Raw genomic sequence first — 55,240 nt, forward strand, 5'->3', positions numbered from 1 at the left:
GGCGGGCCGTCGGCCGGGAACGCGACGGTGAGCTGGCGGGTGATGGATCGGCCGTCGAGCAGCGCCAGGGCCTCGGCCAGCCGCCCGGCGGCGGGCGAGGCCCGGCGGACACGGCCGTCGGCGGCATCGAGGACGAGATGCGGCGCGGCCGCATCGCGCAGGGCGGCGGCCAGCGTCGGCTCGCGGTCCCAGGCGGCCAAGGCGCGCTCCAGGCCGGACCCGCCCCCGCCGTCCCGCGATGTGCTGTCGGTATGCACCTGAACGCAACCCCGATCCCGACTTCATCAGTTCGCCGGCTCCCGATGGAACTTGCGAACGCCCCCGTTTGTATCGCGTCGTGCCTTGAGCGGCTGGACGAAGGCAACGACCGTCACACCTTTACGTTATGTCAACCTTAATGCCGGCCGCGTGGGTGGCATATGGGCGCGAATCGTTTATTGTGCACTGCACAACGCGCTATCAACAGCTGCGATCAGAAGGAGGCTTCCGAGTGAACACGACCCCGAACTACGAGATCCCGACCGAGATGCGCGACTTCGCCGAGAAGAGCGTCGATCAGGCCCGCAAGGCCTTCGACAGCTTCATCGGCGCCGCCCGCCGCACGGCCGACACCGTTCAGGGCTCGGCGGAACTGGCGCGCAACAACGCGCAGAACGCCTCGTCGCGCGGTTTCGAGTACGCCGAGCAGAACGTCAATGCGGCCTTCGATTTCGCCAAGCGCATCGTCCGCGCGAAGGACGTGCAGGAGGCGATGCAGATCCAGGCGGAGTTCGTGCGCAGCCAGTTCGCGGCGATGCAGACCCAGGCCAAGGAGTTCAGTGGAATCGCCCAGAGCGCCATGCAGCAGGGCGCCGAGCAGGCGAAGTCCGCCATGCAGCAGGGCGCCGACGAGGCCCGCCGGGCGATGGAGCAGGGCCGCGACCAGGCTCAGCAGACCGTCGAGAACGCCCAGCACGCCGCCGAGCGCGCCACCAACAACTGAGCGGTGCGGACGGGGCCCGCTTTCCCGCCCGGTCTGGTTCGAGAGACGGCCCGTTCCGAGAGGAGCGGGCCGTCTCGCTTTCGCCCCCATTCGTCGTAACAGCGGCGGGTGGAGGCCATGCAAGGCCGGATCAACTGGGAGTGTGAACGATGACCCTGTCCCGACACGACTCGCGGCCGGCTTGGCTCGCGCGGCTGGCCCTGGTGTCCACGGTGCTGGCCGGATTGGGGGGCGCCGCCCAGGCGCAATATTACGACGGCGGCCCGCGCTATCGCGAGGTGCCGGCCTACGAGGACGAGGGCTACGCTCCGCCGCCGCCCCGCCGCCGTGTCGTGCGTGAGGCCGGATACAATTGCGAAGCGATCCAGCGCGGCCTGACCGGGCCGAAGCCCTTCTCGTGCCCGCTTCCGGCTCCCCGGCCGCTCGGCGTGCGGTGCTTCTGTGACCTGCCGATCGCGTCGTTCAGCCCCGCCCAGACCGCCGTCGGGCACGTCGTCCCGTAATTTGTTCAGCGAAAAGGGCCCGGCGGGATGCCGCCGGGCCCTTTGCGACCTAAAGCCCGCCTCCGGTCGTCAGTTCAGGACGACGACCTTCGCGCCGACCTTCACCCGCTCGTAGAGGTCGGTGACGTCCTCGTTGGTCATGCGGATGCAGCCGGAGGACACGGCCTGGCCGATCGTGTCGGGCTCGTTGGAGCCGTGGATGCGGTATTCGGTGCCGCCGATATACATGGCGCGGGCGCCCAGCGGGTTCTCGATGCCGCCGGCCATGTAGCGCGGCAGATCGGGGCGGCGGGCGAGCATCGCCTTCGGCGGCACCCACGACGGCCATTCCTTCTTGGCGGTGATCGTCTTCACTCCGCTCCAGGTGAAGCCGGGGCGGCCGACGCCGACGCCGTAGCGGATCGCCTCGCCGTTGCCGAGGACGAGGTAGAGACGCCGCTCGGCTGTCGACACCACCACCGTGCCCGGGGCGTAGTTGGCGTCGAAGGAGACCAACTCCCGCGGGATCGGCTGGACCTGCGCCTGCGGAGCGGATTGCGCGCCCTGGCCGTACCCGGGGTTGTACGTCCCCTGGTAACCGTAGGGGCTCTGCTCGGAGTAGTACTCGTCCGCGCCGTTCCCGCCGAAGGGATCGTAAGACGACACGGCGTAAGCGGGAGCGGAAGAAAGGACGCAGACGCCGAGGAGCGCGGCGAGCGCTGTGACCGAGGTCTTCATGGTGCCTACCTGTGCAATAACCTTTGCCGTTACAAGCGTGAGCATGACCCCGAGGTTCCACGGAAGCTTTGCGTTTTTTAATCCCCTTGCGAATACGTAAGTGATACCGCTCGGATTCGAATCATTGGAACTTGTGGCGCCGGTGCACGGCCGCATCCCCAGGGGCGGGGTTTGTGAGTCGCGCCCGCCCGCGCTAAGGCGAGCCGCCATGTCCCACAACAGCTTCGGCCACCTGTTCCGTGTCACCACCTTCGGCGAGAGCCACGGGGTCGCCCTCGGCTGCGTCGTGGACGGCTGTCCGCCCGGCCTCGCCCTGGAGGCCGAGGAGATCCAGGCCGAGCTCGACCGGCGCAAGCCCGGCCAGTCGCGCTTTACCACGCAGAGGCGCGAACCCGATCAGGTGAAGATCCTGTCCGGTGTCTTCGCCGACGATCGCACGGGCGGGCGACAGCTCACCACCGGCACGCCGATCGCCCTGATGATCGAGAACACCGACCAGCGGTCCAAGGACTATTCCGACATCCGTGACAGCTATCGGCCCGGCCACGCCGACTACACCTACGACGCCAAGTACGGCATCCGCGACTATCGCGGCGGAGGCCGCTCCTCGGCGCGGGAGACCGCCGCCCGGGTCGCGGCGGGCGCGGTGGCGCGCAAGGTCATCCCCGGCATCACGATCCGCGCCGCCCTGGTGCAGATGGGTCCCCACGCGGTGGACCGCAGCCGGTGGGACTGGGATCAGGTGGAGCGCAATCCGTTCTTCTGCCCCGATGCCGAGACCGCAAGCTTCTACGAGGAGTACCTCGACGGCATCCGCAAGGACGGCTCGTCCGTGGGCGCGGTGATCGAGGTGGTGGCCGAGGGCGTGCCGCCGGGCCTCGGCGCGCCGATCTACGGCAAGCTCGATGCCGACCTCGCCGCCGCCATGATGTCGATCAACGCGGTCAAGGGGGTCGAGATCGGAGACGGCTTCGCCGCCGCGGCGCTCCGCGGCGAGGAGAACGCCGACGAGATGCGCGCCGGAAACGGCGGGCGCCCGCGCTTCCTCGCCAATCATGCCGGAGGCATCCTCGGCGGCATCTCCAGCGGCGAGCCGGTGGTGGTGCGCTTCGCCGTGAAGCCCACCTCCTCGATTCTGACGCCCCGGCAATCCGTGGACCGGCAGGGCGCCGAGGTCGATCTCATCACCAAGGGCCGCCACGACCCCTGCGTCGGCATCCGCGCCGTGCCGGTGGCCGAGGCGATGATGGCCTGCGTGCTGGCCGACCATGTCCTGCGCCATCGCGGGCAGGTGGGTGGCGGGTGAGCCGTTTCCATTTTCCCCTTCCCCTCGCCGGGAGGGGCCCGGGGTGGGGGTTGTGCCGATCGAAGCGCGCCGGTGCCTCCTGAACCGCCCCCACCTCCGGCTCCTCCCCACAGGGGGGAGGAGAGTCCCGAGCTTCAAGAGACCGACCCGTGAGCAATTGCACCGTCACCGAAGTGATCGCCGCCTTCGCCAAGGGCGAGATCGTCATCGTCACCGATGACGACGACCGGGAGAACGAGGGCGATCTCGTCGTCGCCGCCTCGCTCTGCACGCCGGAGAAGATGGCGTTCATCATCCGCAACACCTGCGGCATCGTCTGCGCGCCGCTAACCCTCGGGGAGGCCAAGCGCCTGCGGCTCGACCCGATGGTGGCCTCGAACGACGCCCCGCTCGGCACGGCCTTCACCGTCACGGTCGATGTGAAGCACGGGCTCACCACCGGAATCTCCGCCGAGCAGCGGTGCAACACCGTGCGGGCGCTCGCGAACGGCAACATGGGCGCGGCCGACTTCGTGCGGCCGGGCCATGTCTTCCCGCTCATCGCCCGCGACGGCGGCGTGCTGATGCGCTCCGGCCATACGGAGGCGGCGGTGGACCTGTGCCGGCTGGCAGAGCTTCCCCCCGTCGGCGTGATCTGCGAACTCGCCAACGACGACGGCACGGTGATGAAGGGGCCGCAGATCGAAGCCTTCGCCGAGACCCACAAGCTCAAGCGCATCTCGGTGGCCGACCTCATCGCCTACCGGCAGGCCCGCGACCGGCTGGTGGAGCGTGTCGGCCACTTCCCGGTTCAGTCGGCCCACGGCGCGATGACGGCCTACGTCTTCTCGACGCCCTTCGAGACGATCCAGCAATTCGCCTTCGTGATGGGCGAGATCGGCGACGGCCGGGACGTGCTGGTGCGCCTGCACCGCTCCAACGTCGCCGCCGACGTGATCGGGGGCGGGCGGCAGATCGACGCCGTGCTCAAGCGCTTCGCGGAGCGGGGCCGCGGCGTGCTCGTCTACCTGCGCGACGGCACGGCGGGCGTCCCGGTGAAGAGCGCCACGGAGGAAGGCGCGGAGGCCCTGCGCGCCCGGCAATGGCGCGAGATCGGCCTCGGCGCGCAGATCCTGCGCGATCTCGGCGTGGTGTCCTTCCGCAACCTCGCCACCTCGTCGCGGGCCTATGTCGGCCTGTCGGGCTTCGGCATCGAGCTGCTCGGCGAGGAGCCCCTCGACGCATGAGGGTGGGGCCCGCGCGTCAATGCCCCATGAGGGCATTGACGTGGGCCGCCACGGATTTCGACAGCCCCTCCAGGCTGTAGCCGCCTTCCAGCACCGAGACCACGCGCCCACCCGCCCGCCGGTCGGCAATCTCCATGACGCGCCGCGTCGCCCAGGCGAAATCCTCGGCTTCGAGGCGCAGGTTGGCCAGGGGATCGAGGCGGTGCGCGTCGAATCCGGCCGAGATGACGATCAGATCCGGCTGGAAGGCGTCGAGGCGCGGGAGGACCGCCGTCTCGAAGGCTTCCCGGAACACCTCGCCGTCGTCGTCGGCGCGGAGGGGGACGTTGACGATCGTGTCCTTGTCCCCGCGCTCCGAGGCGGCCCCGCTGCCGGGGAAGAGCGGCATCTGGTGGGTCGAGCAGTAGAGGATGGTCCCGTCGTCCCACAGGATGTCCTGGCTGCCGTTGCCGTGGTGGACATCCCAATCGACCAGCGCGACCCGCTCGGCCCCGTGGGCGGCCCTGGCGTGGCGGGCGGCGATGGTGGCGTGGTTGAACAGGCAGAAGCCCATCGCCTTGGCGCGCTCGGCATGGTGCCCCGGGGGGCGCATGGCGACGAAGGCGTTGGCGCATTCCTTCCGCATCACGGCGTCCACGGCATGGGTCGCCCCGCCCATCGCCCGCAGGATCGCGTCGAGCGTCCCCGGCGAGAGCACCGTGTCGGAATCGATGCCGACCATCCCCTTCTCCGGCATGGCCGCGACGATGGCGTCCACGTATTCGGCGGGATGGGCGAGCGTGGCGAGGCTCGGCTCGGCCTTCGGCGCCGGCACCCGCAGGAGGGTGGCGAAGCGCTCGTCCTCCAGGGCGCGTTCGATGGCCCGCATCCGAGAAGGCCGCTCGGGATGCCCCTCCGGCACCGCGTGATCGAAGCTGGCGGGATGGCTCACGTACAGGGTCGTCACGCGCACATGCTCCCGGGCGCCGATAGGGTGTCTTCGCGCATCGAGGCACTGTGGCACGGGCCGGAGGCGCGGGCCATGGGTCCCGCCCGGCCCTGCACCGTCGCGCGGCCGGGGCCGCCGGCCCGCCCCGGAGACGCGACGGCCGGCCGCGGTCATCTTCGCTTAAGGACGCGCCGCAACCTTCGAATAAGCCTCTCTCGTTGTCGAGTGTTTACCTGAAGATCCGTTCAGATCTTGCCGTTAACCTCTGAAAGATCGCTGGCCTCGTACTGTCCGTTACACAGGAACGACACGAGCCGACCACTCGAATGGTCGCGGAGGCAGGCAAACATGATGATCTCGGTGGAACAGTTCTGCAACCATGCGGTCTCGGCGGGCGAGGTTTCGGCGGAGGACCTCCGCGCCCTGAAGCGCGACGTGATTCCGGACGGGATTGCGACCCGTGAGGAGGCCGACCTGCTGATCGCCCTGGAGCGGGCCGTGCCGGCCTGCGAGGACTTCGCCGACTTCCTCGTCGCGATGGTGGTGGACTACGTGGTGTGGGGCGAGCGCTCCACGGGTTACGTCGATCGCGACGCCGCCGCGTGGCTCTCCGCGTCGATCAGCGGCCGGGACGGCCCGAGCCCGGTGGGCGCCCGCATCGCCCAGGAGATCGTCCGCGAGGCCCAAGGGTCCGCCGAGGCGCTCACCGCCTTCGCCCTCGAAGCCAACCGCTGGGTGCGCGAGCCGGCCGCCCGCACCCGCCGGACCTTCGCCCTCGCCGCGTAATGGGCAGTGCGGCATAGCTTCCACCGGCCGCGCATCTGATCTATCGGAGGTGACAAGCCGGTGTTCAATCCGGCGATCCGGAGACAGGGCGCCCCGAGAGATGTTCGACAAGATTTTGATCGCCAACCGCGGCGAGATCGCGTGCCGGGTCATCAAGACCGCCCGCCGGATGGGCATCAAGACCGTCGCGGTCTATTCGGATGCCGACCGTGACGCCGTCCACGTCGCCATGGCCGACGAGGCGGTGCACATCGGTCCCGCCGCCGCCTCCCAATCCTACCTCGTGATCGAGAAGATCGTGGAGGCGTGCAAGGCCACGGGCGCCCAGGCGGTGCATCCGGGCTACGGCTTCCTCTCCGAGCGCGAGGCTTTCCCCAAGGCGCTCGAAGCCGCCGGCATCGTGTTCATCGGCCCGAACCCCGGCGCCATCGCCGCCATGGGCGACAAGATCGAGTCGAAGAAGGCCGCCGCGGCGGCGAAGGTCTCCACCGTCCCCGGCTACCTCGGCGTCATTGACAGCCCCGAGCACGCGGTCAAGATCGCGGACGAGATCGGCTACCCCGTCATGATCAAGGCCTCCGCCGGCGGCGGCGGCAAGGGCATGCGAATCGCCCACTCCGCCGACGAGGTCGCGGAGGGCTTCGCCCGCGCCAAGTCCGAGGCATCGTCCTCCTTCGGCGACGACCGGGTGTTCGTGGAGAAGTTCATCACCGATCCGCGCCACATCGAAATTCAGGTGATCGGCGACAAGCACGGCAACGTGATCTACCTGGGCGAGCGTGAATGCTCGATCCAGCGCCGGAACCAGAAGGTGATCGAGGAGGCGCCGTCGCCGCTCCTCGATCCCGAAACCCGCAAGAAGATGGGCGAGCAGGCCGTCGCCCTAGCCAAGGCCGTGAATTACGATTCGGCCGGCACGGTCGAGTTCGTGGCGGGGCAGGACAAGTCGTTCTACTTCCTCGAGATGAACACCCGCCTCCAGGTGGAACACCCGGTAACGGAGATGATCACCGGGCTCGACCTCGTCGAGCTGATGATTCGCGTGGCGGCGGGCGAGACGCTGCCCCTCACGCAGGAGCAGGTGAAGCTCGACGGTTGGGCGGTGGAGAGCCGCGTCTACGCCGAGGATCCGACCCGCAACTTCCTGCCCTCGATCGGCCGACTCACCACCTACCGGCCCCCGGAGGAGGGACGGGTGGACGGCGCCATCGTGCGCAACGACACGGGCGTGGAGGAAGGCGGCGAGATCGCGATCCACTACGATCCGATGATCGCCAAGCTCGTGACCTGGGCACCGACGCGGCTGGAGGCGATCACCGCCCAGGCCCAGGCGCTCGATGCCTTCGCCATCGACGGTATCCGCCACAACATCCCGTTCCTGGCGGCGCTGATGGCCCATCCCCGCTGGCAGGAGGGCCGCCTCTCCACCGGCTTCATCGCCGAGGAATTCCCCGAGGGGTTCGCCGCCCCCGAGCCGCAGGGCGAGGTGGCCCTCGGCATGATGGCCGTCGCGGCGGCGATCGACCACAAGCTCAACCAGCGCAAGCGCGGCATCAGCGGACAGATGCGGGCGCCGGGCCTCTTCGCCTTCGAGCGGGAGCGCGTCGTGATGCTCGCGGGTGAGTCCTACCCCATCACGGTCGAGACGGACCACGAGGGTGTCCTCATCACGCACGAGGACGGCACCGCCTATCGCGTGGCGAGCGAGTGGAAGCCGGGCGAGCCGGTCTGGATCGGGACGATCAACGGCCGCCGCGCCGCCGTGCAGATCCGGGGTCTCCTGAACGGCGTGTTCCTGCAACATGCCGGTGCGGCGGCCGAGGCGCGGGTCTTCACCCGGCGCGAGGCCGAACTCGCGGCCCTGATGCCGGTGAAGGAGCAGGCGGGCTCCGGCAAGCAGGTGCTCTGCCCGATGCCCGGCCTCGTGAAGCAGATCCTCGTCGCCGAGGGCCAGGAGGTGAAGAACGGCGAGCCCATCGCCGTGGTCGAGGCCATGAAGATGGAGAACGTGCTCCGCGCCGAGCGGGACGCGACCGTCGGCAAGATCCACGCGAAGGAAGGCGACAGTCTCGCCGTCGATGCGGTGATCCTCGAGTTCGCGTGAGACCCACGCAGGCGTGCCTGCTGTTCACAACGAGCAGACGAAGCTGCTCGCGACGGCGTTGAACAACGTCGCCGTCGCCTTTGTGGTCATCGGCGTCGTGACGCCGATGACGGCGCTGAGTTTCGGGATCGCGAGCGCGCCGGTCCCACGAACCGACATGCTGTCGTTCTCGCCCGTTTGGCGTTCGACCGGCGTTACACTACGTTTGGCGGCACGGAGAGCCCTCCGGAGCCTTAAATCATGACCTTCGACTGGTTCCTCGTCACCTTCGGTATTCCGGCGATCACGCTGGCGATCGCTTGCGCGGCCGTGTTGGCGAATGAGCGCGACGCCCGGCGACGGGACCATCGCCAGCCCGGAGAGTGACCCGGACTGCGAGAAGGTTGTTCGGTCAGCACGATTGCCCCTCTACTTCGCCTACGGCGCCAACATGGACGCCGCCGCCATGGCCCTGCGGTGCCCGGTCTCACGGCTGATCGGCCGGGGGCGCCTGCCGCGGCACCGTTTCATCATCATGCGCGAGGGCTATGCCTCCGTGGTCCGCGATCCCGCCCGCACGGTGCACGGAGTGGTTTGGGACCTCGCCCCGGACGACATCCCCGCGCTCGACCGGTACGAGGGCGTCGCCAGCGGCCTCTACGCCAAGGCGGCGCTGCCGGTGACGACGGCGGTCGGCACGCGGAAGGCGCTGATCTATCTCGGACGGTCCACGGCGCCGGGCCGCCCGCGCCCCGGCTACCTCGACGCGGTGCTCGCCGCCGGGGCGGCGGCGCAACTGCCGGCGCCCTATCTGCGGGAGGTCAGCGGGTGGCTGCGCGGCCCGCCCGCCTGACGGTCGCACGGAGGGGAGATTTGAGAGGATGAACGACCGTCGCATCGTCACGGCGATCGTGCGTGGCCGGGTGCAGGGCGTGTCCTACCGGGCCTGGACGAAATCCACCGCCGAGAAACTCGGACTCGACGGCAGCGTGCGCAACCTGCCCGACGGCAGCGTCGAGGCCGTCTTCAGCGGCGACGCGGCGACCGTCGAGCGCATGGTCGCCCTGTGCCGCAAGGGGCCGCTCCTGGCCCGTGTCGACGACGTGGCCGTCTCCGAGGGCGGGACGGAGCCGCCGTCCCGCGGCTTCACGATCGAAAGGGGCTGATCGTCGTCCCGTGCGGGTTCTGCTGCCGCGCGACGGCTGGTAAGTCCGGCGCACCCTCCGCTTCACACCTCGCCGCGCGAGACCATGACCGACCTGTCCGCCGCCGGCCCCGGCTTCTCCTCCCTCGACCTCGCGGCGCTGCTGTATTTCCTGGCCGCCTGGACCGGCTACGGCCTGTCCGTCAGCCGCCTGCGCGGATCTCGCATCTCCCTGAGCCGCATCATGGACCGCCACCGGGACAACTGGGCGCGGCAGGTGATCGTGCGGGAGAACCGCGTGGTGGACACCCAGATCAACGCCTCGCTCCAGAACGGGACGGCGTTCTTCGCCTCCACCTCGCTGATCGCGCTCGGCTCGGTGCTGACCCTGTCGCGCTCGGGCGACGACGTGATCAACCTGTTCGCGACCCTACCCTTCGGCGCCGTCGCGAACCGCCTCACCTGGGAGGTGAAGGTGGCGGGGCTTGCCTGCGTCTTCACCTACGCCTTCTTCAAGTTCGCCTGGGCCTACCGTCTGTTCAACTACAGCGCGATCCTTCTCGGCGCCGTGCCGCCGAGGGGCGCCGAGGTGCCCGAATCGGAGATGATGCGGGCCGTGAGGCGGATCGCGGCCATGAACGTCACGGCGGGAAGCCATTTCGCCCGGGGGCAGCGCGCCTTCTTCTTCGCGCTCGCTTATCTCGGCTGGTTCGTGAGCCCGGTCGTCCTGCTCGTGTCCACGACCTTCGTGGTGACGGTGATGCTGCACCGGCAGTTCGGCTCCCGGATCCGCCGCGAGATGCTCGAACTCGGCGAATGCGAGCACGAAGGCCCGTTGGCGGGGAGTTTCTGATGAATGCGAATCCGGCCGAGATCGAGGAGACGATGCTTCGGCTCGTCGCCGAGCGCGGAGCGGGCAAGACGATCTGCCCCTCCGAGGTGGCGCGGGCGCTGGGCGGCGCGCACCCGGACGGGTGGGGCCCCTTGATGCAGCCCGTGCGGCGGGTGGCCGTCCGCCTCGCCCACGAGGGCCGTGTCGCGATCCTGCGCAAGGGGCGCCCCGTGGACCCGGACGACTTCCGTGGGGTTTACCGGCTCGCGCTCCCGGGGGAGGGGGCCGCAGGCGAGGGTGTCTCCGGTGAGGGCGCGTCGGGCGCAGGGAACCAGTCGGGAATGTAGCCCGCGAGCTTGTACGCCGCGAGGCCGATCCACTCCTTCACCGCGAGGTCGAGCTGGAGCAGGCCGTCCGAACTGAAGGCGTGGAGGCGCAAGGCGTCGTTCCACCCCCGAGTGCGGTAATCCACCGGGAATGCCTCCACCCGGAAACCCGCCTCCCGGAAGCACCCGACGGCCCGGGGCATGTGCCACGCGGACGTCACGAGCAGCCAGCGCTCCTCCGGCTTCGGATGGATGAGGGCCGCCGAGAAGGCCGCGTTCTCACGGGTGTTGCGGGAGCGGTTCTCCAGGATCAGGCGGCTGCGGGGCACGCCGATGGCGTCGGCGTGGCGGCTCACGATATCGGCCTCCGATTCCCCGCCGCCGAGGAAGCCGCTTCCGCCCGAGAAGACGAGGCGCGCCTGCGGAAAGCGCCGGGCGAGGTCGGCGAGGTAGATCGGCCGTTCCCCGGCATCGTTGACGATCACCTGATCGCGCGCCTCTGACACACCGGCCTCGATGCCGCCCCCGAGGACGATGATCCCGGTCGGAGCCGGGACATCCGATGCGTAGGCGGGGAAGCGTTGTTCCAGCGGCAGCAGCGCCAGCTCGGACAGGGGGAAGAGGCCGCCGAGCAGCAGCCCCAGCGTTCCGCCGAGCGCCAGCGTCGCGCCGGTCCGTCGCAGCCCGCTGGAGATCAGCAGGACGACGCCTGCCAATCCTGCCAGGATGAACAGGTTCGACGGCGTGATCAGGAAATAGATCAACTTGGAGGAGGTGAAGAACATCGGGTGCTTTCCTTCTCCGCTGCCACGCCACCGCGATCGACTTGAGGGCGGTGGGTGACCCTCCTCCGGGACCGGATCGCGGCGGGACGCCTTACCCTCAGCCCTCGCCGGTCTCGGCCTCGAACCGGGCGAGGGTGGTCGGATCGGGGGGCAGGAGCCCGTAGAGGCTCTCGCCCTTCTCGGCCTCGCGCTGGAGCCAGAGGTCGAGCCGCTGCTGCTCGACCGCCTCCAGGGCGATCTGCTCCGCCTTCTCGGGCGGGATCGCCACGATGCCGTCCGGTCCGCAGACGACGATGTCGCCGGGATGGATCGCTGCGCCGCCGCAGGTCACGGCCTGCCAGCTTCCCGCCAGCGTCAGGCCGCCCGCCGCAGCGCCGGGTGCGGTCCAGGCGGGCAGGGCGAGGCTTTCGGCGATGGAGGCGTCGGTGACGAGGGCGAGCACTCCCTTGCTCGCCAGACGGCCGGCGACGATGGCGCCGAAGGGCAGGGGGCGCCCGGTCCCGGCGGCGTCGATCACCACCACGGCGCCCTCGGGCACCGACTCGATGGCCGAGGCCAAGTCACCCACGCCCTCGCCCCTGGCAGGGACCATGCGCATCGTGTGCGCCGGCCCGACGATGGTGGTGCTCTGGCTTCCCCGCAGGCCGGCCGGCGCGAAATCCCTCAGGCCGGCCCGTTCCAGGGCCTTGCCGAGGCTCGCGAGGGTGACCGCGCTCAAGGCGTCGCGCAGGGTGGGGTCGATCGCCATGCGGCTGCTCCGGCTCGTCTGTCGGATGTGGGGGATGGCGTCGTCGCCGCGCCAAGGCAAGGGGCGGGCGGCGGAATCCCCCGCCGGCCGCACGACGTGGTCAGCCGACCGGCTCTCCCAAGGCCCGCGCGGCGGCGGGACGGCCGGCGACGAGGGCGTACCAGCGACTGAGGTTCGGACGCTCGGCGCGCTCCGCCGGCAGGTTCAGCCAGCGATGAGCCGCGCAGCCGAGCGCGATGTCGGCGATGGTGAATCGCTCCCCGACGGTATAGGTCCGGCCCGCCAGATGCGCATCGAGGATGGCGGCGTGGGCCTCGGACTTCGTCAGCGAAGCGGCGACCATGGCGCCGTCCGGCGAGGGCGTGCGGAAAAGCTGCCAGAAGGCGTCGCGCATCGCCGGGGTGAAGCTCGTCGCCTGCCAATCGACCCATTGCTCCACGAGGGCGCGCTCGCGGGGATCCTCCGGCATCGCCAGCGCGGGGCTCGTCGCAGCGACGTAGCGCAGGATAGCGTTCGATTCCCACAGGACGAAGCCGTCCTCCTCCAGGGTGGGGACGAGGCCGTTCGGGTTCATGGCGCGGTAGGCCTGGTCGTCGACGACGCCGTGGGCGCCCCCGGCCACGCGATGCTCGAAGGCGAGCCCGGCCTCGTCGAGGGCCCAGGCGGCCTTCTGGACATTCACGGAGTTCAAACGGCCCCACAGGCGTCGCATCGGTCAGGGTTCCTCGTTCGGGTAGGGGTGAGCCCGGCCGGCAGGGTCGATCACCTCCCGCGCCGCGCCCGTGCCGCGCAGGTAGCCGGGGCCGACCGGGACCTTCCCGTGCCCGCCGGGGATATCCAGGACGTAGGTCGGCTGGGCGAGGCCGGACAGGCGGCCGCGCAGGGCGCCCATCAGTGCCTGCCCTTCCGCGATGCCGGTGCGCAGGTGGGCGGTGCCCGGCGCGAGGTCGCCCTGGTGGAGGTAATAGGGCTTGATCCGGTTCTCGACGAAGCGCCGCATCAGGGTTTCCAGCGTCGCGGGATCGTCGTTGACGCCGCGCAGCAGCACCGACTGGCTCACCATCGGGATGCCCGCCTCCACGAGCCGGGCGCAGGCCGCCTCCGCCGCCGGGGTGAATTCCCGCGGATGGTTGGCGTGGAGCGCGACGAACACGGCGCCGCCGAACGCCCTCAGGGCCTCGATCCTCTCGCCGTCTACCAGATCGGGCTTCACCACCGGCACGCGGGTGTGGATCCGCAGGACCTTGATGTGGGAGATCGTGCGCAGACGGCCGGCGATCGTCGCAAGGCGCCGGGCTGAGAGGGCGAGGGGATCGCCCCCGGTCAGGATCACCTCCCAGATGGCCGGATCGGCCGCGATGTAGGCGAAGGCCGCCTCGAATTGCGCATCGGTGAGGGTGCCGAGTCCGTCCGGTCCCACCTGCTCACGCCGGAAGCAGAAGCGGCAGTAGACCGGACAGACGTGGAGAGGTTTCAGCAGCACCCGGTCCGGGTAGCGATGGATCAGGCCGGGCATCCGTTCGTGGGCGCCGTCACCGATGGGGTCGGCCAGCTCCTCGGGGCGCGCTTCCACCTCCTCGGCCCGTGGCACGAATTGCCGGGCGATGGGGTCGGCCGGGTCCGAGGCGTCGATCAGCTCCGCCATGTCGGCGGTGATCGACAGGGCGTAGCGGGCGAGCACCGGCCGCAGGGCCTCCAGCGCCTCGGGCGAGGCGAGGCCGGCGGCGGCGAGATCCTCCGCGCTTCGAATCGGGCGGCTCACGGCGCGGTCTCCGCGACGGGTGTCCACAGCACGTCCTCGATCCGCCCGGCGCCGCAGGCGAGCATGACGAGCCGGTCGAAGCCAAGGGCGATGCCCGACGCCTCGGGCATGAGGGCGAGCGCCGCCAGGAAATCCTCGTCGATGGGATAGCGCTCGCCGTAGACCCGGTACTTCTCGTCCATCTCCTCCTCGAAGCGGCGGCGCTGCTCCACCGGGTCGGTCAACTCGCCGAAGGCATTGGCGAGTTCGACGCCGCAGGCATAGAGCTCGAACCGCTCGGCGACCCGCGAATCGCCCGGGGAGGGTCGGGCGAGGGCGGCCTCGCTCACCGGGTACTCGCACAGGATGGTCGGGCGCCCCAGCCCAAGATGCGGCTCGATGCGGGCGACGAGAACGCGCGAGAACACGTCGGCGAAGGTATCGTCCGGGGCGATCCGGATGCCCGCGCGGGAGGCGTCGGCGGCCAGCCCGTCGCGGTCCGTGGTCCCGTCGTGGGCGATGCGGGCGAGGAGATCGATGCCGGCATGGCGGTCGAACGCCTCCGCCAGGGTGACGCGCTCCGGTTCCGCGAAGGGATCGGCCTCGTGGCCGCGCCAGGCGAGGCGGCGGACGCCTGCGTTCTCGGCGGCCAGGGCCAGGAGGTCGGCGCCGTCGCGCATCAGCGCCGTGTAACTTTCACCCGCCCGGTACCATTCGAGCATCGTGAATTCCGGGTGGTGCAGCGGCCCGCGCTCTCGATTGCGGAACACCCGCGCGAGGCTGAACAGCCGCGTCTCACCGGCCGCCAGGAGCTTCTTGCAGGCGAATTCCGGCGAGGTGTGGAGGTGGAGGGGCGTCGCCGTCCCGCCCGCGCCGATCGCGACCGTCGAGAAGGCGGAGAGATGCGCCTCGTTGCCGGGGGACACTTGGAGGCAGGCCGCCTCGACCTCCACGAAGTCGCGCGCCGCGAACCACGCGCGGGTCGCGGCGGCGATCCGGTTGCGGAGCATCAGTCGGGGGCGCCGGTCGGCGTGGCGGGTGGGCGCCCACCAGGGAGAGGCCGCCTCAGCCATGGGCGCGGCCCGTCGCGGGAACTCGCGCGGCGTGGCTGGCAACCGGGGCGCAGATGGGATAGTTGCGGGAACCCGCTCGCGGAAGCGCCTTGCGTGCGCGCCGCCAGAACCTCGTCACTGCAGGACCATTTCTCGTGAAGGTGATCGCCTCGACGCTCCGCAAGGGCAACGTCGTCGAAAAGGACGGCAAGCTGTATGTGATCCTGTTTGCGGAGAACATCCACCCCGGCAAGGGAACTCCGGTCACGCAGCTCGACATGCGCCGGATCACCGACGGCGTGAAGGTCTCCGAGCGCTACCGCACCACCGAGCAGGTGGAGCGCGCCTTCGTCGAGGACCGGGAGCATACCTTCCTCTACAGCGACGGCGAGGGGTTCCACTTCATGAACCCCGAGAACTACGAGCAGGTCGCCGTGCCGGCGGACGTGGTGGGCGATGCCGCACCCTACCTGCAGGAGGGCATGGCCGTGATGCTGTCCTCCCACAACGGCGTGGCGCTGACGATCGAACTTCCCCAGCGCGTCGTGCTGGAGGTGGCGGAGACGGAACCGGTGCTCAAGGGCCAGACGGCCTCGTCCTCCTACAAGCCCGCCACGCTCTCGAACGGCGTGCGCACCACGGTGCCGCCGCACATCGCCGCCGGCACCCGCGTCGTCGTGATGACGTCCGACGGGTCCTACGTCGAGCGCGCCAAGGACTGATCCCCGCTCCGGCGTCGCACGCTCCGGCGCGGCGACGTCACAGCGGGATTTGCGGAGGGCGGCACCCTATCGGTCTCCCTCCGCCGCCTCCCGGCACTCCTGTGCCAGCAGGCGGGCTCTAGCCTGCTCCTCCGGCTTGAAGCTCCGTCCGTCCTCCCGGATCAGCCCCTCGCGGTTCAGCGCATCGCTGGTGCAGCGGGCAGACAGGCGGCAGACCGTCGCGTCCCCGCCGCTGCGCGTGCAGAGGGTGCGGTAATCCGCCCGGAACGCCCTCACCGCCGCCTTCGGGTTCGGCCCGGTCACCTGCGCCGCCAGGAAGACGAGGCCGAACAGGACCGGCTGGTGGATGAGGTAGACCGCAAGACTGTGCCGCCCGGCGAAGGTGGCGAACCGCGCGATGGCGTTGCGCGGCGTCCAGGCGGCGAGGCGCGAGCGGGCGAGGGCGGGTAGGCCGAGCCGCCCGGCCACGATCCCGATCAGAACGAGACCGAACCACGGCACCAGCGGCACGTAGTCGTTGGTCCGGGGCGTCACCCGGCCGAGGCCGAGGAACCACAGGGCCGGCGCGTCGAGCCAATCCGCCTGTACGACATGGGGCGCGGCGAGGATCGCGGCGGCGGCGAGCAGGGTCACCAGCCAGGGCAGGAACAGGAACGGCAGGCCGATCACGCTCGCCACGGCGATGCAGTGCAGGATGCCGAAGAACACATAGGCGTCGGGGAAGACGACCCGCGTGGCCAGCGTCACGAGGAGGGCGCCGCCCGCGATCCGCCCAAGGCGCCGGAGCGTCGGGCGCAGCTGGACGCCCCGGCCGTTCATGAGAACGAGCCCCACGCCGACGAGGACGAGGAAGGATCCCGCAATCCCCTGCGCTGCGGCACGCCCCGTTGGCGTGCCGGCATAGTTCTCCGGCGTCAGGTGCAGGGCGCCGAGATCCCACACCGTGTGGAAGCACGCCATCGCCAACAACGCGACGGCCCGCGCGGCGTCGATGACGGCCAAGCGTTGCGGGGGAGGCGGCGGCGGCGCGTTCATGCCGCGCTCAAATCACAGCATCCGCCGCCGCACCATCGCTTTCGGCGCGAATTCGGCGGGGGCGCCTCCTGCGGCATCGCGGCTCGCCGACAATTTCAGAGTGAGCCGGAAAAACATGGCAACCTGCGCGCGTTGAGCGGAATTCACTGTTGCCGGCGCGCCGCCATCGGCAGGATTGCAACTCTGACGAGCTCGGTTGCCAGCCAAATGGGCTTTTCGCGATTCAGGACTTCGTTAATCTTAACCCGCTTGCGCGTGATGCGAGTCAGTGCGGATGGCGTCGGCCATGTCTGATGAAACCGGAACCCGGCCGGAGACGCCCCAGGTCGCGGTGGGCGCCGCGAGCGGGGCATCCGAACGCGTCGAGGAGCCCTTGAACCTCGTCGAGGTGTCGGGCCGCATCAAGTGGTTCGACGTCGCGAAAGGGTTCGGCTTCATCGTGCCGGACGACGGGTCCGCCGATATCCTGCTCCACGTCACCTGCCTGCGGCGGGACGGATTCCAGGCCGCCAGCGAGGGCGCGCGGATCGTCGTGGAGGCGGTGCAGCGGCAGCGGGGCTGGCAGGCCTTCCGGGTCATCTCCCTCGACCAGTCGGCGGCCCTGCATCCCTCCGAACTGCCGATGCCCCGCACCCACGTCACCGTGACGCCCACGAGCGGCCTGGAGACGGCGGTGGTAAAGTGGTTCAACCGCCTGCGCGGCTTCGGCTTCCTCACCCGTGGGGACGGCACGCCGGACATCTTCGTCCACATGGAGACCCTGCGCCGCTACGGCATCGCCGAGTTGAAGCCCGGTGAGTCGGTGCTCGTGCGCTACGGCGACGGCTCGAAGGGCGTGATGGCGGCCGAGGTCCGGCTGATCGAGGGCGGGCTCCCGTCCTCCCACTGACGCTGCGCCGGGACGCGATTGCCCATCACGGTTTGGTGTGGCCCCCGTCCCTGATCGCGCGACGGACGGCGACGCGCTATGACGGTCGGATGCCGGCCGCTTCGGCCAGGCACGCGTGAGGCTTGCCCGTGATCTGCGTTTCCCGAGCCGTATCCACCGCCGCCCTTCGCCTCGCCCTCGCCGGGGCCTGCCTCGTGCCGACGATGGCGGCGCCCGCCGCCGCGCAGACGGTGGCCAAGGCCCCCGCCGTGCCCACCGAGCCGCTGACCATCGCGACCCAGGGCGGGCCGAAGCGCTTCGCCGTGGAGGTGATGCGCGACGACGCCGGGCGCAGCCGCGGGCTGATGTTCCGTCGGCACATGGCTGCGGATCACGGGATGCTGTTCGACTTCGAGCGCGTCCAGCCCGTGACGATGTGGATGAAGAACACCTATCTCTCCCTCGACATGGTGTTCATCCGCGCCGACGGGACGGTGGCTCGTGTAGCGGCCGACACCGAACCGCTCTCGACGGCCATCATCCCGTCGAACGAGCCGGTGCTGGCCGTTCTGGAGCTGAACGCGGGTACGGCGGCGCGGGCGGGCATCAAGCCCGGCGACAGGATCGAGCATCCGCTCTTCGCGAAGGCGCGATAGACCGATCCTCGCCGGCCCCGCATCTGGTCAGTCCTGCCGGGAACGCTTCGGGAACGAGTGCTTGACCGGATCGTTAATTCGGGCCAGTGTTCGCGGAACGTTCCGTTAACGGATGGGACTTCCCGATGAATGACGTGGCGGCCGCCGAGATCTTCCGCAATGCCGAGTGGTCCGTCCAGGAGGATGGGCTTGAGCATCGCGGCACGGGCTACTTCATCGCCCGCGACACCGTGGCGGCACGCCGCTCCGAGCGGTTGTGGGATTGGCCGTTGCAGATGGCCGAGAAGGGCTGGTGTCGTCCGAGTCTGTTCCGCGAGGCTTTCCTGGCCGCCCTCGACCGGTTCGGCATCGAGCGCGACATGGAGCTGACGCGCTCCTTCGCCCTGGGCTTCGGCATCCGGGCGACGGAGGAGACGCGGGCGGACGGTTTCGTGAAGCTCGCCGATGTGCTGCGCCCGCGCGAGGCGCCCGTGGCCGTCCCGGCCCGCCGGGCGGCGCGAAGCTACGCTGCGGTGTGAGGGCAAGCCACGCCGTCGTCGAGAGCCGATCCCTGACGTGAGAAGGCCCGGGTGATCCTGCGATCACCCGGGCCTTCGTGTCTTGCGACGGTGAGTGCGTCAGGCCGCCAGGGCCAGGCGATCCTCGTCCTCTTCCGCCTGCGCGGCCATGAACTGGGCGCGGGCGAGTTCGGCGAAGCGACCGTCCTGGGCGACGAGGTCGTCGAAGGTGCCGGCCTCGACGATCCGGCCCTCGTGGAACACCAGGATGCGGTCGGCATCGCGGATGGTCGAGAGGCGGTGCGCGATCACGAAGGTCGTCCGGCCCTCCATCACCGCTTCCAAAGCGCCCTGGAGCTTGCGCTCGGTGGCCGCGTCGAGGGCCGAGGTGGCCTCGTCGAGGATGAGGATCGGCGGGTTCTTGAGCAGCGCCCGGGCGATGGAGAGGCGCTGACGCTCGCCGCCGGAGAGAGAGCGGCCGCGCTCGCCGATCACCGTGTCGAGACCGTCCGCCTGCCGGGCCATGAACTCGCCGGCCTGCGCTTTCTCCAGCGCCTCCAGCATCTCGGCATCGGTGGCCTCGGGGCAGCCGACCTGCAGGTTCTCGCGGATCGAGCGGGCGAAGAGCATCGGCTCCTGGAACACCACGCCGATGTTGTGGCGCAGGGAGGAGAGGGCGACGTCCCGCACGTCGAGCCCGTCGATGCGGATGGCGCCGGAGGCCGGATCGAAGCTCCGGTGCAGCAGGCCGAGCGTGGTCGACTTGCCCGAGCCGGTGGTGCCGACGAGCGCCACCGTCTCACCGGGCTTGGCCGAGAACGACACACCGTCGAGCGCCTTGCGCCGACCGTCGTAGGAGAAGCGCACGTCATCGAAGGTGACCTCACCCTCGAACCGGGCGACCTGCTTGGCGTGCGGCCGGTCGGCCACGGCGGGCACCGTGTCGTAGATCGCAAAGAACTCGGCGATCTTCGGCGCCTGCTGGAACAGGCCGTTCACGAAGCCGACCACGTGGTCGAGGCGCGAGACGAAGGCGGTGGCGAGGCTCATGAAGGCGACGACCTCGCCCACCGTCGTGGTGCCGGCCTGATAGAGCGAGATGCCGGTGACGAAGATCGCGGTCATGGTGATGGTCGCCGAGGCCCGGGTCGCCACGTTGGCGAGCGCCCACCAGGACAGCACCGGGATCTGAGCGGCGAGAAGCTTGGCGATGATGTCGCGCATCGCGTCCTTCTCGGCCTTGGCGCGGGTGAAGGACTGGATCACCGCCACGTTGCCGAGCGCGTCGGAGGCGTGGGCGGCGAGGCCCGAATTGAAATGCTCCACCTGGCCCTGAAGGGTCTCCGTGCGGCGCATGACGAAGGTCGTCAGCGCGGTGAAGGCGAGGACCAGCACCACGAGGATCGAGCCGAGCTGCCAGTTGATGAACAGGGTCATCGGCAGGAGCACGCCGAGGGAGACAAGGGCGACGAGGTGGTCGCGGAAGAAGCCGAGCCACAGCCACGCCATGCCGTTCGTGCCCTCCAGCATCGCCTTGAGCACGCGGCCGGAATGGTTGGCGGAGTGGAAGGCCAGCGGCAGGTCGAGGACATGCTCGAAGAAGGCCGCCATGCTGGAGAGGCGGTTGCGGTGGGACAGCCGGTCGGAATGCAGCGCGATGAACACGCCGGCCCCGATGGTAAAGAATCCGAAACCAACCCAGGCCAGGATCAGCGGCAGCATCTGCGACATGGCGTTCCCGCCGCGCTGCAGGTGCGTCAGCCCATCGATGATGCGGCCCATCAACAGCGGTTCGGCGAAGGCCGCCACCGCCAGGAGCACATTGGCGAGCGCCAGCGAAATCGCCAGCCGCCGCTCGGCCTTCAGGAAACCCAGAACCCGTCCGTACAGACGAACCATCGAACCGCTCCGCCGCCGGCCCCGCCCTTCCGGGTCGTGGACCGCCCCAAGCCACGTCGCGCAGGCAATACCCGCTCCGGGGCCATCGCCCCATGCGACGAAGAGCTTATGGCGCCTTCCGGCTGAACGGGCGATGACGGGCGAGGACAGGAGTCCGCTCAACTTTACGCTTCATTCACCATGCCGACCTAACGCTGCGGTCGGGTACGCCGCATCCTGCGCCTCGGGGCGTGCCCGCCGCTCCGCCCGTCGAGTCATCGTCCCATGGATTTAGCAACCGGATTCGGGCTGGTCGGCGGTGTGGGCGTGGTCTTCGCGCTGATCATGATCGACGGCGGCAACTTCGCCGCCTATTTCGACAAGCACGCGGTGATCGTGATCTTCGGCGGATCGGTCATGGCGACCATCATCCGTTTCCCCTTCTCGACCATCGCCCACGGCCTGCCGATGGGCCTGCGCTACGCCTTCACCATGCGCTCGGTGAAGCCGCAGGACCTCATCGAGGAAATCACCAGGATCGCGGAGGTCGTGCGCAAGAGCGGTCCTATCTCCCTGGAGAACATGGAGATCGGCGATCCCTTCCTGGCCCAGGGCGCCCGCTATATCGCCGACGGCTACGACCGAGAATTCATCCGCGACGCGATGGAGCGCGACCGGGACAACTTCCTGATGCATCTCGACGAGGGGTCGAAGATCTACCGGGCCTTCGGCGACTGCGCGCCAGCCTGGGGCATGATCGGCACGATCCTCGGGATGGTGACCATGTTCGCCAACATGTCCGATCCCTCAAAGCTCGGCCCGGCCATGGCGACGGCGCTGCTCGCGACGCTTTATGGCGCGCTCATCGCCAACCTCGTGACCCTTCCCATCGCCGACAAGCTGCACGTCAAGCTGGAGGAGGAGGATGTTTCCCGCTCGCTGATCATCGACGGCATCCTGCTGATTCGCGACCAGAAGAGTCCGACTCTCGTGCGTGAGATGCTTGTCGCGTATCTGCCGCACAACCACCGCCACGCCCTCGAGGAAGCGGCGGCGTGAGTGGACCGGCCGTCCCGCCGCCTGGCAGCCCGGGAGGGTCCTGACGTGGCGAGGAGGAAGCGCGGCGGCGCGCATGGTGGCCACGGCTGGTTCGTGACCTTCGCCGACCTGATGGCGCTCCTGATGAGCTTCTTCGTCATGATCGCCGCCTACTCGACCCAGGATCAGAAGAAGCTCCAGCTCGTGGCGGGCTCCATGCGCGACGCCTTCGGCGTGACGAAGGAATCGCGCTTCGCCGGCATCACCGAATCGGATGGCCTCCCCGCGGCGGACAAGCTGAAGAACCTCCGGGACATCCCGCCCGAGCTGGCCACCGACCGGACCACGCCCCCGCTTCTCGACAAGAGCGCCGCCGACGGCCTCCCCGATGCGGGGCAGGCCGAGGCCTTCGGCCTCGCCGCCGCCTCCCTGCGTCAGGCGATGCAGGACCTGCCGGATTTCGCGGAGGTGTCGAAGAACGTGGTCATCGCCCGCACCGACAAGGGTCTCGACGTGTCGATCGTCGACCAGGACGGGAGGGCGATGTTCCCGGAGGGCTCCACCCGGCCGACCGACCTGACCCGCCGCCTCCTCGAAAAGCTCGCGCCCGCCCTGCGCAAGATGCCCAACCGGATCGTGATCACCGGCTACACCGCCAGCGACCGGCCCGGCCGCCGCCCGGCGGCGCCCCCGTGGGAGCTCTCCGCGAACCGGGCGATCAGCGTCCGCGAGATCCTGGCGGGCGCGGGCGTGTCCGACGACCGGTTCAGTCAGGTGGCGGGCAAGGCGGATACGGAACCGCTCTTCCCGGACGACCCGTTCATGCCGGCCAACCGCCGCGTGACGATCACCCTCCTCAAGGAGGCGCCGCCGACCCCCGTCATCAGGGGCCTGCCCTGACGGCGGGGGACCCGGAGGCTCACTGGGCCGTCAGCAGCGCCCAGTAGACCTTGTACTTCGAGCCCGGCGCATAGGCGGTGGCGATTCCCATCCGGCCGGCCTTGGGGTCGAGCATCGTCGCGTTGTGGGGCGGGCTGTCCCGCCAGCCGGAGAAGGCCTCGGCCAGGGTATGGTAGCCCGCCGACAGGTTGGCGTTCACGTCGCGGTAGCCGAGGCGGGTCACGGCGGCCTTCACCGTCTGCGCCTGGCTCGGCCGGTCCGCCGCCGCCATGGCGGCCACCTCGGTCTCCGCCAGCTTCTGCAAGTCCGGATCGACCGTCAGGGGAGCAGCCCCATGGTTGCGGCGATAGGACGAGATCATGTCGCGCGCCGAGTCGACGTCGAGTTGCGCGGTGTTGGAGGCGAGCGGGATGTAGATGCTCGGCAGGGCACTTGTGGTGGTCGGCGCCTCCTTGGCGCAGCCGCCGAGGAACCCGAGGCCGCCTGCCATCAGGGCGGCCACCAGAGTGGCCGGTCCGCGCCGCTTCAGCACCGGAGCCCGTGTCGTCCTGTCCGCCATCGCCCTGCGTCATCCCGTTCGACGACGGGATATAGGGATCCCGCCAACGGTCTGCATCCCACGCGAGGGTTAGGACGCCGTCACCGGCGCCTGGGGCCTCAAGCCCCGGTGCCTCGCCGCCGCTCGCGCAGCGGCTCCTCCTCGGGAAGCGGGGCGGCCTGCTCGGGCGGCGTCGGCCGCACGAAGGATTTGGCGATCTCGCCCATGGCGCTCTGCATCCCGTCGAGGCCCTGGATCGTGACGATGCTCGAACCGGGCCCCATGGGCGGGATGAAGCCGCCCTCGGTCAGCGTCTTGAAGACGGAGAAGTTGAGGTCCGTCTGCACCTTCAGGCCGAGGCTCACGTCGCTGATCCAGGCGAGGAGCTCGAACTCCAGGAACGGGTCGCCGATCTTGCGGAAGACCACGCGGGGCGGCGGATCCCGCACCACGTCGGGGTGGGCGGTGGCGCAGGCTGTGATCACCTCGGCGGCCCGGACCGGATCCTGGTTCCGGAGCACGCTGACGGTGAGCGAGAGGCGGCCGGTGCGGTCGCCCCGCACCCGGTTCTTCACGATGCCGGAGATAAGGTTCGAGTTCGGTACGATGACCGCCGAGCGGTCGAAGGTCTGGATCTCGGTGGAGCGCACCGAGATCCGCTTCACGATGCCCTCCGAATCGCCGATCACCACCTGATCGCCGACGCGGATCGGCCGCTCCCACAGGAGCAGCAGGCCCGAGACGAAGTTGTTGACGATGGACTGGAGGCCGAAACCGATACCGACCGAGAGGGCGCCGGCGACGATGGTGAGCTTCTCGAGGCTCAGGCCGAGATACGAGAAGGCCAGCGCCAGGGACAGCAGGAAGCCGATATAGCCCGCCACCGTCGTGATCGAGTTGCGCAGCCCCGCATCGAGGTCGGTCGCCGGCAGGTAGGTCTGGTCGAGCCATCGGGTGATGGCCTTCGTCACCACCACGCCGATCATCAGCACGCCGATGCCGAAGGCGATGGAGGAGAGTGAAATCGTCACGCCGCCGAACTGGAAGCCGAAGAAGGCCTGCCGGACGGAGGAGACGAGATCGGTCGAATCGAGCCCCCAGGGCGCCAGAATCAGCAACGCCGCGAGCAGGATGAGCACCACGCGGGCCGCGCCGGTCGTCAGCACGGAGATCTGGTTGAGGGAGCGCTTGCGCAGGCCGGTATTGGCCTGGAGCGCCGTGGCGAGGCGGCTGCCATCCACCAGCGCCCGGCCGATGAAGACCTCCTCGCTCTGCACCAGCAGGTAGAGCAGCACGAGGATGCTCGCGGCCCAGATAATCTGTTCGGTCAGGAAGCTCGCGAGCGCCACGTATCCGCCGAGCGCCGCCACGCCGATCACCGCCACGGCCACCCATCCGACGAGCCGGGCCGGGCCGCCGATGCCGGTGGTGGTCTTGGTCGGCACGTAGGGGCCGAAGCAGGCTTCCTCCTCTTCCTCGGTGTCGGCGAAGCGGTGCAGGCCGATGGCGAGGATGAGGGCGGTGGCCAGGGAGCCGATGCCCCGCGTGGCGATGGAGATCGGCAGGGCGGCCGAGATGCCCGTGTTCAGGGCCTCCACCGATTTCACCACGGTGGCGATGGTGGCGATGCTCACCGCGAGGAGCTTCAGGCGCGTGGCCGCCGAATCGCTCACCGGCGTCGGCCTCCAGGACGGCTTGTCCGGGCTGAGGAGACCGTCGCAGAGCGCCTCCACCGCCGCGATAAAGGCGAGGCCGAAGAGGATGGCCGCCGCCACCGGCAGGAGGCGGGAAGGCAGGAGATCCGTGGCGTCCAGGGCATAGTAGACGGCGTAGGAGCCGGCCACCGCGGGCACCGTGCCGACGAGGATCACCCGCCACGCGCCGAGGAGCTTGTCCCGGCGGGACGGCTCGGTCTGGCTCTCGTCCCGGCGGGCGGCCCGGGGGGCGATGTTCCGCCGCCCGAAATACAGCGCGATGGAGACGCCGAAGGCGAGACCGAGGAGCAGCAGGTTGCCGATGCTGCCGTTGCGGCCGAACAGGACGCCGATATCCTCCACGGCGCTCTGCACGGAGCGCGTGTCGCGGGGGATGTCCGCCATCACCTTCGCCCACAGGCCAGGACTCGCCAGGGGCTGGGTACGGTGGAACAGGTCGCGGGTGAAGGACGCACGCCGCCGGTTGGAGACCCGGTCGATCAGCTGATCGCCCTGCACCACCAGGGATTTGGCGAGGCGCTGCGCCTCGTCGATGCGGTTGACCGCGGCCTCGCGCTCGGCCCGTTGCTGGGCCACGTCGCCGCTTTCCTCGCCCTCCTTCGGCTTGGGGCCGAGCTGCGTCAGGCGCTCCCGTGCCGCCGCGAGGGGCGCATCCAGGCGGCTGACGACGTCGCGCACCTTGTCGGTCTCGGCCGCCACCGCATCGCGGATCGCCGTCAGGTCGGTGGCGGACAGGTCCTTGGCGCCGAGTTGCTTCTCGCTGTCGTCGAGCACGGCCTTGACGTGATCGAGGGTGGCGCGGACCTCCTTCGCCTGCTCCGACATCGCCGCGGGCGGCACGACGGGCTTGGCGGGCGCGGCCTTCTCCTCGGCCGGCTTGCCGTCCGCCGGCTTCGCATCTGCTGGCTTGCCATCCGCCGGCTTGGCCGGTGCGGTCTGGGCGGGCGGCGCGCTCGTCGCCGGCGCCGGCTGGGCGCGGGCAGGATCGGAGGCGGCGAGGCCGAGGGATGCCGCAAAGGCGGCCAGGACGACGAGCGACGCTGGGAGAAACCGGCGCGGGCCGTGCGGCGTGGTCACGCGCACTGGCGACAACAGCATGGGCAAACCTTTCGACGGACGGCCGCTGCGCCCGTGAGGGCAGGGCCCCGGTCTGGACCGGCGGAAATGCGGCCGGCGGGCCGCGCAGGCCCGCTGCTTCGCCAGAGCAATACGGCGAAAGCACGCCCCACCCAACCCCCGGACGGGCAGGTCAGCGTCCCGCATCCTGCCTGTGGGTGCGTCCCCACGGCAGAAAGTCGAAGCTTCACAAGGGTGTCACGGTGGGATTAGATGAACGCCTCATGGACAGGGCCTTCTCGTTATCACGCGAAGGGGCGCGGCCGGCGGTGACGATCACCCGGCCTGGCCGCGTACCGGATCCGAGTACCTTCCCCGGCGACGCCGCGCGCCGGATGCCTGCCCTGTTGCACGCCACTCTCCCGAAATCGCCCCCGCGCGAACCCGGCGACGACCCCAGCCCCCGCGGCTGGGCGCGGCGCCGGTCCCCCGTCCCGTGTGCCCGCAGAGGCGGGTCACGGTCCGGGCGCGGGACGCTCCCCGCGCGTTGGACGCGCCAGAGATAGCCGTGAGCGAGACCGCGCCGATGATGGATCTCCAAACCCTCGTTCTGAACGCGGATTATCGGCCGCTCTCGTACAATCCCTTGTCCTTGTGGTCGTGGAAGGACGCCTTCACGGCCCTGTTCCTCGATCGCGTGACGCTGGTGGCGAGCTACGACGTGGAGGCGCGCTCGCCCTCGCGCTCGCTGAGGGTCCCGAGCGTCGTGGCGTTGAAGAACTACGTGGCCCTCGCCCGCAGCCCGGCTTTCACGCGGTACAACATCTACCTGCGGGACAGCTTCGCCTGCCAGTACTGCGGATTGCGCCTGCCCTCGGGCGGCCTGACCTTCGACCACGTGGTGCCGCGCTCGCGGGGCGGCCTGTCGAGCTGGGACAACGTCGTGGCCGCCTGTTCGCCCTGCAACCTGCGCAAGGCCAACCGCACGCCGGAGGAGGCGGAGATGCCGCTCCTCAACCCGCCGCGGCGGCCGACGCGATACGAACTGCACCACCGGCAGCCGGAATTCGACCACCGGCAATACCACCACACGTGGCTCGACTATCTCTACTGGGACAGCGAGCTCGAAACCTGATCAACGCCAGGATGCGCCGAACGCCGGCCGCCGGGGCGGCTCATTGTACATCGGCACGTTGTGGTTGCGCGGCAGGTAGCCGCTGACGATGGCAGGCGGCAGCGCGCGGACGGGACGGCGAATCACCCGCTCTCGGTAGGGCAGGGGCTGTCCGAAGGCGTCCTCGAAGGCACTGGCCGGGCCGGCCGTGACGCCGAGGGCGAGGGCAGCCAGGACGAGGCGCCGGGCTTGTGGACGACGGGACATGGCGAGACCTCCGGGCGCCGACGCGGTCAGAACTTGACGGCGGCACCGCCGCGGATGGTGTTCATCTGCGTGAAGCTGGCGTTGTTGTTCTCGAAGTTGATGTACTGGTACTCGCCGCGCAGCACGACGTTCGGCGTGATGGCGTAGTCCATGCCGATGCCGACCGCGAAGCCGCCGATGGTCCGGGTGGTGTTGCGCTGCTGCAGGGTGGTGAAGGGGCCGGTACCCGAAGAGAGCGTCTGCGACGAACTCCACTGGCCGATTGCCGCGCCGGCGGTGATGAACGGCAGGAAATTGTCCATCGCGTAGCCCGCCCGGACGCGGACGGTGCCGTAATCGCTGATCCCGCTGCGGTTCACGCCCACGAAGGTCGCCGCGCCCGGAAGCAGCGGCTGGCCGACGATCCCGGCGGTCGTGGCCTGGAATCCGCTATGCGTGTAGTCGGCTTCCAGGCCGACCACGACATTGTCGAACTGGGCATTGTATCCGGCGTAGGCGCCGTAGCTTTCGCCCCTCGCACGGCTCGTCCCCAGGACGATCGGATCAGTGTAGGGCGCCGCGCCGGGGAAGGTCAGCGCGTAGTTCGCGCCGGTCCCGCGCCGGTTGAACGATCCGGAGGTGTAGCCACCATGGCCGCCGATATAGACGCCGCTCCAGTCGATCACCGTCGCGACGGGTGGGTCGTAATCCGAGCCGCGCAGGTAATCGTAATCGAGATCGGCCGCCCGGGCGGTGCCGGCGGCACCGAGGACCATCAGCGACAGGAGTACTTTACGCATCTCAACAACCCCCAGGGCTTCGAAGCTGAGAAGCTTTCACGCCACCCCTCGGTGGTACTAGAGTAACCTTAATCAACGGTTGCGTGTGCTATTCCAAGGCATTCGAAAGTCGGAAAAAGTCGTGTCCGACGCCTGTTCGACGCTGCCGTACGGTCGTCGAAAACGGCAAACGGCGCGGGGGTGACCCGCGCCGTTGAATGCCCGACCTGGGCCGGACGATCAGTACTTGCGAACCAGCGGCTCGGGCATCAGCGGCGGCAGCGCGGCGACCATCGGGGCGCCGAGGAGGTAGCGGAAGCCGAGCTTGATGTCGTGCGCTTCGAGGTTGCGCGCCTTCACCACGGTGGTGCAGGCCGTCGTGATGCTCGCGTCGAGGCAGGTCAGGACGCCGGTCTTGGCATGGCCGGTGTTGAGGTAGCGGTAGGCGAGTTCCACCTTGAAGTTCGGCGTCACGTCATACGCGAGACCGGCATGGAGCGCCCAGGCGAAGCTCTCGGTCGTGCGGGCCTTGAAGATGCCGGGCGAGGTCGGCAGATTGTTGACGAACGGCTCGTAGAAGCTGATGGTGCCGCTGTCGGTCCAGCCCGAGAAGCTGTTGAGCGCCACGCCGACACCGCCGCCGACGAAGGGCGTGATGCCGTACCACGTGCCGATATCGAAGTAGCCGTTGGCGAGGAAGACGCCCGCGTTGTAGTGCCCGTTGCTCAGGTTGAAGACGCGGGCATAGTTGCCGGAGCCGGCGGCACCGAAGTCGATGAAGCTGCCGAAGCGCAGATCCGTGGAGCGGAACTCGCCGGTGATGTCGGCCCGGAAGAAGTTGTTGAACTGGTAGCCGACGCCGACGCCGCCGAAGAAGCCGCCACCCTGGCTGCTGTTGAAGAAGTTCTTCGTCAGGCCATCCGTCGCGCTGTAGGTCGGCGCGGTGTAGACGCTCGCGCCGACATCGCCGCGCAGGTACCAGGCTCCGGCGAACTCGACGGCCGGTGCCTCGGGCGGGGGCGGGGGAAGCAGGTCGGCGGCGGAGGCGACGCAGGGGGTGCCGAGGACCGCGACGATCGTCGCGACGCGCGCCACACTCGGAAACTGCAGGCGAGCCATAAGGATTCCTTCACTCTTGTCGTGTGCCGGAAGTTCAGGGCCGGCTCCTTCACATCCGACAGAATGGAGAAGACGTCTTAAATCAGCCTTAACGTTAAGTTTTATCCGTGTTTCACAGTGCGCGCCCTGCGCGAACTGTTGACGATGTGTTAAATCGTAGTGGCAATGCAGTGTGCGGCGAAGATCCGGAAATGAAATCTGCCCCGTTTCGAGATCGGGACCGAATGAAGGGGTGGGGCGCCGAACAATGATGGTGAACGAGGCGCGAGCACTCGCGGAGCTTCTTCCGGCCACGGTGGTGGGCGCCCATCGCGGCAACCCGGATTTTCGTGTCGGCGGCCGGGTTCTGGCGACGCTTTGGACGGAGGAGGAACGCCTCGTCTTACGGCTCAACCCGGAGGATCAGGCGCGTTTCTGCGACGCGGAACCAGACCTGTTCATGCCGCTCGACGGCGCATGGGGCCGCCGCGGCTGGACGAATCTCGATTTGATGGTCTGCGACGAGGAGATTCTCCGGGCCGCGCTCCTCGCCGCGTGGCGCACCACCGCGCCGCCGGACCTCGTCACGGCCTATGAGGGACGCTTGGCCTAGGGCTGCTTCGGTTCGATCCGGGGCGCCTGCTTCGGCACGTTCGCGAGCGAAGTGAGGAAATGTGGGGATCCGCCACGTTCGGTCAGGTCCCGCTGCCCTGGATCGCTCTGCTGACGCTCGCAAAGACGGGGCGGCGGTGGTCCAAGTCTTCGCGAAAACAAGTCTTCGTGAAAACAAGTCTTCGCGAGAAACCGCTGTAGCCGCAGCCGTTCGCGTCGGCTTACGTCGCTGTGCTCGCAAAGAGGTCCAGGGATCCGGCGCCGGATGTGGATCCCTTCGATCGCCCACGGCCGGGAAAAGCCCGGCGCCGAGGCTTGCCGAGGCGGGGCACGGCGCGGTTGCCATGCCCCGGGACCCTGCCTCAGGCCGCGGCCCGCGCCACCGCCTGCACCACCTCGTCCACCACCTCGGTGACGAGGCCGCGATCATCGCCTTCCGCCATCACCCGGATGACGGGCTCCGTGCCGGAGGGGCGGATCACCAGCCGGCCCGAATCGCCCAGGCGCTCGCGGGCGTGGGCGATCGCGGTCACGACGCTGTCCTGCCGGAGCGGCTCGCCGGACGCGTAGCGGACGTTCTTCAGGATCTGCGGCAGCGGATCGAAGCAGTGGCAGACCTCGCTCACCGGCTTGCCGCTGCGCTGGACCACGCTCAGCAATTGCAGCGCCGCCACCAAGCCGTCGCCCGTGGTGGTGTAGTCCGACATGATGATGTGGCCGGATTGCTCGCCGCCGAGATTGTAGCCGTGCTCGCGCATGTGCTCTAGCACGTAGCGGTCTCCCACCGCCGTGCGCGCGAGGCCGAGGCCGAGGCCGCCGAGGAAGCGCTCCAGGCCGAGATTGGACATGACAGTCGCCACGATGCCGGGCTGGGTCAGACGCTCGTCCTCCTTCCAGGACCGCGCCACGACGGCCATGAGCTGGTCGCCGTCCACCACCTGACCCTTCTCATCGACGATCAGCACCCGGTCGGCATCACCGTCGAGGGCGATGCCGATATCCGCGCGGCGCTCGCGCACCATCTCCACCAGGGCCGTCGGCGCGGTGGAGCCGACGTCGCGGTTGATGTTGAAGCCGTCCGGCTCGACGCCGATGCTGATGACGTCGGCTCCGAGCTCCCACAGGGTCTCCGGGGCGACGCGGTAGGCGGCGCCGTTGGCGCAGTCGACCACAACCCGCAAGCCTTCGAGGGTCACGGAGCGGGGGAGGGTGCGCTTGGCGAACTCGACATAGCGGGCGTGGACGGACTCGATGCGCTTGGCGCGGCCGAGATCGGAGGAGCCCACGAGCTTCTTGTTCAGCTCGGCGTCGATCAGCGCCTCGATCTCCCGCTCGACCTCGTCGTTGAGCTTGAAGCCGTCGGGGCCGAACAGCTTGATGCCGTTATCCTCGTAGGGGTTGTGCGAAGCCGAGATCATCACGCCGATATCGGCGCGCATGGAGCGGGTGAGCATGGCCACTGCCGGCGTCGGCACCGGGCCGAGCAGCAGCACATCCATCCCCACGGAGGTGAAGCCGGCGACGAGGGCCGTCTCGATCATGTAGCCGGACAGGCGCGTGTCCTTGCCGATCACCACCCGGTGGCGGTGGTCGCCGCGCTGGAAGACGAGACCCGCCGCCTGACCGACCTTGAGGGCCAGCTCCGGCGTGATGATCCCATTGGCCCGGCCGCGGATGCCATCGGTTCCGAAATACTTGCGCAACGTCGCGTCTCCGATGCCCGTCCGGGCGGGCCGAGGCATGGGCCGAAGCGCGTGCCAAAACGCGATCGAACGCCTGGGCCGGGAAGAATAAAATGTCCCACGGATCGCTCCGGGACAATCCTGTTCGAAATACGGCGGCCACGAGCGTCCGCCTCGGGCGAGCCGCAAAGGCCGAGCCGGCGGATCGTCGCCACGCGTGTACTCATTGCGTCACCTGCCGACCGAGGCAGGATCGGACACTCCGGGAACACCGGTCGAGGTTTGTCACCGGACCTCGCGCAGGGCGCTAGGTCGATGGTGGGCCACAACGAAAAGGAGCGCCCGTAGGCGCCCCTTCCGTCCATATGGCACTGATTCGTCAGGCCTGCGGCTGAGGCTCGTACCCGCCGTCGCTCTCCTTCGGCCGCCCGCGGCCGGCGGAGGGCACGGAGGACGACCGGGCCGGCGTCGAGGGCGTGTCGCCACCATCCCGGATCGGCGGCTGCCCCTTCAGCAGGTTGCGGATCTCCTCGCCGGACAGGGTCTCGTACTCAAGCAGACCCTGGGCCAGGGATTCCAGATCGTCCTTGCGCTCGGCGAGGATGCGGCGTGCCTCCTCCAGTCCGGCTTCGACGAGACGGCGGACCTCGGCGTCGATCTTCTGGGCAGTGGCCTCCGACACCGATTGCTGCCGGCCCATGGACATGCCGAGGAAGACCTCGTCGTTGTTGTCGCCGTAGGCCACGGTGCCAAGCTCCGGGCTGAAGCCCCAGCGCGTCACCATCATCTTCGCGAGGCGGGTGGCCTGCTCGATGTCGGACTGGGCACCGGAGGTGACCTTTTCCGGTCCGAAGGTCATCTCCTCGGCGATGCGGCCGCCCATCATGATCGCCAGCCGCGAGGTCATCTGCTCGAAGCTCATGGAGAGCTTGTCGCGCTCAGGCAGCTGCATGACCATTCCGAGCGCCCGGCCGCGGGGGATGATCGTCGCCTTGTGGACGGGATCGGTCGCGGGGACATTCAGGGCCACGATGGCGTGGCCGCCCTCGTGATAGGCGGTGAGGCGCTTTTCGTCCTCGGTCATGACGAGGGTCCGCCGCTCGGCGCCCATCATCACCTTGTCCTTGGCGTCCTCGAACTCGTGCATCGTCACGATCCGCTTGCCGCGCCGGGCGGCGAGCAGGGCCGATTCGTTCACGAGGTTCATCAGGTCCGCACCGGAGAAGCCGGGAGTGCCGCGGGCGATGGTCTTCAGGTCGACGTCAGGGGCCAGCGGCACCTTGCGGACGTGGACGCGCAGGATGCGCTCACGGCCGGTAACGTCGGGATTCGGCACCATGATCTGGCGGTCGAACCGGCCGGGACGCAGCAGGGCGGGGTCCAGCACGTCGGGACGGTTTGTCGCCGCGATGATGATGACACCCTCGTTCGCCTCGAACCCGTCCATCTCCACGAGGAGCTGGTTCAGGGTCTGCTCGCGCTCGTCGTTGCCGCCGCCGAGGCCGGCGCCGCGATGACGGCCGACCGCATCGATCTCGTCGATGAAGATGATGCAGGGCGCGTTCTTCTTCGCCTGCTCGAACATGTCGCGAACGCGGCTCGCGCCGACACCCACGAACATCTCGACGAAGTCGGAACCCGAGATGGTGAAGAACGGCACGTTGGCCTCACCCGCGACGGCGCGGGCGATCAGGGTCTTACCCGTGCCGGGCGGGCCGACGAGCAGCACGCCGCGGGGGATGCGGCCGCCGAGCCGCTGGAACTTCTGCGGATCGCGCAGGAACTCCACGATCTCCTGTAGGTCCTCCTTGGCCTCCTCGACGCCCGCGACGTCATCGAAGGACACGCGGCCATGGGCCTCGTTCAGGAGCTTGGCCTTCGACTTGCCGAAGCCCATCGCCCTGCCGGCGCCGGACTGCATCTGACGCGACAGGAACACCCAGGCGCCGATGAACACGAGGATCGGCAGCCAGCTGACCAGCAACTGGATGAACCACGGGGTGTTGTCCGACGGCGGACGCGCCGTGATCTGTACACCCTTGCCCTGGAGCTTGGTGACGAGGTTCGGGTCGTTCGGCGCGTAACTCGTGAAGTTGCCGCCGCCGACGTAGGTGCCGGAGACGTCCTGGCCCGAGATGACCACGGACTGGATCTTGCCGGCATCGGCGTCGTTGAGAAGCTGGCTGTAGGCGATCTCGCTGCCGCCGCCCCGATGCCCTGGATTCTGGAAGAGCGTGACGAGGGCGAGCACAAGCAGGAAGATGACGACCCACAAGGCGAAATTGCGGAAATTCGGGTTCATCGATCCATCCTTGGCGCGCACGGTCCCCCAATGGCCTTCGCGCAATCGCGCCGGCCTGTCCGCTCACGCCTCGCCAATGTAGGCGGGGGGGTCATCGTTGCCAAGTAAGGCGGGCGAGGGTGCCGCACTCCCGGCAGTCTTCCGGGGAGGAGCGGGGACAATCGTCACGCATCGCGTCGCGTCCACCGCCACGGCGAGCCCGGCCAGCGTCCGGCGCACCGTCCCTCCCTGGCGAAGGGTCGGCAACAGCGTTCCGAGGACAAGGGCTTCGAGTCGTTCGAGGCGTCGCGGGGCACCCCCCGAGCGGTCGAGGGCTTGGTCGATGCAGCGCAAGGCCACGGCGTCCGGCAACGCCGCCAGGATGCGACCGTCGAGCCGCAGGCGGGCTCCCCCGCACGGGAGCGAGGTGGCATCGAGGGCGTCGGCGGCCGCCTTCCGCAGGGCGGCCTCGTCCCGGGCGGCCCGTTCCGCCAGACGCGCCAGCCGGGCGCCGGTGAGCCCTTCGGCCGCAAGGGCCGCGGCCGCCCCCCGCAGCCGCGCGCGGGCGAAGCGGGCATCGCCGTTCGACGGGTCGCGGAGGTAGGGCAGGCCGCGCGCCTCGCACCACGCGACGAGGGTAGCCTTGTCGAGGCCGAGGAACGGGCGGCCGAGGACGAGGCCCGGCGCGAGGGGGCGCTCGGGACGCATCCCGGCGAGCCCGGCCAGGGCGCTGCCGGATGCGAGGCGCATCAGGACCGTTTCGGCCTGATCGTCGCGGGTATGGGCGGTGAGCATTAGACCCGCGCCGCAGGTTGCCGCGTGGTCGACGAGCAACCGGTAGCGCGCCTCCCGCGCCGCGTCCTGCAGGCCGGTCAAGGGCTTGGCGCCCATCCATGGCAGGGTCGCGTGGGGAAGGCCCAGCGCGGCGGAGGCCCGCGCCACGGCGTCGGCCTCGCCGGCCGCCTCCGGACGCAGGCCATGGTCCACCGTCGCGACCCGGAGGGACGCCGCTGCCTGGAGCGCGGCAGCGGCGTGGAGGAGGGCGGTAGAATCGGGGCCGCCGGAGACGGCCAGGAGAACCGTGCCCGCCCGGGACCCGTCGAGCCAGGGGCGAAGCGCGTCGAGGACGGGGTCGCCCGCCCCGCTCACGCGGCGCAGCGGGCGCGCTTCTGTTCCCGCGTCACGTTCTGCCGGACGTTCGCCCCGGCATTAGGAAACTTCCGCTCCAGTTCGGCCAGCGTCGCGCAGGCCTGTTCCTTCGCGCCCAGCGCGTTGAGGGACACGCCGAGCTTCAGCATCGCCTCCGGCGCCTGCGACGAGCGGGCGTAATCGGTGGAGACCTTGAGGAACTGCTCCGCCGCCTCGCGGGTCCGGCCGCGGGCGAGGTAGCTTTCCCCGAGCCAGTAGGTGGCCCCCGCCACCCGCCCGTCGCGGGGATGAGACTGGATGAACTGCCGCAGGCTCATCTCCGCCTGCTCGTATTGCTTGGCGCGGACCAGCTCCACGGCGGCGTCGTAATCGGGCTCGGCATCGCCCGGCCGGATGGCGGCGATGCTGTCGGCGGAGCGCGCGGTGGGGTTGATGGCGCCGGTGCGGCGGGGCGGATTCAGGTCCACCGGGTCGTCGTAGCCCTCGGACCCGGCGCCGTTGTCGTCGATGGCGGCACGGGGCAGGGGAACGCCGCCGTCCTCGGCGTCGGCCTCGGCGGAGCCGCGGGCGGGAAGCGGCGCCGAGGGCGCCGTCATGCCGAGTTGCTGGGGCGCGCCGGGCGCATTCGGATTCTCGGAGGGGTCGAAGGCGTCGCCGCGCTTCTCGCGCTTGGCGGGGGCCGGGGCGAAGCCCGGATTGCCGCCGTTCACTGGGCCGGCCGAGGGCGCGGGCGCCGTCGTCGCGGCGGGGGCCGGAGCGCGGGACGGCTTGGCGGCCGGGGCGGCGCCGCCCGCGCCGCCCTTACCCTCGTTGAAGCGGAAATCGACATCCTCCTGGAACTTGCGCAGCTGCTCCTTGAGCTGCCGGTTCTCGTACTGGAGGGTTTCGATCTGCCCGGCCATGGTCCGGGACTGGCTTTCGAGGCGGCCCAGCCGGACCACGAGTTCGGAGGCGTCCTGCGCGGCCGCGGGGCCGAGCAGGGCCGGCAGCATCACAGTCGCGGCGAGGAGGGTGCGGAGGCGGAATGGCATAGGGCTCGGCTTGGGGCTCGGCTTGCAATCGAGAGGCAGTGCCAAGCCCTAAGGGCATGGCCCGGTGCGCTCCCCCGCGCCGAACCGGCATCCGCTTCGAACGGGGAGCGCTCTAACAGAAGCGCTCCTCCGCGGCAAAATGACGGCCGAGCCTCGCTTTTCAGGCGCCCGCGCCGCGATCGAGCACGATCACCGCGCGACGGTTCTGCGACCAACAGGAGATGTCGTTGCAGACGGCGACCGGGCGCTCCTTGCCGTAGGAGACCGTCCGCATCCGGTTCGCGCCGATGCCGCGCGAGGACAGGTAGTCGAGCACCGACTGTGCGCGGCGGGCGCCGAGGGAGAAGTTGTATTCGCGGGTGCCGCGCTCGTCGGCATGGCCTTCGATCAGGAAGGTGTAGCGCGGGTAGCGCTGGAGCCAGGCGGCCTGCTTGTCGAGGGTCGCCGTCGCCGTGGGGGTGAGGTCGGTGGAGTCCGATTCGAAGAAGACCCGGTCGCCGACGTTGACGACGAAGTCCTGCGCGCTGCCCGGCACGCCGGCACCGCCGTTGGCCCCGTTGGCGCCGTAGCCCGAGGCGTCGGCGAGGCTGTCGGCATCCTTGCTGCACGCCCCGAGGCCGAGGGTGGCCAGGACGGTGAGGCCGAGGGCGGCGGCGCGCAGGCGCCGGGTGTTCATCGCGGGCATCGTCTTCATCAAGCTCCTCGAGCGGTGCCGAAGGCCGGCTAGGGGTCTTCGAGGCGAAACCGCGGACGCGTGTCTGCGTCCCCTCCTACGCCGGGATGGTTAAGCGCGGGTTGTCCCCAACACAGTGGCGACGCATCCGCCGATCCGGCGCGTCGCGGCGTGCGGCGACGCACCCGCCCCGCTTGAAGAGCCCCCGAATGCGGCTGCCTCGCGGCGGACCTCTCAGCCGTGCCGGAACAGCGCGACGATCTCCGGCGTGGCGAGCCATGTCTCGACCCGCGGACAGCGCAGGGCCTCGGGCGTGCTGGCGTCGTACAGAGAGAAGCTCGCGGCCAGAAAACCGGGCAGGTCGTAGAGCACGGGGAACCCGTCCCCCCGGGCGCGCGCCTTGAACAGATAGGCACCCTGCGCACCGAACTGCCCCGCCACCGGTGGATAGACCGGCCAGATCACGTCCTGGGCCAACTCGTCCCCGATATAGTCCTCCACCTCCACCGCCATCGGCTCGATCCCGGCCTGCCGCAGCAGCCGCTTGGCGATGTCGCCGAGGACGAAGGCCTTCGGGTGGTTCATCAGGTGCATGAACACGCCCCGCCGTGCCCAGCGGGTCAGTTCCCGGTCCAGGGGGAAGTCGATCTGTGCCGAGGCCGCGAGCAGCTCGTGCGCGGCGGAATTCCAGTGGTCGAGGTAGCCGAGCCGCGCGAACACGTCCTCCCGGAACAGCGCGGCGGTCCGGGGCACGTCCAGCTTCAGCCGGTGGGCCGTCAGCGCGATCGCCGAATGATACTGCCCGAGGGGGGAGGGGGCGAGCTTCAGCGCCGCGAGGTCCGAGGCGGCACCGGCATAGACCATGTCCGGATGGAAGGCCGAGAAGACGATGGACGGCACCGGGGCCACCCGCGGATCGCGCTCGCGCAGCCGCTCGCTGCCGCCGCCGGGGAGCAGGCCCTCCGGGAAGGCTTGGCTGAAGACGAGATCGTGGGCCCGCACCGTCCGGACGAGGCCATCGAGGTCGCCGTGGTCGCGCCTGAGGGAGCCCATCGACAGGTAGCGGACGGGGCTTGCCGGCGCGAGCAGCTTCAGCGCGCGCGCCATGCCCCGTGCCTGGCAGTTGCCGAGGATCGCGATCGACGGCCCTGTGCGGGGCGGCTCGTCCCGCGCGCGGTTCCGCCATGCTGTCGCCCAGGAGGTGGCCGACAGGGACAAGGCGCTACGGGCGCGGCGGGGCAGATCGTTCAGGGCCAAGGTCTGGGCCGAGGTCGGGCCCGAAGTCAGGGCCAGGTGGCGCGCCGGTCTTGAGCGGAGAGCGGTGGCGACGTAGTCCGCCCGTGGAGTGAGAAGGGTCAGAGATGGCGTTGAATCCTTATACGGGTCTACCGGCCGAGCGATTCTGGCGCAAGGTCGTGACCAACGTGCCGCCCTTCGCCGTGAATCCCCACCCGAAGGACAGTTTCGCCATCGCCCCGACCGACAAGGTCGCCACGGGCGGATCCTGCTTCGCCCAGCGCGTGGCCGAGGCGGTGCGCGGCGCCGGGTTCAACTACTACCTGACCGAACCGCCGCCCCCCGGCATGGGCGAGGCGGAGGCGAATGCCCGCCAGTTCGGGACCTTCTCGGCCCGGTACGGCAACCTCTACTACACGCGCCAGTTCGTGCAGCTCTTCGACCGGGCCTATGGCCGCTACGAGCCGGAGCTGACCGCGTGGCGCCGCGACGACGGGCGCTTCGTCGATCCCTTCCGGCCGACCGTGGAGCCCGGCGGCTTCGCCACCGAAGCCGAGGTGATCGCTGCGCGGGACGCCCACCTTGCCGCCGTCCGCCGCCTGTTCGAGACCCTCGACGTCTTCGTCCTCACCCTCGGGCTCACGGAGGGCTGGCGCTACCGGGCCGACGGGGCGGCCCTTCCACTGGCGCCCGGCGTCGCGGGAGGGGAGTTCGATCCGGCGCTCTACGAGTGCGTCAATGCCGGAGCGGCCGAGGTGCTTGCCGACCTGAACGGCTTCCTCGACCGGCTCTGGAGCGTGAATCCGGCCGCGCGGGTGATCTTCACGGTCTCCCCCGTGCCGATGATCGCCACCTACATGGACCGCCACGTGATGGAGTCGAACAGCTACTCGAAGTCGGTGCTGCGGGTGGCGGCCGGCGAGGTGGTGGCCCGCAACGACCCGAGGGCCGTGTATTTCCCGGCCTACGACATCGTCACCAGCAACGTGAATGCCGGGCGCTACTACAACGAGGACCAGCGCACCATCAACGATGCCGGCGTCCGCCATGTGATGCGTCTGTTCCTCTCCACCTTCGCCCGCGAGCGGGCCGCCGCCGCGCCTGTCCAGGCACCGGTGGACCTCGCCGCGGAGTTCGAGGGCAATGCCGGGGTGATCTGCGACGAGGAGGAGATCGAGCGCAGCGTCGCCTGATCGCACGGGCGGTTCTCTGCCGGGTCAGGTCGCGCCGACGGAGGCGATCGCGGGTTGCGCTGCCTTGAGCTTCGCCTCCACGAGGCTCCGCCGCCATCGCGCCCGGAGCAGGGCCGGCCGGATGCCGTGCCGCTCCTCGAGGAACTCCACGCCGACCACCCTGTCGGTGCGGAAATGCCGGAAGTCCTGGCGGAGCTCGCACCACGCCGCCAGGATCCGCGCCTGTTCGAAGTAGCCGACGAGCACCGGCACGACGGTGCGTTCGCTCGTTTCGCCCCGCACGTCGCGGTACCGCAGGCGGATCTTGCGCCCGTCGCGAATCCAGGCCCGCGTCCGCGCGAGGTCGATGCCGTCCCGCGCGACCGCCGCGCCCGGCGTGGTGACGATGGACGGCTCGACGATGAGCGGGCGCAGGTGCTCCGGCACCACAGCGGTGATCTTGGCGATGAGATCGAGCGCCGCCCGGGCCAGGACCAGATCGCCGCGCCCCGCGACCCATTGCGCGCCGAGCACGGCCGCCTCGACCTCGTCCTGGGTCAGCATCAACGGCGGCAGATCGAAGCTGACGCCGAGCACGTAGCCGAAGCCGGCCTCGCCCTGGATCGGCACGCGCTGGCCGATGAGATCGGCCACGTCGCGATAGATCGTGCGCGGCGAAACCTCCAACTCACGGGCGATGTCGGCGGCGGTGACCGGGCGCGACGAGCGCCGCAGGATCTGGATGATCTGGAAAAGTCTGTCGGCCCGCCGCATCGCCCGTCTCCTACTGACAGGATGCTGTCAGCAGGGTGATCCTACAAGCGTCGCCGCGCCATCGCTCCCCTATCCGGGCGCAACCACGCAGGCAAACCATGATCACCCTGTATCACGCCCCCAATTCCCGCTCCTCGCGCATCATCTGGCTTCTGGAGGAGATCGGCGCGCCCTACGAGATTCGGCCGGTCTCGATCTACCGCCCCATGACCGGGGAGGGCGTTCCGGACGAGTCGAATCCGCACCCGGACCGGCGCGTGCCCGCGCTCGTCGATGGCGACGCCCTCGTCACCGAATCGGTCGCCGTCGTACTCTATCTCAGCGAGGCCCATCCGGAGGCCGGGCTGGCCCCGGCGGTCGGCGACCCCCGGCGGGCCGAGTTTCTCACATGGCTCGCGTGGTACGCGTGCGAGATGGAGCCGGCCCTGTTTGCCGGGCTGTCGGGAGACATCGCCCGGTCGCCCCAGAGGAAGCGCGACCACGAGGCGGTTGTGCGGCGTCTGGAGACCGCCCTCGCGCGCTCCCCCTTCGTGATGGGCGATACCTTTTCCAGTGCAGACCTCCTGATCGCCAGCGCGCTCGGCTTCGGCCAGACGGCTTTCCCCGCGAGCGAGCGGCTCGACGCCTATCTCGTCCGGTGCAAGGATCGCCCGGCGGCCATCCGGTCCCAGGCCCTCGACGGCGCCTCAGGCCCGCAGGGCGGTGCCTGACCTCCGAGGGGGATCAGCCGGGGAGGCCGATCCACTTCATGAACACCAGCGTGCCCGTCACCGTCAGCGCGCCGCCGATGCGCGTCGCGATCTGGGCGAAGGGCATCAGGGCCATCCGGTCGGCGGCGGTGAGGATCGCCACGTCGCCGGTGCCGCCCTGGCCGCTGTGACAGGCGTTCACGATCGCGGTCTCGATCGGGTACATCTTGAGCGCCCGGCCGACGAAGAAGCCCACCGTCATCAGCGTCGCCACGGTGCTGATGATGGTGATGAGGTTCACGATGGTGAACGCGGCCATCAGGTCCTTCCACGGGGTCAGGGCGACTCCGATGGCGAAAAGCAGCGGGTAGGTCATGCTGACCTGCACGAACTTGTAGACGACGAACCCGCCGGCCTGGAGCCGCGGCGACACCGCGCTCGCGAGCTTCGCGAAGACCGCGAGGAACAGCATCGCCACCGGCGCGGGGAGCCCGACGAGGTGGTGGCACATCACGCCGAGGAGGTAGAGCGTGATCGCGGTGAGGCCCGCTGCGCCGATCGTCGCCGGATCGATCGAGCCCCGCGCCGCCTCCGATTTCGCCTGGGCGTCCGACGACTTGATCTCGTCTCCGTCCGGCTGCAACCGGCCGTTGCCCGTGAGATGCGGATACTTCTTGCCGACGAAGTTCAGGGTGCCCGATAAGATAATCGCGGTGAGCGAGCCGAGCATCACCGGCGGGAGAACCTGGGCGAACATGGTGCCCTGCTGCGTCCCGAGGATCGCCGCATAGCCGATGGACAGGGGGATGGCCCCCTCTCCGACGCCGCCGGCCATGATCGGCACGACGATGAAGAAGAAGGTCTTGTAGGCGCCGATGCCGAGCAGCGTGCCGACCGCGGTGCCGACGATCCCGGCGGCAACGGAGCCGATGGCCAGGGGTGCGAAGATCTTGAGGAAGCCCTTGATCAGGACGTCCCGATCCATGCCGAGGATCGACCCGACGATGATCGTGGCGATGTAGATGTAGAGGAAGTTCGTGAACTTCGTGAAGTCCGTGATCGCCTTCTCCAGCTGGGGCGGCACGAACTTGTAATAGACGAGCGCCGACGGGATGAAGGTGGCGAAGATGGCCCCGGCGCCGATGTGCTTCAGCACGGGCAGGCGCTTGCCGATCTCCGCGCAGGTGAAGCCGCCGAGCGCCAGGACGGCGATCATCGTCGGCGCGTCCGGCTTGATCTCGCCTTCCTGCACGAGGATCACGAGGAGGACAGCCAGGATGGCGTAGATGGGCAGGGGGATGATGCCGATCTTGGTGTCGATCAGCCGCCACCAGCCCTCGGGCCAGACCCGGCGGACGCCGGTTCCCTCGGGGGCCTCCGCCGGAGCGGGACTTGTGGTCGATGCTGCGCTGTTCATCCCTGTCCTCCGGGATCCGGCTTCTCACGGGCCGGTCGTCCTCCGCGGCTTCGCCTCCCGGGCGGAACGCGACGGCGCATCCCTCGTCCGTCCGGTCACGTCGCCACGTTCGCCAGGGAACGGACGGTGGTGTCGTCTGGAGGATGGGATGTCCGGCGGCCGGACCTGTGATGACGGAACGAACCTGCGGCTCGATCCGACGTATCAGTGCCCCGGAGCGGTCGCAATGCAGCAACGGAGACATCGTGGAGCGGCTGTAGGGCCCCCGGTACAGCGCTTTCGACTGATCACTGCGCGGTGAACCGCGTCTGCGACCGGCAAAGTCTGCGGGCGGCCGTCTGCGGCCAAGAAAAAAGGCCCGGCTCGAGAGCCGGGCCCGAAGGTCCGTGTGTCACGGGGATCATGACGGAGCCGCGGGTTGTCCCCTCGGCTCCGATCCGTCCTTAGAAGTCGCGCTGGACGCGGAAGCGAACCTGGGCGGCGTCGTAGTTGTTGAGGGTCTTGATCGCGCCGGCGGCGTTGAGGGCCGCGAAGTTCGCGTTGTTCACGCCCGTGGTCTTGGTCTGGTCGATGACGCGGCCGGACTTCATGCCGGTGTTGATGTAGTTGCCCTCGACGCCGATATCGAGATCCTTCACCGGCGACCAGATCAGGTTGGCACCCGCCACGATCTGGTAGTTGTCCCGCAGCACGGGGCTGAGGGCGAACAGGGCCGGGTTGGTGACGAAGGAGGCGGCACCGGCGTTGGCGCCGATGATGCCCTGCGTCAGGCTGAGGGCCTCGCGGGCGCCGCGGGCGTAGTTCGTCTCGGAGTAGCTGGCGTAGACCGCCGAGCGGACCGACGGGCTCCAGTAGTGGAGGAACGAACCGACCACGCTGAAGCTCTGGGCGAGCTGGATCCGCCCGGTGAGCGGGTTGAGCGTCGCGTCGGAGAGGTACTGCGCGAACGGACCGCCGTTGGTCGGCGTGCCGGACTGGGTGTAGGTGCCGGTGTAGGCGGTCACGCCGGTGTAGACGTTGGCGCCTTCGCCGTAGGCACCCTGCAGGTACAGGGCATCGCCGGGGGCGATGAAGGGGGTGTTGATCTTCAGGCCACCCTGGACCGCGAAGCCCTCGGTGGTCTGCGAGCCGCCGCGGATGCCGCGGGCGTTGGCGAAGGCGAGGGCGGCGGCCGAGTTGGCGGCCGGGAGCGCAACACCGGCCGCGCCGGCGAGGCCCTGGTTGAACGCGCCGCCGATGTTGATGTCCTTGACGGCGGCGGAGACCTGGGCCGAACCCCAGGCGGCGTCGTAGCGCAGCACACCGACGAAGTCGGGCATGCGGGAACGCTCGATCACGTCCTGGAAGGCGAGGATCGTGGCGTTGCCGTTGGCGGCCTGCTGGAGGATCAGGGGCGACAGCGAGTAGTTGCTAAAGAAGATCTGCGCCGCGCTGGTGCCGGACTGCTGGGCCGTCGTGGCAGCGGCCGAGGCGCTGAGGACGGTGTTCTTGCGGAAGTTCGGGTCTTCGAGCGAGATCGTCGCCGAGAAGCCGTTCCCGAAGGTGGCGGTGTAGGCCAACAGGTTGGTGGACGCGATGTCCGAACCGGCCGTGGCGGCCACGAACTCGAAGTCGTGGGCGTAGAAGTCGAAGAACGAGGAGGCGCGACCGGCGGTGAGGCCGGCGAACTGGATGAACGCCTTGTCGGTGTTCACGTACTGCTGCACGCGGCTGAACTGGTCGACACCGAGCGCCGGGTAGGCGTTGGCGATGCGCTGCTGGGTGCCGGAGGTCGAGAAGGCGCCGGAGCGGCTGGCGGCCTCGAGGCGGATGAAGGCGCGCAGGGTGCCGTAATCGGTCTGCGTGCGGGCATCCATGTTGATGCGCAGGAGCGAGCGGAACAGCGAGACGTCACCGACCTGGCTGCCGACGTTGCGGTTCTCGTTGGTCTGGAAGCCGACCTCGGCGCGGGCGCGGCCCGAGATGCGCAGGCAGGTTTCGGTGCCCGGGATGTAGAAGAAGCCGGCGCCGTAGGCCGAGCAGACACGGACGAATTCGACCGGGATCGCCTTCTTCACAGGCAGATCGGCGGCGTGAGCAGCACCGACTGCCGCGAGAGCGGCGGCCGACCCGAGCAGAGAGCTCTTCAAGAGCTTCATCATCATCTCCAAAGCTTCGAGACCCAGATGCGGCCGCTCGGTGTTCCGAGTCATTCCGCGTTCTTGATTGTTTCGCCCACGTCTTGATTGGTGGGCTCTAGCGGGCCGTCGCTTGGCGATGCCCCCGTGCCCGGTCACCATGTGCGAAGCGGCAAAGCCAAGCAATGCGGATTCCGGTTCGCCCGGTTCGTTCCAGTGGGATGTTGCGGCTTCGCAACAACTTCGAAACTCACCAGCCGGCAAAGCTTTGCGCGGTGTGCATTCTGTCTGCGCGGTTTCCCGTCCTTCATGCGAAGATGCGGTCTTTAAGCAGCGCGCAATCGATTCGACGGTGACCTTCCGGGGACTCAGCGAGGGGTGTCGCCGGCCCTTCGAGGCCCGGACGGAGTGCGTGCCGATCTATCGAACACGCAATCACGACGCGCCGCGGCCGGTCGAGAACTCGGATCCGCGGCTTCACGGGGATGACGATGAGGTCTCTCGCTTCGGGAGCGGCGCCGGAGCGCCGCGACGCGACCCGCGCCACGCTCGTGGGGTTCGGCGCGATCCTCCTGTGGTCGCTTCTGGCGCTGTTCACCGCCGCCTCCGGCGCGGTTCCCCCGTTCCAGCTCGCAGCGATGACCTTCCTGATCGGCGGCGCCCTGGGTTGCACGGTCTTCCTGGCGCAGCCGGAGCGGCTCCGCGCCCTGCGGCAGCCCTGGCGGGTCTGGTGCCTCGGCGTCGGCGGCCTCTTCGCCTACCACGCCCTCTACTTCGTGGCCCTGCGCTTCGCGCCGCCCGCCGAAGCCGGGCTCATCAGTTACCTGTGGCCGCTCCTGATCGTCCTGTTCTCGGCTTGGTTGCCCGGTTCGCGGGGGCTGCGGGCGGGCCACCTCGTCGGCGCCGGAATGGGGCTCGGGGGCGTGGTCATTCTCTTCGCGGGCCGGGACCTGAACTTCTCGGCCTCGGCCGGCTGGGGCTATCTCGCCGCGCTCGCGGCGGCCTTCGTCTGGGCCGGCTACTCCGTCCTCTCCGCCCGGGTGGCGGCCGTGCCGACGGATGCGGTGGCGGGCTTCTGCCTCGCCACCGGCGTCCTCAGCCTGTTGTGCCATCTGGCCTTCGAGACGACGGTCTGGCCGGCCGATACCGTGAACTGGGGTGCCATCGTGCTGCTCGGCCTCGGGCCCGTCGGCGCGGCGTTCTACCTGTGGGACATCGGCTGCAAGAAGGGCGACGTGCGCGTTCTCGGCGTCGCGGCCTATGCCGCGCCGATGCTCTCGACCCTCGTGCTGGTCGTCGCGGGCTATGCGGAGGCCCGCCCCGCCCTCGCCCTGTCCTGCGCGCTGATCGTCGCGGGTGCGCTGAGCGCCGTGTACGCCTCGCGGCAGGCCTGATTCGCCCTCAGCTCCGGGGAGTGGGGCGCCAGTCCGGCGGGGCCAGCTCGAACGACGCGAAGTCGAAGCCCGGCGCCACGGTGCAGCCCACCAGGGTCCAGGCGCCGAGGCTCGTCGCGGTCTGCCAATGGCCGGCGGGCACCACCAGTTGCGGGCGTTGCCCTCGCCCGATTTCGGGTCCGAGGTGGTGGGCGGAGGCATCGTGCCCGTTGGGGCTCATGGTCAGCACGAGGGGGGCGCCCGCGTACCAGTGCCAGATCTCGGCGGCGTCGATCCGGTGCCAAGCGGAGGCTTCGCCGATGTCGAGGAGGAAGTAGATGGCGGTGCCGACGGAGCGGCCGCCGGCCTCGGCCGAATCGCGGAAGGTTTCGCGGAAATGGCCGCCCTCGGGATGGGGCTTGAGGTCCAGGGCGGCGATCACCTGAGCGGCGCTCATGGTGGCGATATCGGTCATGGGATCCTGCGGCTCTCTCGCATCGACGGCCCCGTCTCTAGCACGGCCGCCGCGCGTCTTGTCCGTCCCCGGCGCCGGTGATACCCGCCGCGTCGATCCCCTCTCGAGCGACCGATCCGTGACGCAGAGATCCGCCGTCCGTCTCCACCGCGGAGACCTCCCCGCCTCCTACGAGCCCGGTCCGTCCGTAGCGATCGATACGGAGACCCTGGGCCTCAATCCCCACCGCGACCGGCTCTGCGTCGTGCAGCTCTCCACCGGCGACGGGACGGCCGACGTGGTGCAGATCGTGCCTGGCGGCCCCAGCCCGGATCGGCTCATCCGGGTTCTCGCGGACGAATCGGTGCTGAAGATCTTCCATTTCGCGCGGTTCGATCTCGCGGTCCTGTTCCTGCGGCTGGGCGTGATGCCGTCGCCGGTCTACTGCACCAAGATCGCCTCCAAGCTCGCCCGCACCTACACCGACCGGCACGGACTCAAGGACGTGGTCCGCGAGATGGTGGGGGTCGATCTCTCGAAGCAGCAGCAATCCTCCGACTGGGGGGCGGAGACCCTCTCTCAGGCGCAGCTCGACTATGCCGCGTCGGACGTGCTCCATCTCCACGCCGCGAAGGCGCGGCTCGACGCCATGCTGGCGCGGGAGGGGCGGACCGACCTCGCCGCATCGTGCTTCCAGTTCCTGCCGAGCCGCGCGCAGCTCGATCTGATGGGATGGAATGAAAATGACATTTTCGCACACAGCTAAAGCTGGCATTCGGTAAGTGCAGTCCAAGCAATTGATGCACAGGACGTCATCGAGCGTTCATCATCGCGACTATGGCGACAGCGTTGAGAGCTTCAGCCGCCTAAGTCAGCGTGGCGCTGCGACCATAAGGCCCTTCGCGAGTGATCGCGACACGCGCCTTCCTGGGGCAGTGAGCTTTTGCGGTGACGGTTCTCGCCGACAACACTGATAAGTTGTGTCTGCCCGAGCTTAGCATCAGGGCCAGATCCTCCTCGCCGGCCACTTCCCGATCAGGCCGGCGGGGAGGGTCCGTCTGGTCCGCCGGTTTCAGGCGGTCGCGGACCATGCGCCGGACTGCCGGCACCCCTCGCCATCGCGTTCGTCTCCCGGTCCCAGGGCTTGGCGGGACAGATCACCGGCCGCTCGCATAGATCGTGAGGCGGGATGAGCCGAATAGGCTCGGATCCGCCCCCGGCGTAGCGTGTCCCCGAATCGAGGCGGCCGTCGCCGGCCGCCTCCGCCCCGTCTCAAAGCGAGAAGTACTGAACGAACTCGATGGGGTGCGGGGTCATCTCGTAGCGCAGCACCTCGGCCATCTTGAGTTCGATGAACGAGTCGATCTGATCCTCGGTGAACACGCCGCCCGCGAGCAGGAAGTTGCGGTCCTTGTCGAGGCTCGTCAGAGCCTCGCGCAGCGATCCGCAGACGGTCGGGATGCGGCGCAGCTCCTTCGGCGGCAACTCGTAGAGATCCTTGTCCATCGCCGCGCCGGGATCGATCTTGTTGCGGATGCCGTCGAGGCCGGCCATCAGCAGAGCGGAGAAGGCGAGGTACGGGTTCGCCGTCGGGTCGGGGAAGCGGACCTCGACGCGCTTGGCCTTCGGGCTCTTCGTCCACGGGATGCGGCAGGAGGCCGAGCGGTTGCGGGCGGAGTAGGCCAGCAGCACCGGCGCCTCGTAGCCCGGCACCAGCCGCTTGTAGGAGTTGGTCGAGGGGTTGGTGAAGGCGTTGAGCGCCTTGGCGTGCTTGATGATGCCGCCGATGAAGTACAGGCACTCCTGGCTCAGCCCGGCATACTTGTCGCCGGCGAAGAGCGGCTTGCCGTCCTTCCAGAGGGACAGGTGGACGTGCATCCCCGAGCCGTTGTCGCCGTAGACCGGCTTCGGCATGAAGGTCGCCGTCTTGCCGTAGCTCTGCGCGACGTTGTGGATGCAGTACTTATAGATCTGCAGGTGGTCGGCGATCGTCGTCAGGGTCTCGAACTTGAGCCCGAGCTCGTGCTGGGCGCTGGCCACCTCGTGGTGGTGCTTCTCGACGGTGGCGCCCATCGCCGCCATCGCCGCGAGCATCTCGCCGCGCATGTCCTGCGCCGAGTCCTGCGGCGGCACGGGGAAGTAGCCGCCCTTGGTCTGGATCCGGTGGCCGAGGTTGCCGCCCTCGTAATCGGTGAAGCCGTTGGTGGGCAGCTCGGTGGAGTCGAGTTCGAAGCCGGTACGGTAGGGGTCGGCGGCGAACTTCACGTCGTCGAACACGAAGAACTCTGCCTCGGGGCCGACATAGACCGTGTCGGCGATGCCGATTTCCTGCAGGTACGCCTCGGCGCGCTTGGCGGTGCAACGCGGATCGCGGCCGTAGGGCTCGCCGCTCTCGGGCTCCAGCACGTCGCAGACGACGGAGAGCGTGGCCGCGGAGAAGAACGGGTCCATCACGGCGGTGGAGGGATCGGGCATCAGCAGCATGTCCGACTCGTTGATCGCCTTCCAGCCGGCGATGGACGAGCCGTCGAACATCTGGCCTTCGCTGAAGAAGGCGTCGTCGACCATCGACACGTCGAAGGTCACGTGCTGCCACTTGCCGCGCGGGTCGGTGAAGCGGAGATCGACGTAGCGGACATCGTTGTCCCGGATCGTCTTCAGCACCTCGGCTGCGGTCGTCATCGTGACTCTGCTCCCTGTTGCCGCCCGTTCTGCGCAATGCGCCGCGGGCGCGCGATCCTTACAGGCCAAGGGAGTGCCGTGTCACCCACGGGACACCCCTCGCGATTCCGTGATCGCCTTCAGCGGAACCGAACCGTCATCTTTCCCGAGGTGGCACGGGGCGTGCTTAGGGTTCGGCGACCGTCGCGAGGCGGTGAGCCGTTCGCCGGAGCCCTTTGATCTGCGGGGCCCCGCGTCGACGAGAGATCGAAGGATCGGCGAGAAACCGGAATGACGAAATACAAGCTCGAGTACATTTGGCTCGACGGCTATACGCCGGTGCCAAACCTGCGCGGCAAGACGCAGATCAAGGAATTCGACGGTTTCCCGACCCTCGACCAGCTCCCCATGTGGGGCTTCGACGGGTCGTCGACGAAGCAGGCCGAGGGCGGCAGCTCCGACTGCATGTTGAAGCCGGTCCGCCACTTCCCCGATCCGGCCCGCAAGAACGGCGTGCTGGTGCTGTGCGAAGTGATGATGCCGGACGGCAAGACCCCGCACGAGTCGAACAAGCGCGCGACCATCCTGGATGACGCGGGCGCCTGGTTCGGCTTCGAGCAGGAGTACTTCTTCTACCAGAACGGCCGTCCGCTCGGCTTCCCCGAGCAGGGCTACCCGGCTCCGCAGGGTCCGTACTACACCGGCGTGGGCTACTCGAACGTCGGCAATGTCGCCCGCCAGATCGTCGAGGAGCACCTCGACCTCTGCCTCGAGGCCGGCATCAACCACGAGGGCATCAACGCCGAGGTGGCGAAGGGCCAGTGGGAATTCCAGATCTTCGGCAAGGGCTCCAAGAAGGCCGCCGACGAGATGTGGATGGCCCGCTACCTGCTGCAGCGCCTCTGCGAGAAGTACTGCATCGACGTCGAGTACCACTGCAAGCCGCTGGGCGACACCGACTGGAACGGCTCGGGCATGCACTGCAACTTCTCGACGGCGCACATGCGCGAGGTCGGCGGCAAGGAGTATTTCGAGAGCCTGATGAAGGCCTTCGAGACCAACCTCGACGACCACATCGCCGTCTACGGCCCCGACAACCACATGCGCCTCACCGGCAAGCACGAGACGGCGCCGTGGAACAAGTTCAGCTATGGCGTGGCCGACCGCGGTGCCTCGATCCGCGTGCCCCACTCCTTCGTGAACAACGGCTACAAGGGCTACCTTGAGGATCGCCGTCCGAACTCGCAGGGCGACCCCTACCAGATCGCCTCGCAGGTGCTGAAGACGATCGCCTCCGTGCAATCGTCGAGCGCCTCCGCGGCCGCCTAACGCTCACGACACGTAAGACGGAAAAGCCGGGCATTGGCCCGGCTTTTTCTTTTCTAAGTCTCATCTGTCCTGGCCGGCTACGCGAGCGTGGCAAAGCCATCCAGGGTGACGGGCGGGCTCAGGGCGCGGCGAGACCCTGGATGGCTTCGCGGCGCTCGCACTGACGACGGATCGGCTCGGGCGCGGCGGATGGCCTACCGGCCGCGCGTGCGGTCGTCGTCGCGGATCGCCGCCTCGTGGTACCACGCGCCGCCGCCCACGACGGGGACGGGCTTGGGCGCCGCCGGCTGACGCGAGGCTTGCGCCCGGCGGAAAGCCGCCAGATCGACGATATTCGAAGGAGTCTGTGGGGCGGTGGCAGCCATTCTGAGCCCTCCGGCAATGGTCGGCCGCCCATCGGCGACCGCCTTGGAGGTCATGTAAGGCTGCAAATCGCCGGCAACCAATGGTCGCCGACGCTTTGCCGGATATTCGTGCAGGACTTAAAAACGAGCACTCCGACAGAAAGAAGTGCGAGGGCGGCGCTCAGATCGCGTCCGAGCCCGTTTCACCCGTGCGGATGCGGATGGCCTCTTCGATGGTCGAGACGAAGATCTTGCCATCACCGATGCGGCCGGTCTGGGCCGACTTGCGGATAGCTTCGACGGCGCCTTCCACGAGGGCGTCCGACAAAACGATCTCCAGCTTCACCTTGGGCAGGAAGTCCACGACGTACTCGGCGCCGCGGTACAATTCGGTATGACCCTTCTGGCGGCCGAAGCCCTTGGCCTCGATCACGGTGATGCCCTGGAGGCCGACCTCCTGGAGGGCCTCCTTCACCTCGTCCAGTTTGAAAGGCTTGATGATCGCTTCGATCTTCTTCATGCCGCTCGGGCCTGCCTGCATTGTCGGCGAAACACTACCATCGCATCGGCGTGATCGCCACGGCGATTTGCCCCAGCAGCGGCGCAAACCGCCCAATCCGTGTGCAATTCCTGCGCATCATTGAGGCGATCGGTGATTTTTTGTCCATAGAGTGAGCATCGAATGGTTGTGCCAAGGGCAGGAGCGGAGTCAGGCGCGCGGCTCCTGAGCGTCGCGGCGGTGGCGACAGTCGACCGAACGGCCATCGCCGGGGGAATCGCCGGCATCACGCTGATGGAGGCCGCGGGTGCGGCTGTGGCCGAGCGTGCCCGCGCCCACCTGCCGCCCGTCGGGAGGGTTCTCGTCCTGTGCGGGCCCGGCAACAATGGCGGCGACGGCTTCGTGGCGGCCCGCCTCCTCGCCGAGGCCGGCCATGCGGTGGATCTGGTCCTGCTCGGTGCGAAGGACGCCCTCAAGGGCGATGCGGCCCTCGCCGCCGGGCGTTGGGCGGGGCCCATCCTCTCGGCAGGGCCGAAGGACCTGTCGACCTTCTGCCTCGTCGTGGACGCTCTGTTCGGCGCCGGCCTGTCGCGCGACCTCGACGGGATGGCCCTTCAGCTGGTCGGGGCCGTGACGCGCGCCGGGCTGCCCGTCCTGGCCGTCGATGTCCCGAGCGGGATCGACGGCGAGACCGGAGGCGTCCGCGGCGCTGCCTTCCGGGCGGTGGAGACGGTGACCTTCGTGGCCCTGAAGCCGGGGCATCTGCTTCAGCCGGGGCTGAGCCATTGTGGGCGCGTGCACGTCGCCGACATCGGAGCGGGCGAGGAGGCGCTCGCCGCCGGCTTCGCGGCCTCCCTCCCGCCGCTGTACCGGAACGGTCCCGGCCTGTGGGCGCACGCCTTCCCGTGGCCCAGCGCGGCGAGCCACAAGTACACGCGCGGACATGCCGTGGTCCTCTCGGGCCCGGCGACGAAGACCGGGGCCGCTCGGCTCGCGGCGCGGGCCGCCCTGCGGGTCGGGGCGGGGCTCGTGACCGTCGCCTCTCCGGCAGCGGCGCTCGCCGAGAACGCCGCGCATCTCACGGCGATCATGCTGCGGGCCTGCGAGGACCCGGACGACCTCGACGACATGCTGGCGGACGAGCGCCTGAACGCCGTCCTCGTCGGGCCGGGGCTCGGCCAGGGGGAGGGGACGCGGGAGCGCGTGACCGTGGCGGCCTCGGCCGGACGCAGGCTCGTGCTCGATGCCGATGCCCTGTCGAGTTTCGCGGGCGACGCCGCCGCCCTGGCCTCGGCCATCGCGGAGGGGGGCGGGGAGGCGGTGTTGACGCCGCACGCGGGCGAGTTCGCCCGGCTCTTCGACGGAACCTCCGTGCCGCAGGAGAGCGGAAAGGTCGCCCAGGCCCGTGCCGCCGCCAAGCGCATGGGCGCGGTCATGGTCTTCAAGGGCGCCGACACCGTCGTCGCCGCGCCCGACGGGCGGGCGGCGATCAACGATCACGGCAGTCCCTATCTCGGCACCGCCGGTTCCGGCGACGTCCTCGGCGGCCTCATCCTCGGACTGCTCGGCCAGGGAATGCCACCCTTCGAAGCCGCCTGCGCCGGGGTCTGGCTGCACGGCGACGCCGCCCTGCGCCATGGGCCCGGCCTCATCGCCGAGGACATTCCGGACCTGATGCCCGCCGTCCTGTCGGGGCTGCTCCCGGTTTCCTGATCCGGCGAGGTGGCCGTCAGGTCACCTCGAACATCGTCCAGAGGCCGGTGTCGAACCGTTCGAGCACCGTGGCGCTGATGAGCCATCGGCCCGGATTGTCCGCCTGGAACGCGATCCGCGCCGTGCGCCCTTCGAGCAGCTGGAACGTGTCGAGCCAGTAGGGCTCCCAGCCGTCGTCCAGGGGGTGGAGCAGGCGGAAACAGTGGCCGTGTAGGTGCAGGGATTGTGGGAACGCCGTGTCGTTGCGCAGGGCCAGCACCACGACCTGCCCGCGCTTCACCGAGAAGATCGGCGACAGACCCGTAGCGGCGCTCGCGCCGTTGACCAGCCAGACCTTCTGCGGGTCGCCGGTATAGACCGGGTCGGCCCCCGGCTTGTCCTTGGGTACGAAGGCGCCGCCGGTGATCACCACGTCCCGCCGCAGGGCGTTCTGCAGCTTCACCTCGCGCGGGAGGAGCTTGTTTTCGCCGATGGGGCCGATCGGCGGTCGCGCCGTTCCGAGCTTCGGGCCCTTCGTCGTGACGCTGGCGAGGGTCAACCCCTGGCCGATCATCGCCACCACGCTCGCCGTCGCGCCCTCCTCCTCGGGCAGGTCGATCAGCAGATCGTACCGGGTGCCGGGCGGAAAGGGGAGGGTGGCCCGCAGGGGCTCGAAGGTGTCGGTCGGCTGCCCGTCCACGGCCGAGACGTAGACCTTCACGCCCTCGAACTTGAGCCGCGTCGCCCGGGCGTTGCAGCCGTTGGCGAGGCGTAGGCGCAGGCGGCTGCCCGGCCGCGCCTCCACCGCCTGCGGCACCGGTCCGCCGTTGACCGTGACGACGTTGCCGAGGCGCCCGCCCGCCGCGGCGAAGGCCGTCTGGCCGAAGGGCATCAACGAGCCGTCGGCCTCCAGACGCCAGTCCTGCAGCAGCAGGCCGAGGTCGGCGTCGACCGCCGGCGGCTTCGCCTCCTCGACGATCAGAAGCCCCGCGAGGCCGCGGCCGGAGGGTTCGCTCGCGCCGCCGACCACGAGGGGGCGGATCAGGAACGTCCCCGCGTCGGGCGGGGTGAAGGCGTAGAGGAACTCCCCGCCCGGCGGCACCGGCGCCTGCGTCACGCCGCCGACGCCGTCCATCGCATTGACGATGCGCACCCCGTGCCAGTGGAGTGAAAGGGGCTTGTCGGTCGCGTTTTTCAGGATGAGCCGCACGGGCTCGCCGAGCTTCACGCGAACCGTCGGCGGCGCGGTGCGACCGTCGAAGCACCAGACCGTCGTTTCGGGGGCGGGCTCCGGCCGCAGTCGCATCGTGCCGGGCGCGGCCGACAACGGCTTCGCCTCGGCGGCGGCCGGGGGAGCGGCGGGCTCGGATGGGGCGGGTCCGGCGGGCTTCGGCGCGGGCGCTTTCGCCGGCTGCGCATGGAGATTGCCCGCGCCCAGCCCCAGCGTCGCGAGGCCGCCGATTAGGATCCGGCGCGACGGACCGGACGCCGGGCGCTCCGGCTCGGAGGACGCGGAACCGGAGGGATACGGCGGGACGGAACGGGCCATGGAGCCTCGGGGACGGCGGTGGAGGGCGTTGCTCCATAGCGGGCGCAGCGCGTCGGCGCCAAGCGGGCCCCGCGATCCGCAAGTTTTTTGGTGCGGGGCCGTTCGCGCGTGCTATAGGGCGCGCTTCCGGCGGCCGGCGACGGGCCGGGTTGTCGGCGCGCGCGGGCGTGGCGGAACTGGTAGACGCGCTGGATTTAGGTTCCAGTGTCGCAAGACGTGGGGGTTCGAGCCCCTCCGCCCGCACCAGGCCCGTAAGGGACTTCGGGGTTTCCCCCAACGTCCGCCGACGCCCGCTCTCCTGCCGCCGCACGACACTTCCGGCCCCGCTACGACGGGGCACGGCGCAATCGATTCTGAAAGAGCGACGACGATGCAGGTGACCGAGATCAACGCCCAGGGCCTCAAGCGGGAGTATCAGGTCCTGCTGGCCGCCCAGGAACTCGAGGAGCGCCTGACCAGCGAACTCGCCGGCATGAAGGACAAGGTGCAGCTCAAGGGCTTCCGCCCGGGCAAGGTTCCGGTCGCCCACCTGCGCAAGGTCTATGGCCGCTCGGTGATGGCCGATGTCGTGCAGAATGCCGTCAACGAGGCGAATCGCAAGATCGTCACCGACAATAACCTCAAGCTCGCCCTTGAGCCGCAGATCGAGTTCCCCTCCGACCAGAAGGAGGTCGAGAAGGCGCTGGACGCCAAGGCCGACCTCGCCTTCAAGGTGGCCCTCGAGGTGATGCCGAACTTCGAGCTCGCCGACCTCTCCGACGTGAGCCTGACCAAGCTCGTGGCCAAGCCCTCCGACGCGGAGGTCGACGAGGCGCTGGAGCGCATGGCCGGCCAGAGCCGCCCCTTCACCGACCGCGAGGAAGGCGCCGCTGCCGAGAGCGGCGACCGGGTCACCATCGATTTCGTCGGCCGCATCGACGGCGAGGAATTCCAGGGCGGCAAGGGCGAGGGCATTGATCTCGAGCTCGGCTCCAATACCTTCATCCCCGGGTTCGAGGATCAGGTCGTCGGCGCCAAGGTCGGCGAGCAGCGCCTCGTAAAGGTCACGTTCCCCGAGGCGTACGGAGCCGAGCAGCTCGCCGGCAAGGACGCCGAGTTCGACGTGACCGTCACCAAGATCCAGCAGCCGGGCGAGGCCAAGATCGACGACGAGTTCGCCAAGACCATGGGCATGGAGTCGCTCGATGCGCTGAAGGAGGCCGTGTCG

At 69.3% G+C, this 55,240-nt stretch carries 56 protein-coding genes and 1 tRNA gene (2 of these 57 only partly in view); 27 read left to right on the top strand and 30 right to left on the bottom strand.

From position 1 onward, the window contains the following. A protein-coding gene (locus MFF06_RS15630; protein ID WP_238205557.1) for a sensor histidine kinase crosses the window boundary here: on the bottom strand, positions 1-257 show its 5' portion. It extends 2,335 nt beyond the left edge of the window; 257 of the gene's 2,592 nt are visible here — the first part of the coding sequence; it begins with the start codon at positions 255-257; the stop codon falls past the left edge of the window. 233 nt (positions 258-490) lie between these two features. Between MFF06_RS15630 and MFF06_RS15635 the strand changes: the two genes are divergently transcribed. Together MFF06_RS15635 and MFF06_RS15640 are read left to right on the top strand one after the other, a co-directional pair. Then, positions 491-982, top strand: a complete 492-nt coding sequence (locus tag MFF06_RS15635) for a phasin (RefSeq protein WP_238205564.1) — start codon at positions 491-493, stop codon at positions 980-982. Positions 983-1,131: 149 nt separating this feature from the next. Further along, positions 1,132-1,485: a hypothetical protein gene (locus tag MFF06_RS15640; protein WP_238205565.1), complete on the top strand. Its 354-nt coding sequence runs from the start codon at positions 1,132-1,134 to the stop codon at positions 1,483-1,485. Positions 1,486-1,554: 69 nt separating this feature from the next. Here MFF06_RS15640 and MFF06_RS15645 read toward each other — a convergent pair whose 3' ends face one another. Further along, positions 1,555-2,202, bottom strand: coding sequence for a L,D-transpeptidase (locus tag MFF06_RS15645; protein ID WP_238205567.1), 648 nt, complete (start codon positions 2,200-2,202; stop codon positions 1,555-1,557). Positions 2,203-2,410: 208 nt separating this feature from the next. Here MFF06_RS15645 and aroC point away from each other — a divergent pair, with 208 nt between their 5' ends. Both aroC and ribB read left to right on the top strand, forming a co-directional pair. Continuing rightward, positions 2,411-3,508 carry a chorismate synthase gene (aroC, locus tag MFF06_RS15650; protein ID WP_238205568.1) on the top strand — a complete coding sequence of 366 codons (1,098 nt, stop codon included), beginning with the start codon at positions 2,411-2,413 and terminating at the stop codon, positions 3,506-3,508. A 149-nt stretch (positions 3,509-3,657) separates the two neighbouring features. After that, positions 3,658-4,734 carry a 3,4-dihydroxy-2-butanone-4-phosphate synthase gene (gene ribB, locus MFF06_RS15655; protein WP_238205569.1) on the top strand — a complete coding sequence of 359 codons (1,077 nt, stop codon included), beginning with the start codon at positions 3,658-3,660 and terminating at the stop codon, positions 4,732-4,734. Between the two features lie 16 nt (positions 4,735-4,750). Here the strand turns inward: ribB and MFF06_RS15660 are convergent, their stop codons facing one another. Next, the gene (locus MFF06_RS15660) at positions 4,751-5,680 is read right to left on the bottom strand and encodes a histone deacetylase family protein (protein WP_238205571.1); all 930 of its coding nucleotides are present in this window, start codon (positions 5,678-5,680) and stop codon (positions 4,751-4,753) included. 330 nt (positions 5,681-6,010) lie between these two features. Between MFF06_RS15660 and MFF06_RS15665 the strand changes: the two genes are divergently transcribed. Continuing rightward, on the top strand, positions 6,011-6,448 hold the full coding sequence (locus MFF06_RS15665) for a hypothetical protein (RefSeq protein WP_238205582.1): 438 nt from the start codon (positions 6,011-6,013) through the stop codon (positions 6,446-6,448). A gap of 100 nt (positions 6,449-6,548) precedes the next feature. Continuing rightward, entirely contained in the window at positions 6,549-8,552 is a 2,004-nt protein-coding gene (locus tag MFF06_RS15670; RefSeq protein ID WP_238205584.1) for an acetyl-CoA carboxylase biotin carboxylase subunit, read from the top strand. A 24-nt stretch (positions 8,553-8,576) separates the two neighbouring features. Here the strand turns inward: MFF06_RS15670 and MFF06_RS22690 are convergent, their stop codons facing one another. Continuing rightward, the gene (locus MFF06_RS22690) at positions 8,577-8,711 is read right to left on the bottom strand and encodes a hypothetical protein (protein WP_283207281.1); all 135 of its coding nucleotides are present in this window, start codon (positions 8,709-8,711) and stop codon (positions 8,577-8,579) included. A gap of 81 nt (positions 8,712-8,792) precedes the next feature. Between MFF06_RS22690 and MFF06_RS22695 the strand changes: the two genes are divergently transcribed. The 5 genes from MFF06_RS22695 (at position 8,793) to MFF06_RS15690 (ending at position 10,854) form a co-directional block, all read left to right on the top strand. Next, entirely contained in the window at positions 8,793-8,918 is a 126-nt protein-coding gene (locus MFF06_RS22695) for a hypothetical protein (protein WP_283207282.1), read from the top strand. Positions 8,919-8,952: 34 nt separating this feature from the next. Next, the gene (locus MFF06_RS15675) at positions 8,953-9,384 is read left to right on the top strand and encodes a gamma-glutamylcyclotransferase family protein (protein WP_238205586.1); all 432 of its coding nucleotides are present in this window, start codon (positions 8,953-8,955) and stop codon (positions 9,382-9,384) included. A gap of 28 nt (positions 9,385-9,412) precedes the next feature. Then, complete coding sequence (locus MFF06_RS15680; protein WP_238205588.1) at positions 9,413-9,697, top strand: acylphosphatase; 285 nt, start codon at positions 9,413-9,415, stop codon at positions 9,695-9,697. A gap of 84 nt (positions 9,698-9,781) precedes the next feature. Next, positions 9,782-10,528, top strand: a complete 747-nt coding sequence (locus MFF06_RS15685) for a DUF599 domain-containing protein (RefSeq protein WP_238205590.1) — start codon at positions 9,782-9,784, stop codon at positions 10,526-10,528. Continuing rightward, on the top strand, positions 10,528-10,854 hold the full coding sequence (locus MFF06_RS15690; RefSeq protein WP_238205593.1) for a DUF3253 domain-containing protein: 327 nt from the start codon (positions 10,528-10,530) through the stop codon (positions 10,852-10,854). Before MFF06_RS15685 ends, MFF06_RS15690 begins: the two co-directional genes overlap by 1 nt. Here MFF06_RS15690 and MFF06_RS15695 read toward each other — a convergent pair. The 5 genes from MFF06_RS15695 to epmA form a co-directional block, all read right to left on the bottom strand. Beyond that, positions 10,764-11,618: a YdcF family protein gene (locus MFF06_RS15695; RefSeq protein ID WP_238205595.1), complete on the bottom strand. Its 855-nt coding sequence runs from the start codon at positions 11,616-11,618 to the stop codon at positions 10,764-10,766. The genes MFF06_RS15690 and MFF06_RS15695 overlap by 91 nt on opposite strands. A gap of 97 nt (positions 11,619-11,715) precedes the next feature. After that, positions 11,716-12,366: an RraA family protein gene (locus tag MFF06_RS15700; protein WP_238205597.1), complete on the bottom strand. Its 651-nt coding sequence runs from the start codon at positions 12,364-12,366 to the stop codon at positions 11,716-11,718. Between the two features lie 100 nt (positions 12,367-12,466). Further along, positions 12,467-13,078 (bottom strand): glutathione S-transferase family protein, encoded by a 612-nt coding sequence (locus MFF06_RS15705; RefSeq protein WP_238205599.1) that lies wholly within the window; start codon positions 13,076-13,078, stop codon positions 12,467-12,469. A 3-nt stretch (positions 13,079-13,081) separates the two neighbouring features. Further along, positions 13,082-14,128 (bottom strand): lysine-2,3-aminomutase-like protein, encoded by a 1,047-nt coding sequence (locus tag MFF06_RS15710; protein WP_238205601.1) that lies wholly within the window; start codon positions 14,126-14,128, stop codon positions 13,082-13,084. Further along, the gene (gene epmA, locus MFF06_RS15715) at positions 14,125-15,180 is read right to left on the bottom strand and encodes an EF-P lysine aminoacylase EpmA (protein ID WP_238205602.1); all 1,056 of its coding nucleotides are present in this window, start codon (positions 15,178-15,180) and stop codon (positions 14,125-14,127) included. The genes MFF06_RS15710 and epmA overlap by 4 nt, the downstream gene beginning before the upstream one ends. Positions 15,181-15,314: 134 nt before the next feature. Between epmA and efp the strand changes: the two genes are divergently transcribed. Beyond that, positions 15,315-15,881: an elongation factor P gene (efp, locus tag MFF06_RS15720; RefSeq protein WP_238205845.1), complete on the top strand. Its 567-nt coding sequence runs from the start codon at positions 15,315-15,317 to the stop codon at positions 15,879-15,881. 66 nt (positions 15,882-15,947) lie between these two features. Here efp and MFF06_RS15725 read toward each other — a convergent pair whose 3' ends face one another. Beyond that, a complete protein-coding gene (locus tag MFF06_RS15725) occupies positions 15,948-16,916 on the bottom strand; it encodes an acetyltransferase domain-containing protein (protein ID WP_238205603.1) in 969 nt (322 codons plus the stop codon). Positions 16,917-17,202: 286 nt separating this feature from the next. Here MFF06_RS15725 and MFF06_RS15730 point away from each other — a divergent pair, with 286 nt between their 5' ends. The 3 genes from MFF06_RS15730 to MFF06_RS15740 all read left to right on the top strand — a co-directional run bounded on the left by MFF06_RS15730 (position 17,203) and on the right by MFF06_RS15740 (position 18,958). After that, a complete protein-coding gene (locus tag MFF06_RS15730) occupies positions 17,203-17,805 on the top strand; it encodes a cold-shock protein (RefSeq protein WP_238205604.1) in 603 nt (200 codons plus the stop codon). 203 nt (positions 17,806-18,008) lie between these two features. Continuing rightward, entirely contained in the window at positions 18,009-18,440 is a 432-nt protein-coding gene (locus MFF06_RS15735) for a DUF192 domain-containing protein (RefSeq protein ID WP_238205847.1), read from the top strand. Between the two features lie 125 nt (positions 18,441-18,565). Next, on the top strand, positions 18,566-18,958 hold the full coding sequence (locus MFF06_RS15740; protein ID WP_238205605.1) for a hypothetical protein: 393 nt from the start codon (positions 18,566-18,568) through the stop codon (positions 18,956-18,958). 99 nt (positions 18,959-19,057) lie between these two features. Here MFF06_RS15740 and MFF06_RS15745 read toward each other — a convergent pair whose 3' ends face one another. Further along, a complete protein-coding gene (locus MFF06_RS15745) occupies positions 19,058-20,836 on the bottom strand; it encodes a glucan ABC transporter ATP-binding protein/ permease (protein ID WP_238205606.1) in 1,779 nt (592 codons plus the stop codon). A 264-nt stretch (positions 20,837-21,100) separates the two neighbouring features. Here MFF06_RS15745 and MFF06_RS15750 point away from each other — a divergent pair, with 264 nt between their 5' ends. Then, positions 21,101-21,874, top strand: coding sequence for a motility protein A (locus MFF06_RS15750; RefSeq protein WP_238205607.1), 774 nt, complete (start codon positions 21,101-21,103; stop codon positions 21,872-21,874). 45 nt (positions 21,875-21,919) lie between these two features. After that, on the top strand, positions 21,920-22,753 hold the full coding sequence (locus tag MFF06_RS15755) for an OmpA/MotB family protein (RefSeq protein ID WP_238205608.1): 834 nt from the start codon (positions 21,920-21,922) through the stop codon (positions 22,751-22,753). Between the two features lie 19 nt (positions 22,754-22,772). On the opposite strand, the gene MFF06_RS15760 is transcribed toward MFF06_RS15755, so the two are convergent. Both MFF06_RS15760 and MFF06_RS15765 read right to left on the bottom strand, forming a co-directional pair. Continuing rightward, positions 22,773-23,243, bottom strand: coding sequence for a CAP domain-containing protein (locus MFF06_RS15760; protein WP_238205855.1), 471 nt, complete (start codon positions 23,241-23,243; stop codon positions 22,773-22,775). 167 nt (positions 23,244-23,410) lie between these two features. Then, positions 23,411-26,104, bottom strand: coding sequence for a DUF3772 domain-containing protein (locus MFF06_RS15765; protein WP_238205610.1), 2,694 nt, complete (start codon positions 26,102-26,104; stop codon positions 23,411-23,413). Between the two features lie 544 nt (positions 26,105-26,648). Here MFF06_RS15765 and MFF06_RS15770 point away from each other — a divergent pair. Next, the gene (locus MFF06_RS15770) at positions 26,649-27,197 is read left to right on the top strand and encodes an HNH endonuclease (RefSeq protein ID WP_238205857.1); all 549 of its coding nucleotides are present in this window, start codon (positions 26,649-26,651) and stop codon (positions 27,195-27,197) included. Here the strand turns inward: MFF06_RS15770 and MFF06_RS15775 are convergent, their stop codons facing one another. From MFF06_RS15775 to MFF06_RS15785, 3 genes are all read right to left on the bottom strand, one after another. Then, the gene (locus tag MFF06_RS15775; RefSeq protein WP_238205612.1) at positions 27,198-27,443 is read right to left on the bottom strand and encodes a hypothetical protein; all 246 of its coding nucleotides are present in this window, start codon (positions 27,441-27,443) and stop codon (positions 27,198-27,200) included. Between the two features lie 26 nt (positions 27,444-27,469). Next, entirely contained in the window at positions 27,470-28,222 is a 753-nt protein-coding gene (locus tag MFF06_RS15780; RefSeq protein WP_238205614.1) for an outer membrane protein, read from the bottom strand. 219 nt (positions 28,223-28,441) lie between these two features. Further along, a complete protein-coding gene (locus MFF06_RS15785; protein ID WP_238205615.1) occupies positions 28,442-29,320 on the bottom strand; it encodes an outer membrane protein in 879 nt (292 codons plus the stop codon). 247 nt (positions 29,321-29,567) lie between these two features. Between MFF06_RS15785 and MFF06_RS15790 the strand changes: the two genes are divergently transcribed. Then, positions 29,568-29,912, top strand: a complete 345-nt coding sequence (locus MFF06_RS15790; protein ID WP_238205859.1) for an MmcQ/YjbR family DNA-binding protein — start codon at positions 29,568-29,570, stop codon at positions 29,910-29,912. 361 nt (positions 29,913-30,273) lie between these two features. Here the strand turns inward: MFF06_RS15790 and glmM are convergent, their stop codons facing one another. The 6 genes from glmM to MFF06_RS15820 form a co-directional block, all read right to left on the bottom strand. Continuing rightward, entirely contained in the window at positions 30,274-31,614 is a 1,341-nt protein-coding gene (gene glmM, locus MFF06_RS15795) for a phosphoglucosamine mutase (protein ID WP_238205617.1), read from the bottom strand. Between the two features lie 358 nt (positions 31,615-31,972). Beyond that, positions 31,973-33,895: an ATP-dependent zinc metalloprotease FtsH gene (gene ftsH, locus MFF06_RS15800; protein ID WP_238205619.1), complete on the bottom strand. Its 1,923-nt coding sequence runs from the start codon at positions 33,893-33,895 to the stop codon at positions 31,973-31,975. 63 nt (positions 33,896-33,958) lie between these two features. Continuing rightward, positions 33,959-35,023 (bottom strand): tRNA lysidine(34) synthetase TilS, encoded by a 1,065-nt coding sequence (gene tilS, locus MFF06_RS15805; protein WP_238205621.1) that lies wholly within the window; start codon positions 35,021-35,023, stop codon positions 33,959-33,961. Then, positions 35,020-36,054 (bottom strand): tol-pal system protein YbgF, encoded by a 1,035-nt coding sequence (gene ybgF, locus MFF06_RS15810; protein ID WP_238205623.1) that lies wholly within the window; start codon positions 36,052-36,054, stop codon positions 35,020-35,022. The genes tilS and ybgF overlap by 4 nt, the downstream gene beginning before the upstream one ends. A gap of 160 nt (positions 36,055-36,214) precedes the next feature. After that, positions 36,215-36,739, bottom strand: coding sequence for a peptidoglycan-associated lipoprotein Pal (gene pal / locus MFF06_RS15815; RefSeq protein WP_370876516.1), 525 nt, complete (start codon positions 36,737-36,739; stop codon positions 36,215-36,217). A 222-nt stretch (positions 36,740-36,961) separates the two neighbouring features. Next, positions 36,962-37,984 carry a WcbI family polysaccharide biosynthesis putative acetyltransferase gene (locus MFF06_RS15820; RefSeq protein ID WP_283207283.1) on the bottom strand — a complete coding sequence of 341 codons (1,023 nt, stop codon included), beginning with the start codon at positions 37,982-37,984 and terminating at the stop codon, positions 36,962-36,964. 104 nt (positions 37,985-38,088) lie between these two features. On the opposite strand from MFF06_RS15820, the gene MFF06_RS15825 reads away from it, so the two are divergent. Continuing rightward, positions 38,089-39,156, top strand: a complete 1,068-nt coding sequence (locus MFF06_RS15825; protein ID WP_238205627.1) for a GSCFA domain-containing protein — start codon at positions 38,089-38,091, stop codon at positions 39,154-39,156. Positions 39,157-39,180: 24 nt separating this feature from the next. On the opposite strand, the gene MFF06_RS15830 is transcribed toward MFF06_RS15825, so the two are convergent. Beyond that, positions 39,181-39,909 carry a helix-turn-helix transcriptional regulator gene (locus MFF06_RS15830; RefSeq protein ID WP_238205629.1) on the bottom strand — a complete coding sequence of 243 codons (729 nt, stop codon included), beginning with the start codon at positions 39,907-39,909 and terminating at the stop codon, positions 39,181-39,183. 98 nt (positions 39,910-40,007) lie between these two features. On the opposite strand from MFF06_RS15830, the gene MFF06_RS15835 reads away from it, so the two are divergent. Next, a complete protein-coding gene (locus tag MFF06_RS15835) occupies positions 40,008-40,619 on the top strand; it encodes a glutathione S-transferase family protein (protein WP_238205632.1) in 612 nt (203 codons plus the stop codon). Between the two features lie 13 nt (positions 40,620-40,632). Here the strand turns inward: MFF06_RS15835 and MFF06_RS15840 are convergent, their stop codons facing one another. Beyond that, on the bottom strand, positions 40,633-42,015 hold the full coding sequence (locus tag MFF06_RS15840) for a 2-hydroxycarboxylate transporter family protein (protein WP_238205634.1): 1,383 nt from the start codon (positions 42,013-42,015) through the stop codon (positions 40,633-40,635). Between the two features lie 443 nt (positions 42,016-42,458). Continuing rightward, complete coding sequence (locus tag MFF06_RS15845; RefSeq protein ID WP_238205864.1) at positions 42,459-44,153, bottom strand: porin; 1,695 nt, start codon at positions 44,151-44,153, stop codon at positions 42,459-42,461. A 470-nt stretch (positions 44,154-44,623) separates the two neighbouring features. Between MFF06_RS15845 and yddG the strand changes: the two genes are divergently transcribed. Further along, positions 44,624-45,526, top strand: a complete 903-nt coding sequence (gene yddG / locus MFF06_RS15850) for an aromatic amino acid exporter YddG (RefSeq protein WP_238205635.1) — start codon at positions 44,624-44,626, stop codon at positions 45,524-45,526. A gap of 7 nt (positions 45,527-45,533) precedes the next feature. On the opposite strand, the gene MFF06_RS15855 is transcribed toward yddG, so the two are convergent. Further along, the gene (locus tag MFF06_RS15855) at positions 45,534-45,962 is read right to left on the bottom strand and encodes a cupin domain-containing protein (protein WP_370876515.1); all 429 of its coding nucleotides are present in this window, start codon (positions 45,960-45,962) and stop codon (positions 45,534-45,536) included. 136 nt (positions 45,963-46,098) lie between these two features. Here MFF06_RS15855 and MFF06_RS15860 point away from each other — a divergent pair, with 136 nt between their 5' ends. Then, positions 46,099-46,725, top strand: a complete 627-nt coding sequence (locus tag MFF06_RS15860; protein WP_238205639.1) for a ribonuclease D — start codon at positions 46,099-46,101, stop codon at positions 46,723-46,725. Between the two features lie 506 nt (positions 46,726-47,231). Here MFF06_RS15860 and glnA read toward each other — a convergent pair. Continuing rightward, complete coding sequence (gene glnA, locus MFF06_RS15865; protein WP_238205641.1) at positions 47,232-48,641, bottom strand: type I glutamate--ammonia ligase; 1,410 nt, start codon at positions 48,639-48,641, stop codon at positions 47,232-47,234. A 270-nt stretch (positions 48,642-48,911) separates the two neighbouring features. Between glnA and MFF06_RS15870 the strand changes: the two genes are divergently transcribed. Next, positions 48,912-49,949, top strand: coding sequence for a glutamine synthetase beta-grasp domain-containing protein (locus MFF06_RS15870; protein ID WP_238205643.1), 1,038 nt, complete (start codon positions 48,912-48,914; stop codon positions 49,947-49,949). A 194-nt stretch (positions 49,950-50,143) separates the two neighbouring features. On the opposite strand, the gene MFF06_RS15875 is transcribed toward MFF06_RS15870, so the two are convergent. Both MFF06_RS15875 and MFF06_RS15880 read right to left on the bottom strand, forming a co-directional pair. Next, positions 50,144-50,314 carry a DUF2735 domain-containing protein gene (locus tag MFF06_RS15875; RefSeq protein ID WP_238205646.1) on the bottom strand — a complete coding sequence of 57 codons (171 nt, stop codon included), beginning with the start codon at positions 50,312-50,314 and terminating at the stop codon, positions 50,144-50,146. A gap of 160 nt (positions 50,315-50,474) precedes the next feature. Continuing rightward, positions 50,475-50,813, bottom strand: coding sequence for a P-II family nitrogen regulator (locus tag MFF06_RS15880; RefSeq protein WP_009866062.1), 339 nt, complete (start codon positions 50,811-50,813; stop codon positions 50,475-50,477). Between the two features lie 162 nt (positions 50,814-50,975). Between MFF06_RS15880 and MFF06_RS15885 the strand changes: the two genes are divergently transcribed. Continuing rightward, complete coding sequence (locus MFF06_RS15885; RefSeq protein ID WP_238205648.1) at positions 50,976-52,505, top strand: NAD(P)H-hydrate dehydratase; 1,530 nt, start codon at positions 50,976-50,978, stop codon at positions 52,503-52,505. 16 nt (positions 52,506-52,521) lie between these two features. Here MFF06_RS15885 and MFF06_RS15890 read toward each other — a convergent pair whose 3' ends face one another. After that, positions 52,522-54,033 carry a multicopper oxidase family protein gene (locus tag MFF06_RS15890; RefSeq protein ID WP_238205650.1) on the bottom strand — a complete coding sequence of 504 codons (1,512 nt, stop codon included), beginning with the start codon at positions 54,031-54,033 and terminating at the stop codon, positions 52,522-52,524. A 161-nt stretch (positions 54,034-54,194) separates the two neighbouring features. Here MFF06_RS15890 and MFF06_RS15895 point away from each other — a divergent pair. Both MFF06_RS15895 and tig read left to right on the top strand, forming a co-directional pair. Beyond that, positions 54,195-54,279, top strand: a tRNA-Leu gene (locus MFF06_RS15895). Between the two features lie 124 nt (positions 54,280-54,403). Next, positions 54,404-55,240, top strand: the 5' portion of a protein-coding gene (gene tig / locus MFF06_RS15900; RefSeq protein ID WP_238205652.1) for a trigger factor. It continues 558 nt past the right edge of the window; only the first 837 of its 1,395 coding nucleotides appear in the window; it begins with the start codon at positions 54,404-54,406; the stop codon falls past the right edge of the window.

The organism is Methylobacterium aerolatum, from assembly GCF_022179085.1.
Lineage (GTDB): Bacteria > Pseudomonadota > Alphaproteobacteria > Rhizobiales > Beijerinckiaceae > Methylobacterium > Methylobacterium aerolatum.

Coding starts and splice junctions, on each gene's coding strand:
- MFF06_RS15835 (WP_238205632.1), top strand. CDS start 40,008: ATGATCACCCTGTATCACGCCCCCAATTCCCGCTCCTCGCGCATCATC.
- MFF06_RS15760 (WP_238205855.1), bottom strand. CDS start 23,243: ATGGCAGGCGGCCTCGGGTTCCTCGGCGGCTGCGCCAAGGAGGCGCCG.
- MFF06_RS15875 (WP_238205646.1), bottom strand. CDS start 50,314: ATGGCTGCCACCGCCCCACAGACTCCTTCGAATATCGTCGATCTGGCG.
- MFF06_RS15665 (WP_238205582.1), top strand. CDS start 6,011: ATGATGATCTCGGTGGAACAGTTCTGCAACCATGCGGTCTCGGCGGGC.
- MFF06_RS15845 (WP_238205864.1), bottom strand. CDS start 44,153: ATGAAGCTCTTGAAGAGCTCTCTGCTCGGGTCGGCCGCCGCTCTCGCG.
- MFF06_RS15765 (WP_238205610.1), bottom strand. CDS start 26,104: ATGCTGTTGTCGCCAGTGCGCGTGACCACGCCGCACGGCCCGCGCCGG.
- MFF06_RS15645 (WP_238205567.1), bottom strand. CDS start 2,202: ATGAAGACCTCGGTCACAGCGCTCGCCGCGCTCCTCGGCGTCTGCGTC.
- MFF06_RS15790 (WP_238205859.1), top strand. CDS start 29,568: ATGATGGTGAACGAGGCGCGAGCACTCGCGGAGCTTCTTCCGGCCACG.
- MFF06_RS15890 (WP_238205650.1), bottom strand. CDS start 54,033: ATGGCCCGTTCCGTCCCGCCGTATCCCTCCGGTTCCGCGTCCTCCGAG.
- MFF06_RS15735 (WP_238205847.1), top strand. CDS start 18,009: ATGGCGGCGCCCGCCGCCGCGCAGACGGTGGCCAAGGCCCCCGCCGTG.
- MFF06_RS15705 (WP_238205599.1), bottom strand. CDS start 13,078: ATGCGACGCCTGTGGGGCCGTTTGAACTCCGTGAATGTCCAGAAGGCC.
- MFF06_RS15730 (WP_238205604.1), top strand. CDS start 17,203: ATGTCTGATGAAACCGGAACCCGGCCGGAGACGCCCCAGGTCGCGGTG.
- pal (WP_370876516.1), bottom strand. CDS start 36,739: ATGCCCGCGATGAACACCCGGCGCCTGCGCGCCGCCGCCCTCGGCCTC.
- MFF06_RS15870 (WP_238205643.1), top strand. CDS start 48,912: ATGACGAAATACAAGCTCGAGTACATTTGGCTCGACGGCTATACGCCG.
- MFF06_RS15740 (WP_238205605.1), top strand. CDS start 18,566: ATGAATGACGTGGCGGCCGCCGAGATCTTCCGCAATGCCGAGTGGTCC.
- MFF06_RS15695 (WP_238205595.1), bottom strand. CDS start 11,618: ATGTTCTTCACCTCCTCCAAGTTGATCTATTTCCTGATCACGCCGTCG.
- MFF06_RS15785 (WP_238205615.1), bottom strand. CDS start 29,320: ATGGCTCGCCTGCAGTTTCCGAGTGTGGCGCGCGTCGCGACGATCGTC.
- MFF06_RS15685 (WP_238205590.1), top strand. CDS start 9,782: ATGACCGACCTGTCCGCCGCCGGCCCCGGCTTCTCCTCCCTCGACCTC.
- MFF06_RS15775 (WP_238205612.1), bottom strand. CDS start 27,443: ATGTCCCGTCGTCCACAAGCCCGGCGCCTCGTCCTGGCTGCCCTCGCC.
- MFF06_RS22690 (WP_283207281.1), bottom strand. CDS start 8,711: ATGTCGGTTCGTGGGACCGGCGCGCTCGCGATCCCGAAACTCAGCGCC.
- MFF06_RS15725 (WP_238205603.1), bottom strand. CDS start 16,916: ATGAACGCGCCGCCGCCGCCTCCCCCGCAACGCTTGGCCGTCATCGAC.
- MFF06_RS15840 (WP_238205634.1), bottom strand. CDS start 42,015: ATGAACAGCGCAGCATCGACCACAAGTCCCGCTCCGGCGGAGGCCCCC.
- MFF06_RS15680 (WP_238205588.1), top strand. CDS start 9,413: ATGAACGACCGTCGCATCGTCACGGCGATCGTGCGTGGCCGGGTGCAG.
- MFF06_RS15830 (WP_238205629.1), bottom strand. CDS start 39,909: ATGCGGCGGGCCGACAGACTTTTCCAGATCATCCAGATCCTGCGGCGC.
- MFF06_RS15855 (WP_370876515.1), bottom strand. CDS start 45,962: ATGAGCGCCGCTCAGGTGATCGCCGCCCTGGACCTCAAGCCCCATCCC.
- MFF06_RS15780 (WP_238205614.1), bottom strand. CDS start 28,222: ATGCGTAAAGTACTCCTGTCGCTGATGGTCCTCGGTGCCGCCGGCACC.
- MFF06_RS15770 (WP_238205857.1), top strand. CDS start 26,649: ATGATGGATCTCCAAACCCTCGTTCTGAACGCGGATTATCGGCCGCTC.
- MFF06_RS22695 (WP_283207282.1), top strand. CDS start 8,793: ATGACCTTCGACTGGTTCCTCGTCACCTTCGGTATTCCGGCGATCACG.
- yddG (WP_238205635.1), top strand. CDS start 44,624: ATGAGGTCTCTCGCTTCGGGAGCGGCGCCGGAGCGCCGCGACGCGACC.
- MFF06_RS15690 (WP_238205593.1), top strand. CDS start 10,528: ATGAATGCGAATCCGGCCGAGATCGAGGAGACGATGCTTCGGCTCGTC.
- glnA (WP_238205641.1), bottom strand. CDS start 48,641: ATGACGACCGCAGCCGAGGTGCTGAAGACGATCCGGGACAACGATGTC.
- aroC (WP_238205568.1), top strand. CDS start 2,411: ATGTCCCACAACAGCTTCGGCCACCTGTTCCGTGTCACCACCTTCGGC.
- MFF06_RS15640 (WP_238205565.1), top strand. CDS start 1,132: ATGACCCTGTCCCGACACGACTCGCGGCCGGCTTGGCTCGCGCGGCTG.
- MFF06_RS15700 (WP_238205597.1), bottom strand. CDS start 12,366: ATGGCGATCGACCCCACCCTGCGCGACGCCTTGAGCGCGGTCACCCTC.
- MFF06_RS15745 (WP_238205606.1), bottom strand. CDS start 20,836: ATGGTTCGTCTGTACGGACGGGTTCTGGGTTTCCTGAAGGCCGAGCGG.
- ftsH (WP_238205619.1), bottom strand. CDS start 33,895: ATGAACCCGAATTTCCGCAATTTCGCCTTGTGGGTCGTCATCTTCCTG.
- MFF06_RS15670 (WP_238205584.1), top strand. CDS start 6,549: ATGTTCGACAAGATTTTGATCGCCAACCGCGGCGAGATCGCGTGCCGG.
- epmA (WP_238205602.1), bottom strand. CDS start 15,180: ATGGCTGAGGCGGCCTCTCCCTGGTGGGCGCCCACCCGCCACGCCGAC.
- MFF06_RS15885 (WP_238205648.1), top strand. CDS start 50,976: ATGGTTGTGCCAAGGGCAGGAGCGGAGTCAGGCGCGCGGCTCCTGAGC.
- ybgF (WP_238205623.1), bottom strand. CDS start 36,054: ATGCCATTCCGCCTCCGCACCCTCCTCGCCGCGACTGTGATGCTGCCG.
- MFF06_RS15880 (WP_009866062.1), bottom strand. CDS start 50,813: ATGAAGAAGATCGAAGCGATCATCAAGCCTTTCAAACTGGACGAGGTG.
- MFF06_RS15750 (WP_238205607.1), top strand. CDS start 21,101: ATGGATTTAGCAACCGGATTCGGGCTGGTCGGCGGTGTGGGCGTGGTC.
- MFF06_RS15825 (WP_238205627.1), top strand. CDS start 38,089: ATGGCGTTGAATCCTTATACGGGTCTACCGGCCGAGCGATTCTGGCGC.